This window comes from Bizionia argentinensis JUB59 (genome assembly GCF_000224335.1).
Classification (GTDB): Bacteria; Bacteroidota; Bacteroidia; order Flavobacteriales; family Flavobacteriaceae; genus Algorimicrobium; species Algorimicrobium argentinense.
The window spans coordinates 1-57,671 of the sequence record NZ_AFXZ01000019.1 but is presented as its reverse complement, the minus strand read 5'-3'; the positions used below and the strand labels follow the sequence as shown (position 1 = coordinate 57,671).

Annotated in this window: 48 protein-coding genes and 2 tRNA genes (1 of these 50 running past the window's edge); 24 read left to right on the top strand and 26 right to left on the bottom strand. The window is 34.2% G+C overall.

The features are described from left to right. On the top strand, positions 1-52 hold the final stretch of the coding sequence (locus BZARG_RS06615) for a DMT family transporter (RefSeq protein ID WP_008636591.1). Its footprint begins 854 nt before the window's first position; the window shows 52 of its 906 coding nt (coding positions 855-906); the start codon falls outside the window, past its left edge; the stop codon is at positions 50-52. Positions 53-231: 179 nt separating this feature from the next. Next, entirely contained in the window at positions 232-1,197 is a 966-nt protein-coding gene (locus BZARG_RS06610; protein WP_008636745.1) for a hypothetical protein, read from the top strand. A gap of 226 nt (positions 1,198-1,423) precedes the next feature. On the opposite strand, the gene BZARG_RS06605 is transcribed toward BZARG_RS06610, so the two are convergent. Then, entirely contained in the window at positions 1,424-1,966 is a 543-nt protein-coding gene (locus tag BZARG_RS06605) for a hypothetical protein (RefSeq protein WP_008636649.1), read from the bottom strand. Between the two features lie 113 nt (positions 1,967-2,079). Between BZARG_RS06605 and BZARG_RS06600 the strand changes: the two genes are divergently transcribed. The 3 genes from BZARG_RS06600 (at position 2,080) to BZARG_RS06590 (ending at position 6,895) form a co-directional block, all read left to right on the top strand. After that, complete coding sequence (locus tag BZARG_RS06600; protein ID WP_008636754.1) at positions 2,080-4,842, top strand: 2-oxoglutarate dehydrogenase E1 component; 2,763 nt, start codon at positions 2,080-2,082, stop codon at positions 4,840-4,842. A 30-nt stretch (positions 4,843-4,872) separates the two neighbouring features. Beyond that, positions 4,873-6,102: a 2-oxoglutarate dehydrogenase complex dihydrolipoyllysine-residue succinyltransferase gene (odhB, locus tag BZARG_RS06595; protein WP_008636664.1), complete on the top strand. Its 1,230-nt coding sequence runs from the start codon at positions 4,873-4,875 to the stop codon at positions 6,100-6,102. 427 nt (positions 6,103-6,529) lie between these two features. After that, a complete protein-coding gene (locus tag BZARG_RS06590) occupies positions 6,530-6,895 on the top strand; it encodes a hypothetical protein (protein ID WP_123766883.1) in 366 nt (121 codons plus the stop codon). Positions 6,896-6,998: 103 nt separating this feature from the next. Here the strand turns inward: BZARG_RS06590 and BZARG_RS06585 are convergent, their stop codons facing one another. The 10 genes from BZARG_RS06585 to BZARG_RS06540 all read right to left on the bottom strand — a co-directional run bounded on the left by BZARG_RS06585 (position 6,999) and on the right by BZARG_RS06540 (position 18,073). Continuing rightward, positions 6,999-7,319, bottom strand: a complete 321-nt coding sequence (locus BZARG_RS06585; RefSeq protein ID WP_008636623.1) for a WG repeat-containing protein — start codon at positions 7,317-7,319, stop codon at positions 6,999-7,001. A gap of 282 nt (positions 7,320-7,601) precedes the next feature. Beyond that, the gene (locus BZARG_RS06580; protein ID WP_040288090.1) at positions 7,602-8,006 is read right to left on the bottom strand and encodes a hypothetical protein; all 405 of its coding nucleotides are present in this window, start codon (positions 8,004-8,006) and stop codon (positions 7,602-7,604) included. A 77-nt stretch (positions 8,007-8,083) separates the two neighbouring features. Further along, a complete protein-coding gene (locus BZARG_RS06575) occupies positions 8,084-8,371 on the bottom strand; it encodes a hypothetical protein (RefSeq protein ID WP_008636638.1) in 288 nt (95 codons plus the stop codon). 523 nt (positions 8,372-8,894) lie between these two features. Then, positions 8,895-9,530: a DNA-binding response regulator gene (locus tag BZARG_RS06570; RefSeq protein WP_008636586.1), complete on the bottom strand. Its 636-nt coding sequence runs from the start codon at positions 9,528-9,530 to the stop codon at positions 8,895-8,897. 60 nt (positions 9,531-9,590) lie between these two features. Beyond that, complete coding sequence (locus BZARG_RS06565) at positions 9,591-10,046, bottom strand: retropepsin-like aspartic protease (protein WP_008636737.1); 456 nt, start codon at positions 10,044-10,046, stop codon at positions 9,591-9,593. After that, entirely contained in the window at positions 10,024-12,627 is a 2,604-nt protein-coding gene (locus BZARG_RS06560) for a CHAT domain-containing protein (RefSeq protein WP_008636647.1), read from the bottom strand. The genes BZARG_RS06565 and BZARG_RS06560 overlap by 23 nt, the downstream gene beginning before the upstream one ends. Before the next feature lie 47 nt (positions 12,628-12,674). Next, complete coding sequence (locus tag BZARG_RS06555; protein WP_008636711.1) at positions 12,675-14,633, bottom strand: PKD domain-containing protein; 1,959 nt, start codon at positions 14,631-14,633, stop codon at positions 12,675-12,677. A gap of 339 nt (positions 14,634-14,972) precedes the next feature. Further along, positions 14,973-15,986 (bottom strand): hypothetical protein, encoded by a 1,014-nt coding sequence (locus tag BZARG_RS06550; protein ID WP_008636640.1) that lies wholly within the window; start codon positions 15,984-15,986, stop codon positions 14,973-14,975. A gap of 193 nt (positions 15,987-16,179) precedes the next feature. Further along, entirely contained in the window at positions 16,180-17,211 is a 1,032-nt protein-coding gene (locus BZARG_RS06545) for a hypothetical protein (RefSeq protein WP_008636708.1), read from the bottom strand. A 274-nt stretch (positions 17,212-17,485) separates the two neighbouring features. Next, the gene (locus BZARG_RS06540; RefSeq protein WP_123766882.1) at positions 17,486-18,073 is read right to left on the bottom strand and encodes a hypothetical protein; all 588 of its coding nucleotides are present in this window, start codon (positions 18,071-18,073) and stop codon (positions 17,486-17,488) included. Positions 18,074-18,253: 180 nt separating this feature from the next. On the opposite strand from BZARG_RS06540, the gene BZARG_RS06535 reads away from it, so the two are divergent. From BZARG_RS06535 to BZARG_RS06480, 11 genes are all read left to right on the top strand, one after another. Beyond that, positions 18,254-18,835, top strand: coding sequence for an RNA polymerase sigma factor (locus tag BZARG_RS06535; RefSeq protein ID WP_008636611.1), 582 nt, complete (start codon positions 18,254-18,256; stop codon positions 18,833-18,835). A gap of 2 nt (positions 18,836-18,837) precedes the next feature. After that, positions 18,838-19,575 carry a tetratricopeptide repeat protein gene (locus BZARG_RS06530; protein ID WP_008636667.1) on the top strand — a complete coding sequence of 246 codons (738 nt, stop codon included), beginning with the start codon at positions 18,838-18,840 and terminating at the stop codon, positions 19,573-19,575. Positions 19,576-19,675: 100 nt separating this feature from the next. Further along, positions 19,676-20,443: a TatD family hydrolase gene (locus tag BZARG_RS06525; protein ID WP_040288088.1), complete on the top strand. Its 768-nt coding sequence runs from the start codon at positions 19,676-19,678 to the stop codon at positions 20,441-20,443. A gap of 1 nt (position 20,444) precedes the next feature. Next, positions 20,445-21,476: an asparaginase gene (locus BZARG_RS06520; RefSeq protein ID WP_008636671.1), complete on the top strand. Its 1,032-nt coding sequence runs from the start codon at positions 20,445-20,447 to the stop codon at positions 21,474-21,476. 71 nt (positions 21,477-21,547) lie between these two features. After that, a tRNA-Ser gene (locus BZARG_RS06515) sits at positions 21,548-21,635 on the top strand. A gap of 226 nt (positions 21,636-21,861) precedes the next feature. Beyond that, positions 21,862-22,638: a MotA/TolQ/ExbB proton channel family protein gene (locus BZARG_RS06510; protein ID WP_040288087.1), complete on the top strand. Its 777-nt coding sequence runs from the start codon at positions 21,862-21,864 to the stop codon at positions 22,636-22,638. Between the two features lie 27 nt (positions 22,639-22,665). Further along, on the top strand, positions 22,666-23,118 hold the full coding sequence (locus tag BZARG_RS06505) for a hypothetical protein (protein WP_008636672.1): 453 nt from the start codon (positions 22,666-22,668) through the stop codon (positions 23,116-23,118). Between the two features lie 2 nt (positions 23,119-23,120). Then, the gene (locus BZARG_RS06500; protein ID WP_008636572.1) at positions 23,121-23,756 is read left to right on the top strand and encodes an ExbD/TolR family protein; all 636 of its coding nucleotides are present in this window, start codon (positions 23,121-23,123) and stop codon (positions 23,754-23,756) included. An 18-nt stretch (positions 23,757-23,774) separates the two neighbouring features. Beyond that, positions 23,775-24,254 (top strand): ExbD/TolR family protein, encoded by a 480-nt coding sequence (locus BZARG_RS06495; protein ID WP_008636734.1) that lies wholly within the window; start codon positions 23,775-23,777, stop codon positions 24,252-24,254. Between the two features lie 92 nt (positions 24,255-24,346). After that, positions 24,347-25,054, top strand: coding sequence for a porin family protein (locus BZARG_RS06490; protein ID WP_040288086.1), 708 nt, complete (start codon positions 24,347-24,349; stop codon positions 25,052-25,054). A 449-nt stretch (positions 25,055-25,503) separates the two neighbouring features. Continuing rightward, positions 25,504-25,788 (top strand): DUF4952 domain-containing protein, encoded by a 285-nt coding sequence (locus BZARG_RS06480; protein ID WP_008636773.1) that lies wholly within the window; start codon positions 25,504-25,506, stop codon positions 25,786-25,788. An 83-nt stretch (positions 25,789-25,871) separates the two neighbouring features. Here the strand turns inward: BZARG_RS06480 and BZARG_RS06475 are convergent, their stop codons facing one another. The 12 genes from BZARG_RS06475 to polA all read right to left on the bottom strand — a co-directional run bounded on the left by BZARG_RS06475 (position 25,872) and on the right by polA (position 40,996). Beyond that, positions 25,872-26,477, bottom strand: a complete 606-nt coding sequence (locus BZARG_RS06475; protein WP_008636730.1) for a hypothetical protein — start codon at positions 26,475-26,477, stop codon at positions 25,872-25,874. Further along, positions 26,477-27,937 carry an RNA polymerase factor sigma-54 gene (gene rpoN / locus BZARG_RS06470; protein ID WP_008636732.1) on the bottom strand — a complete coding sequence of 487 codons (1,461 nt, stop codon included), beginning with the start codon at positions 27,935-27,937 and terminating at the stop codon, positions 26,477-26,479. Before rpoN ends, BZARG_RS06475 begins: the two co-directional genes overlap by 1 nt. 163 nt (positions 27,938-28,100) lie before the next feature. After that, positions 28,101-29,534 carry an asparagine--tRNA ligase gene (gene asnS / locus BZARG_RS06465; protein WP_040288084.1) on the bottom strand — a complete coding sequence of 478 codons (1,434 nt, stop codon included), beginning with the start codon at positions 29,532-29,534 and terminating at the stop codon, positions 28,101-28,103. A gap of 82 nt (positions 29,535-29,616) precedes the next feature. Further along, positions 29,617-32,043, bottom strand: coding sequence for an efflux RND transporter permease subunit (locus BZARG_RS06460; RefSeq protein ID WP_008636761.1), 2,427 nt, complete (start codon positions 32,041-32,043; stop codon positions 29,617-29,619). Positions 32,044-32,102: 59 nt separating this feature from the next. Beyond that, complete coding sequence (locus tag BZARG_RS06455; protein WP_008636744.1) at positions 32,103-33,380, bottom strand: hypothetical protein; 1,278 nt, start codon at positions 33,378-33,380, stop codon at positions 32,103-32,105. A 58-nt stretch (positions 33,381-33,438) separates the two neighbouring features. Further along, a complete protein-coding gene (frr, locus tag BZARG_RS06450; RefSeq protein ID WP_008636592.1) occupies positions 33,439-33,996 on the bottom strand; it encodes a ribosome recycling factor in 558 nt (185 codons plus the stop codon). Positions 33,997-34,056: 60 nt separating this feature from the next. Further along, positions 34,057-34,764, bottom strand: coding sequence for a UMP kinase (gene pyrH / locus BZARG_RS06445; RefSeq protein WP_008636718.1), 708 nt, complete (start codon positions 34,762-34,764; stop codon positions 34,057-34,059). 204 nt (positions 34,765-34,968) lie between these two features. After that, positions 34,969-35,934 (bottom strand): translation elongation factor Ts, encoded by a 966-nt coding sequence (gene tsf, locus BZARG_RS06440; protein WP_008636651.1) that lies wholly within the window; start codon positions 35,932-35,934, stop codon positions 34,969-34,971. 101 nt (positions 35,935-36,035) lie between these two features. Next, on the bottom strand, positions 36,036-36,809 hold the full coding sequence (rpsB, locus tag BZARG_RS06435) for a 30S ribosomal protein S2 (protein WP_008636666.1): 774 nt from the start codon (positions 36,807-36,809) through the stop codon (positions 36,036-36,038). Positions 36,810-37,005: 196 nt separating this feature from the next. Beyond that, the gene (gene rpsI / locus BZARG_RS06430; RefSeq protein ID WP_008636760.1) at positions 37,006-37,392 is read right to left on the bottom strand and encodes a 30S ribosomal protein S9; all 387 of its coding nucleotides are present in this window, start codon (positions 37,390-37,392) and stop codon (positions 37,006-37,008) included. Next, the gene (gene rplM / locus BZARG_RS06425) at positions 37,392-37,847 is read right to left on the bottom strand and encodes a 50S ribosomal protein L13 (protein WP_008636707.1); all 456 of its coding nucleotides are present in this window, start codon (positions 37,845-37,847) and stop codon (positions 37,392-37,394) included. The genes rpsI and rplM overlap by 1 nt, the downstream gene beginning before the upstream one ends. A gap of 308 nt (positions 37,848-38,155) precedes the next feature. Next, a complete protein-coding gene (gene polA / locus BZARG_RS06420; protein WP_008636746.1) occupies positions 38,156-40,996 on the bottom strand; it encodes a DNA polymerase I in 2,841 nt (946 codons plus the stop codon). A gap of 214 nt (positions 40,997-41,210) precedes the next feature. Between polA and BZARG_RS06415 the strand changes: the two genes are divergently transcribed. After that, the gene (locus BZARG_RS06415) at positions 41,211-42,155 is read left to right on the top strand and encodes an isoaspartyl peptidase/L-asparaginase family protein (RefSeq protein WP_008636778.1); all 945 of its coding nucleotides are present in this window, start codon (positions 41,211-41,213) and stop codon (positions 42,153-42,155) included. A gap of 104 nt (positions 42,156-42,259) precedes the next feature. Here BZARG_RS06415 and BZARG_RS06410 read toward each other — a convergent pair whose 3' ends face one another. Beyond that, positions 42,260-43,129 (bottom strand): cyanophycinase, encoded by an 870-nt coding sequence (locus BZARG_RS06410; RefSeq protein WP_008636590.1) that lies wholly within the window; start codon positions 43,127-43,129, stop codon positions 42,260-42,262. Positions 43,130-43,238: 109 nt separating this feature from the next. Between BZARG_RS06410 and cphA the strand changes: the two genes are divergently transcribed. The 6 genes from cphA (at position 43,239) to BZARG_RS06380 (ending at position 53,318) form a co-directional block, all read left to right on the top strand. After that, entirely contained in the window at positions 43,239-45,875 is a 2,637-nt protein-coding gene (gene cphA / locus BZARG_RS06405) for a cyanophycin synthetase (protein WP_040288083.1), read from the top strand. A gap of 8 nt (positions 45,876-45,883) precedes the next feature. Then, positions 45,884-47,290 (top strand): aldehyde dehydrogenase family protein, encoded by a 1,407-nt coding sequence (locus BZARG_RS06400; RefSeq protein WP_008636724.1) that lies wholly within the window; start codon positions 45,884-45,886, stop codon positions 47,288-47,290. A gap of 369 nt (positions 47,291-47,659) precedes the next feature. Beyond that, entirely contained in the window at positions 47,660-49,861 is a 2,202-nt protein-coding gene (locus tag BZARG_RS06395; protein ID WP_237702579.1) for a beta-N-acetylhexosaminidase, read from the top strand. A 165-nt stretch (positions 49,862-50,026) separates the two neighbouring features. Next, a complete protein-coding gene (locus tag BZARG_RS06390; protein WP_040288097.1) occupies positions 50,027-51,223 on the top strand; it encodes a PNGase F N-terminal domain-containing protein in 1,197 nt (398 codons plus the stop codon). A gap of 465 nt (positions 51,224-51,688) precedes the next feature. After that, positions 51,689-52,924 (top strand): metallophosphoesterase, encoded by a 1,236-nt coding sequence (locus tag BZARG_RS06385; protein ID WP_008636607.1) that lies wholly within the window; start codon positions 51,689-51,691, stop codon positions 52,922-52,924. Positions 52,925-53,021: 97 nt separating this feature from the next. After that, positions 53,022-53,318 (top strand): thioredoxin family protein, encoded by a 297-nt coding sequence (locus tag BZARG_RS06380; RefSeq protein ID WP_008636674.1) that lies wholly within the window; start codon positions 53,022-53,024, stop codon positions 53,316-53,318. Here BZARG_RS06380 and BZARG_RS06375 read toward each other — a convergent pair. Both BZARG_RS06375 and BZARG_RS06370 read right to left on the bottom strand, forming a co-directional pair. Then, complete coding sequence (locus tag BZARG_RS06375; protein ID WP_008636589.1) at positions 53,315-53,983, bottom strand: polysaccharide deacetylase family protein; 669 nt, start codon at positions 53,981-53,983, stop codon at positions 53,315-53,317. The two genes, BZARG_RS06380 and BZARG_RS06375, sit on opposite strands and share 4 nt — an antisense overlap. A gap of 5 nt (positions 53,984-53,988) precedes the next feature. Continuing rightward, positions 53,989-57,360 (bottom strand): glycosyltransferase family 117 protein, encoded by a 3,372-nt coding sequence (locus BZARG_RS06370; RefSeq protein ID WP_008636709.1) that lies wholly within the window; start codon positions 57,358-57,360, stop codon positions 53,989-53,991. 151 nt (positions 57,361-57,511) lie between these two features. Here BZARG_RS06370 and BZARG_RS06365 point away from each other — a divergent pair. Next, positions 57,512-57,587, top strand: a tRNA-Gln gene (locus BZARG_RS06365). Positions 57,588-57,671: the final 84 nt, after the last annotated feature.

The following is a 57,671-nucleotide window of genomic DNA, read 5'->3' as shown; positions in this document are numbered from 1 at the left end:
TTATTTTATTAAAGAAAACAAGAAAGAGAAACTATTAAAAGAATTTAAATAACATAGCAACACAGAAGCGCAATTAAAAATTTCTTGAAAAGATGGCCGCTAACAAATTTCGAAGTATAGAAATTTACTTCCGATAGCTGTCAGAGTTCAGTCTGTGTTTTTTTTTGCTAAATTGCATGCTTAATCATGATTGAATTAACATAAATACTTTACGCACAACAAAATTACATTATGAATAAACTGATAGTATTAGCCATTTTTTTTAGTGTAAACTTATTTAGTCAGGAAATTACAGAGGAACAAAGAGATTTCATTACCAGGGCATTACATGGTCAAGGCTCTGAAAGATTCAATAAGACGACTCATAATGCTTTTAAGTTCGAAGAATATAAAGAAGGCGATTTTTTTAATGAAATAGTGACGCAAGAACAAATATCTGCTTGTTCAGAACTAGTTAAGGAAACTGCTCAATTAAGTGTAAACGAAAAGAATCAATTGGTTTTTACAGGAAAACTTACCGAACGATTTAATATGCAAACAACAGGCGTTTTTTCGGTAGATTTAATAGAAAGTAATCTGCTGAAAGAAAATGGAGAGCCATTCGAATTAAATACATTCTATAATTCAAATAGCGGATATGGGAAAATTAATTTTAAAACTGATGTAAAAAGTGAATATGCCGAAAATGAAAAGATAAGTGGTTTTGTGGAGTTTGAGTTAAGTTATTTAATAGGTTACGATAAAATTGAATTAACCCTAAATGATATTGGAAAAACATTTACTTTAAATGATTGTCAATATGCAATTATCAATATTAAAGGGAACGAAATTATTTTAGATAAATTTTGTGAGCAAGAAAACGAAATTAACGTTATTAACTTTAATCAAAAGGGGCAAGTTGCTAAGCCATTTGCTTATATGGAGTTAATGAGAATGATTGAAAAAGACACAACAATTTCTAAAGAAAATTTCACAAGAAATAATAGACAGACGTATAAAATGGTTCGTGATCTATTTGAGAAAAACCCAAAAATAACGCTTAACGAATTTAAAGAGCTATTTACTTTAAACAAGTTAATAGAAATGAAGGAAGATGGGAAATACTATATTGTTGAAAATATTGCACCATTTGAAGATAGATTTATTCTGTACACTCCTAAATTCCAATCCGAAAAAATAAAAGTTAACATAAAATAACTCAAGAGTAATTTATTGTACCAAACAAAAACAACTGAAAGCTATTATGTTTAAGGTTTTATTTTATCCTTTTGCCATCTTAATAGAGAATAATGTTCTCATGGGAATTGAAAAAAGCAGTTTTTGAGGAGAATTACCGGAACAAAAACACTTCAGAATTGCAATAGTAATTAGAATGCTAAGCGTTGTTATGTATATAGTGAGTCCATCAAAATCACATCATTTTTTAGAAATAAACGCGAATAAACGGCATCCACGAACTTCCATAAATACTTTTTTGTCTATCATATAATACATCATACCGTATACCTATAGCTGTGGAAACCCTGCCAGTGCTGATTCTGTAACCTGCGCCTAGAAATAAAGCAGGATACCAATAATTATCATCTTTAATAGCTAATCGGTTGTCATATTTTCTACTAACATTTAGTTCTTCAAACTCGGCAGAAAGCTGTAGCTCTGGGATTGGATTAAAAAACCCAAGAACACTTCCTCCTAAAATAGTAGATTTATAATAATCTTTCCGAGTGGAATATGTGCCGTTTAAAGAGACTCCAAGTGCAAATTGAGGATTAAATTGATAAATAGCACTCGGTGCTATAGTTCCGCTAAAGTAATCGCCAGAAAAACTTAATCCTACAGCGCCACCAAAACGCACTTGCTTCCAAAAACTGTCTGAATTATTTTGAGCAAACGTAGATGTTGCAATCAGGCAAACAAAACCAATTAAGATACTATTTATTTTCGGGAATAACGAATACGGTTTCATTTTGTAAATTTTAGTTAATTAGATGTTATAAATATAAGAAAACCATACCTAATTTTAGTAAATGTTGTACTTTTGTATAAATTAAGTCAGAACGATTCAGTTTTAATTTATTTATGGATAAATATTCTTTTTTAAACGCAGCACATTCAGCATTCTTTGCTGATTTATACGACCAATACTTAAAAAATCCAGATTCTGTCGAGCCTAGTTGGAGAGCTTTCTTTCAAGGTTACGATTTTGGTAGCGAAAGCTATGGTATAGCGGAACAAACCGCTGAAACTTTTGATTCATGTGAGCATGTGTCTTTAAGTGTAACCAAAGAATTTCAGGTATTACAATTAATTGAAGGCTACCGAACGCGCGGTCATTTGTTTACAAAAACGAATCCTGTTCGCGATAGGAGAACTTATGAGCCAACATTAGCAGTCGAAAACTTCGGTTTATCTCAATCCGATTTGGATACTACTTTTAGCGCTGGAGGTACTTTAGGTATAGGTCCTCAAACATTACGATCAATTATTAAGCACCTGGAAAACGTTTACTGTCATTCCATAGGTGTGGAATATATGTATATTAGAAAGCCTGAAGAAATTAAATGGTTTCAGGACAAATTAAGCGTCAACGATAACCTACCAGACTTTAACGCAGACGAAAAGAAACATATTCTTAAAAAACTTAACGAAGCCGTTTCTTTTGAAACATTCTTACATACTAAATATGTAGGTCAAAAACGTTTCTCTTTGGAAGGTGGTGAATCTTTAATTCCTGCTTTAGATGCTTTAATTGAAAAAGCTTCAGATTATGACGTTAAAGAGTTTGTTTTAGGAATGGCTCACCGTGGCCGATTAAGTACCTTAACAAATATATTTGGCAAGTCTGCTAAAGCTATTTTTAGTGAATTTGATGGAAAAGATTACCAACAAGAGGTTTTTGATGGTGACGTAAAATATCATTTAGGGTGGACGAGTGATCGTGTAACTGAAAATGGTAAAAAAATAAATCTAAATATTGCACCAAACCCATCGCATTTAGAAACTGTTGGAGCGGTAGTTGAAGGTATTACGAGAGCTAAACAAGACGATAAATATACGGACAATCCATCGCAAGTATTGCCAATAGTTGTTCATGGTGATGCCGCTATAGCTGCACAAGGCTTGGTGTACGAAATAGTACAAATGTCGCAACTAGATGGTTATAAAACGAACGGTACTATTCATATTGTAGTAAATAATCAAATTGGTTTTACCACTAATTATTTGGACGCTCGTTCAAGTACCTATTGTACGGATATTGCCAAAGTAACATTGTCGCCGGTTTTACACGTAAATGCCGATGATGCTGAAGCTGTAGTTCATGCTATGTTATTTGCATTACATTTTAGAATGAAGTTTAAGCGCGATGTCTTTATCGATTTATTAGGCTATAGAAAATATGGACATAATGAAGGTGATGAGCCACGTTTTACACAGCCAAAATTATATAAAGCGATTTCTAAACATCAAAACCCAAGAGATATTTATGCCGAGAAGTTAATATCTGAAGGTGTAATTGATGATCAGTATGTACAAAAACTCGAAAAAGAGTATAAAAAGAAACTCGAAGAAAATTTAGAGGATTCAAGAAAAGAAGATAAAACAGAAATTACGCCATTCATGCAAAATGAATGGGAGGATTTTATTTCTGTTGAAGAAGATAAGATGATGAAACCGGTTGATACAACTTGTAGCAAATCGGATTTAGAGAAAGTAACCAAGGTTATTTCAAATCTTCCAAAAGATAAAAAGTTCATTCGTAAAATTGAGCGCTTAATAGAGTCTAGACAAACCATGTTTGATGAAAACAGATTGGATTGGTCTATGGCTGAACATTTAGCATACGGAACGTTATTATTAGATGGTAATGATGTTAGAATTTCAGGTCAGGACGTAGAGCGTGGTACGTTTTCGCATAGACATGCTGTTATTAAAGTAGAAGATAGTGAAGAGGAAATTATTCTTCATAACGAATTAAGCGATACCCAAGGGAAATTCCATATTTACAACTCTTTATTATCAGAATACGGTGTGGTAGGATTTGATTATGGTTACGCTATGGCAAGTCCGAAGACATTAACCATTTGGGAAGCACAGTTTGGAGATTTCGGAAATGGAGCGCAAATTATGGTGGATCAATATATTTCCGCAGCTGAAGATAAATGGAAATTACAAAATGGATTGGTCATGCTATTACCGCATGGCTATGAAGGTCAAGGTGCGGAGCATTCATCTGGACGTATGGAGCGTTTTTTACAGTTGTGTGCAAAAGATAATATGTTTGTGGCAGATTGTACAACACCAGCGAATATGTTCCATATATTACGTCGTCAGGTAAAAGCGAAATACCGTAAACCTTTAATTATATTTACGCCAAAGAGTTTATTGCGTCACCCTAAAGTGGTTTCAACCATTGAGGAATTTACAGACGGTGGTTTCCAAGAATTAATAGACGATTCGCACATTAAAACTGCTGATGTCAAATCATTAGTTTTTGTAACTGGAAAATTCTATTATGATTTGTTGGAAGAACGTGAAAATTTAGAGCGTAATGACGTAGCACTAGTCAGAATAGAGCAATTATTCCCATTACCAATAGATGCTATAAAAGCAGTTATTGAGAAATATAAACATGCCGAAGAAATTGTTTGGGCTCAAGAAGAACCAAGAAACATGGGTGCATATAGCCACATGCTAATGCATTTAGACGAGGCCAAAACATTCAGATCGGCATCACGTAGACCTTATGGTGCGCCAGCTGCTGGTAGTGCGGTACGATCTAAAAAAAGACATAAAGAGGTTATTGACTTTGTGTTTGACAAAACAAAAAATAACCAACATTAACAACATATTAAAAACTAAAACAGTATCACGATGATTTTAGAAATGAAAGTTCCTTCGCCAGGAGAATCTATTACAGAAGTAGAAATAGCAACATGGTTAGTTGCAGATGGTGATTACGTAGAAAAAGACCAAGCCATAGCAGAAGTAGATAGTGATAAGGCCACTTTAGAACTTCCTGCTGAAGCTAGTGGAATTATAACGCTTAAAGCGGAAGAAGGTGACGCTGTAGAAGTTGGAGCTGTTGTTTGCTTAATAGACACGTCTGCTGAAAAACCAGCAAGTGGATCAACAGATTCGGAAGCTAAAAAAGAAACAAAAGAAGCGCCGGCAGAAGCTAAAAAAGAAGCACCAAAAACAGAGGTTAAAGCTGAAACAAAAACATACGCAACAGGTACAGCAAGTCCTGCTGCTAAAAAGATTTTAGCGGAAAAGAATATGGATGCCTCTCAAATTTCCGGTAGCGGAAAAGATGGTCGTATTACTAAAGATGATGCTGTAAATGCAGTACCATCTATGGGAACGCCAACAGGAGGAAACCGTTCATCATCTCACAGTAAAATGTCTATGTTAAGACGTAAGGTTGCAGAGCGTTTAGTGGAAGCTAAAAATACAACCGCCATGCTTACTACGTTTAACGAAGTAGATATGTCGCCTATTTTTGCATTGAGAAATGAATATAAAGAAACATTTAAAAGCAAACATGGCGTTGGTTTAGGATTTATGTCCTTCTTTACACTAGCTGTTGTGCGTGCTTTAAAAATGTATCCAGCAGTTAACTCCATGATTGATGGTAAAGAAATGTTAACCTACGATTTCGTTGATATATCTATTGCCGTTTCAGGTCCTAAAGGATTAATGGTTCCAGTAATTAGAAATGCTGAAAACTTAAGTTTTAGAGGTGTTGAAAATGAAGTGAAGCGATTAGCACTTCGCGCGCGTGATGGAAAAATCACGGTTGATGAAATGACAGGTGGAACATTCACTATTTCTAATGGTGGTGTTTTTGGAAGTATGCTTTCTACACCAATTATAAATCCACCTCAAAGTGGTATATTAGGTATGCATAATATCGTTGAACGCCCAGTAGCTATAGACGGCCATGTGGAAATTCGTCCAATTATGTATGTTGCCTTATCATATGATCATAGAATTATTGATGGTAAAGAATCAGTAGGATTTTTAGTAGCTATAAAAGAAGCTTTAGAAAACCCAACGGAACTATTAATGGATAACGATATTAAGAGATCATTAGAGCTTTAATTAGCCTAATTCCTTATAAAATTAAAAGCGCTACTTCTAAAAGGAGTAGCGCTTTTTTGTTTAATAATAATTTCCTTATTAGAAAAAGCAGACAACTACATTTAATGCAATTACAATGATAACAAGTAGCATAACGGCAAAAACGAAAAATTTGTTAATATTTGAGTCCTGCATGACTTCTAAATTCTTTGAGAGATTAGAATGTTCCGACATTTTATTTGAATTTAAAGCGGGTATAATCTTAAAAAGAATATCCCCAATCTTATGATTAATAGCAAAGTAAAGGTAGGGCGAAACTTTTTATGGTGAAATACGTAGAGATACGTATTTTTCGAAGTGGTTTTTTTATATACATTTATATGATTAATCCACGCGATAGGTGAAAAGCGAACAGAGTAGCCAAACATTAACCAAATTATCTTTAATTATGAAAAAATTCACACTTGCATTTTTCTTTTTTTCTATGTTTTTTGCAACGCCAATAGTAGCACAAGACTACGAGTTAAGGTTCGATATTGTTAACAAAACTGAAATTAACCTTTATGGTATTTATGTTACCGATGTTAACACAGGCGGCTGGGGCAATGACATAATCCCTAATGATATGTTTGAACATGATACAGTTGTAACGGTTAGTATCGATGTTGACAATAATACGCTTTGCGAATATGACATCCGAATTACGGATGATTCTGAAGATTCTGTAGAGTTTTCGGATGTAGATTTCTGCGAATTAGAAACGTTAACCCTTTTAATGGACAATAATGGCGATTTATATTACACGGTTGAATAAAAACTAAATAGTAGATATTAAAGCGCTGGAATATATATTCCAGCGTTTTCGTTTTAAGTAGGTAGTAATAATTTGCTCGTGTTATTATCTTGCTAGGAATTGTTTAATTTTCTACGCGTTTGCCGGTGGTAGAAACATAATACCAACTTTCACTTTCCCAAGACGTGAGCCCGTCTTCTTCCAAAGATTCACAGGTGTCGGCTACTTTAGCCTTACCCGCGCTAAAAGGATATGCGCATTGAAAAGTTGGTTCAATTATAATTTTGCCTTCAGCATTGGCGTATCCAATTCTCCCATTTTTAAGAATACGAAAAGGTCCGTTTTCTATATAATCAGGACCATTGTCATATTTAAATACTTCGAATAGTTCTTTAGCATGTTCATCTATTCCGATTATTTTTCCCGTTTCTTTTTCTAATACCATTCCAAAATTATTAATAGTATCAGTATAGCAATATTCATATTTACCATAGGGCACAATAGTATCACCTTTTGAGTTTACTTAACCAGAAGGTGAGCCAATTTCGTCAAATTCTCCGTTGTAAAACTTAACTAAATAGGCTTCGTTTTGCGAGTTGCAAGCAGAAATTAAACCAATAATTGCAATAGCTAAAATACTTTTTTCATAATGTTTAATTTTTAAGATGATATTGAGTTATTTATACAGTCAGCTTTAACTAAAATACCGTATGTAGTATTAAGGCGTTCATTTTGTTTTTACCTCATCATAATTTAAGATGTCCTTAAAATAAACTTTGGTAAAATCGTCGTGTATAGCGTTGTAAAATTCAATAATTAACCGATTCTTATTAGCTAAAGCACTGTATTCTTCTATTAATTTATCAAATCTCGGTTTTGGTGTGAATATGTTTTTTGCAAAAGAATTAAAATCATTTTCTAATGAAGAGGTAGCATATTCATTTAAAAAACCTTGATTGTTCCATTTGTGAAAAAAATGTTGAGAAGCCTTTTGTTCTTTAATGGTAGAAGCGCCATCGTTACCATATTTAAATTTGTAGGAGTTACTATTTATCCAAGCTAACTCGTTAAATTGATCCTTATAATTGCGGAGTAGGATGCTAGAAAATTCGGCGTGGAAAAGTTGTTCCAAATACAAATCTGAATATCCCTTTTTAGAACCATCGTTTGATAAGTAAACAACCGTATTGGAGTTTGTTCCTCCGTAATTTAATTCATAAAATACAGGCTTTTAAGTATGTAAACCTTTTTTAAATTTGCTTTAATTATAGGTACTGGGTATTTCTGTAACGCTGAGAGTAGTATTCTCTCGCTTTTGGCATATTCGCTTTTATTAAATGAAATTCCTTGAGCGTTTATTTTATCTAAATTCCAACTTGTTGTAAAAATGCTTCCTTCTGCAGAGAAACTAATTTCGACACCACTCCTTTGGTCTATTTTTGTTTTTTGAGCGAATGACGACAGCGTAAATGTTATGGCCAAAATTAGAGAGGTCATTTTCATATTTATAAGATATGTGTTTGAAATTCATAAAATACGGAGTAAATCAGAACTTCTAATAATATGTTACAGCCGTATCAAATTGTTTATAATAAAGAAAGCTTTTTATCCTTTCGGATAAAAAGCCTCTATTAAGTTTTCACCTTGATTAATTAATTAATAGCTCTACAAAGATATATGTAAACCCTTAATTATGAAATACGTACCTATACGTAATTTTAAAGATAAGTGTGATTTTTATAAAAAAAAAGAGCTTTAAATCTCGAAAGATAAAAGCTCCTTTTGTAATTGCCTCAAATAACTAACTAATAGCATGGTAAAGGTATATTAGATTATTCATATAAAGAATACGTATTTCTACGTATCTTTTATTGGATACTTACAAACTAAAAAAGGCTTTAAAAGTTTAACTCTCAAAGCCTTTTAGTTTTGCCTTATAAAATAAGGCTATCAATTAATAGCATTGTAAATATACAGACTATTTAATTACTCTACATACGCATAACTACGTATTTGTCTGTTAATCAAGAAATTGTTCGTTTTCTTTAGCGAATAACGACAAGCTATTATGTTTCGATTCTAAATTTAATTTCTTTATAATATTGCTTTTGTGCTTTTCTACCGTTCTACTGGAAACAGATAATTCATCGCCAATTTCAATAGCTGTTCTGTTTTTAGCAATTAATGATAAAACTCGCACTTCCGCCTTAGTTAAATTATTTAAAGACTGTGGCTTTTGAATATTAGAATTAGAATTTAAGTATAAAGCTATTTCCTCACTAAAATAAGGCTTATTTTTAATAACGCTGGTAATACAATTTTCAATTTCTTCAATAGCAAACTCTTTAAGAATATATCCGAAAATGTTTAAGTCTTGGGCTTTGTCATAAAGTTCTTCGCCTTTATCAAAAGTGATTAAGATTATTTTTGTTTCAATTTCATTTTTTAAACATTCTTCCGCAACTTCAAGTCCTGTTAAATATGGCATCCGAATATCCAAAATTGCTATTTCAGGCTGGTGTTTAACAATTAAATTGTACGCTTCTTTGCCATCTTTAGCACTAGCTAAAATATTGTAACCTTTAGATTTAAGAAAATCATTCAGGCCACGAAGCATTAAGGGATGGTCATCCGCTATAATTATTGAAGATTTCATGCTAGAATTAGTTAATTTTCCTTGTAAAGATAAGTGATTTTAACATATATGCGCTTTCTCTTACAATTTTAGGTACAGATATTTCTTTTCATAATCAATGATGCCTTTGGCTTTCTTTAAAATATCAGCACCAATGATACCGTCAACGGGTTGGGCATTATGACTTGTTAAAGCTGTATTGACATGGGTTAAATTAAATAATATTAAAGGCACTTTCTCTTTTTGCCATTTGCCAATTTTAATATGATTCTTTTTAGATATTTGGGTCAACATATCAATGGCACCCGCACCAGCTGCTTTTATCTCTGAATCTTTAACTTTTAATTTAAAGGTTTCAATAGCTTCAAAACCCACGCAAGAACTAGATGCGCCTGTGTCTAGAATAAAAAGACCTTTAACGCCATTAATAGTCGTTTTTATTTCAAAATGATTAGTCTTGGTTAGTTTTAATTTTACTTTCGTGTAGCCTTTATTTAATAGGAAGTCTTTAAGGCTAAAGGTTTTTTCGTCGCTCATTAGTTTTGCGTTTTCTTATAATCAAAAATACAATAATTAAAAGGGCTAAAATACCTAGCGCGTAATAAACAATTGGAGATGTTTCTTTTGGAGGCACTACATTTCCGTAATAAACAAAAGCGCTCCAATAGTAAGGCGATTTTTTAATATTACTAATCTCATCATTATGTAAATAGTGGAGCTTTGACTCTCTATTGGCTGTAAAAGCGGATTCTGATTTTTGATAGGATTCATAAAATAATGCCATCAGTTGAGCTGTCGATGCATCATTTATTTGCCATAAGGAATACAGCACGTTCTTAGCTCCTGCATATTGAAACCCTCGCGCAATGCTCATGGCGCCTTCACCTTGATGAAGTTTACCAATGCCCGTTTCGCAAGCACTTAATACAACTAAATCTGGATTAATATCTAAACTATATAATTCATTAAGCAACATGGGTTGATCTGAAAAAGCCAAACTTGCAGGATTCGTAAAATCGCCACCTGTTGCATGTGTTGATAAATGTAGAATATTATAATTTGGAACCGCAGCAATAAAATTTTGCTTGGTAGCATCACCATGCATTAATAGAGTGCCTTTTGTTTGTTTCTTTATTGATTCTGCTTCGTCAAGGGAGAAAATTAAGGACTGACTTGTGTTTTCAAAAACGGGGAAAACACCTAAAAGTCGCTTGTTTTTCGAAAGTTCTTGAGGTTCTATATAAAAAGTAATACTAGAGTTATAGATTATATTCTGTTGAGTTACTACAAAGGGCATTGCCGAAAAATTAATGGTTTCGGCCTGCTCTGACAGTAAAGCTTCAAAAGGTATGAAGTTTAGCAAACCATCAGGAATTAAAATAGCATTTTTTGAAGCAGCAGCTTGGTCTAAATGTAACTGTTTGTATAAGCTAAATGCTTGTTGGGTAAACGCCGTAATGTTATTGTTAATGGCAGATGGATTATCAAATAAATGTATAAAATTAGTTATGTTAGTTTTAAAATGATCTGTTAATGGTATTTTAAGAAATTCAGTATTTTTTTCTGAAATGATAAATTGATATAAATTACGCTGACCATAGAAATAGACGATTAGATTAGCTTGGTCTTTCTGTAGTTGTTGCTTAATTGCTGAAAGAGTAAGTTGGTTTTCAATCTGTGGATATTTACTAACAATCGTTTTTTGAAGTGTTTTTAGTTTTACACTAATATCTAAAAGCGTTTTATTTAAACTGTCACTTTGTATGGATTGATATCCTAACTGCGTTTTTATAAGTACATCTGTTAGCCGTTCTTGCTGCTGTAATAATTCTTTCTCTTCAATTAATAAACTATCATTTGGATGCTGCTCTAACAATGATTTTTTATTAAAAACACCCTTTAATACCGATACTTTATGTGTTTCGGAATACTGCAAGGCACGCGTAAAAGTCACAAAATCATCGGTGTTTTGATAGATTTTAAAAAGTAACTCGATACAATTTTCGCTGCGCTTTCTGTTAGCAGCCTGATTAGCGATTTTAGATTCTTGCGAAGTAAGATGAATCGTTAGTAAGTTGGAAACATAAAAACTTAAATCGTAGTACTGTAGCGCCTTTTCGGAATTGGTTTGTAAGCGGGCTAATAAATCGAAAATGTCTATAAAAGTGTTTTCAGCATATAAGGATGTTTTATCGGGAATAACTTTTCGTTCTAGAGTTGGGATCAGGATGTGGAGTGCCGATTGTAATTCTTCGTTGGCTTTTTCAATGTTAATTAGCAAAAAGTGTAATTGTGCTTTTTCAAGATGTATTTTAGCGATTTCTCTAATTGTGAGCGAATCTTGTTCTTTGTATAATGAAGATAAATTAAAGTGTTTTAAAGCTAATTCATGCTCGCCTTTTTTTAAAGCGAGCTCGTACGCTAATTGGTGTTTAATTAAATCATCTTCATTGTCTAAATTATCATTAGTTGTTTTATCTAAAGCAATAGAGCTAGATACTTTAAGTGAATGGAGTTTTTCTCTTTGCTTCTTATTAATATTAGAAATACCGGTGGTTTGTTTAATTAAATCTAAAACCGATTGATGCATACCTCTGGTTTGATATAACACAGAAAGATTAATAATACCGGAAATATAATGCGTAGAATTATTGCTTTTTTTAGCTAAAGTTAAGTATTGTTTTATAGTGTTTTCGGCGTTCGTATAGTTATTTGTTTTGGTGTATAAATTGCCAAGTGGCTTTAAACAATACTCTGTAATATCATAATCGGAAATAGCCGAAAGTTGATTGGTATAATAAAGCGTTCTAGCCGTTTCATAATTGGAAATAGCTAATTGAAGTTTGTTGTTTTCTTGTAAATAATATGCCTTATTACAAATTAGAAACACATAAGCTAATTGCTCCTCTTTGGATGAAATCTTAATTTTAAAATTATTTTCCTGGGTGTTTAAATTTTGAAACGATTGTGCGTTTTTGTTAGCAATAAAAGATTCCGTTGCCTTATAAATCGATTCCTCTAAATTCTGCGCATGGATATTCATTTGAAAAACGAAAAATGCAGCAAGAAGTAAAAATTCCTTATATAAAACCTGATTATCGTTTTTAAAAATATACAATTGTTTTTAGAGTTTTTATTAATTCATAGCGTTATTATACGTGCAAATTAAAACTTCCAAATAGCATATAGTTGCCAGTAGTTAAAATCGTCCTGAAAGTTTAATACATATCTTGCGCCAACACTAGGTCCAATTCGTACGAAACCAGCAGTGATGTCAAGTAACAATCCAGCTCTAAAATTGGTGAATGTATTTGAGTTTTCAATAGAAGAAGAAGAGCTATCTAATAATACATTTGCCCCAATTACCTCAAAGCGTTCTATTAATTTATCTTTGGTTTCTCTTTCGCTTATGGATAACATACCTTGTAAACCAGCACCAATGCCTATGTAGTTATTAATATTATATCGCAATAGAACGGGAATTTCCCAATCTACATTTTGGAAGTTAGATTTAGTTGTGGTGCGTTGTAAGTACTCCGTGCCTTGTGTGTCGTCACGCAATTGCTCGGTAGTATTGGCAGCAGACGAAAACTTATGAAAGCTGTTTAATAACTCCACTTGCCAGTACCAGCGGTATGACTTATACGGAGAAATCGTGGCTCCTACAAAATAGCTTTCTGAGTTTTTTAAATCAGAAAATGCGTTATAACCTGCTTTCGCACCAATGGAGATACCTGGCGTAAATCGGGTGGTTGAATAATTGGTGATAATAGGATCGTTTTTATCGAAAATAATAGCCGTTTGACTTTTAGTTTTTTGTTTATGAAAATCTTTACCAAACTTAATATTGTATTTTACAAAGCCTTTTGTAGAATCGTATTCTTTAACATTTTTCTGCTCACTTCCTGGTAAATAAATATTCTTAAACGTAAAGATGGCTTGTGTATCAGTAAAAGTGGTGTCCAAACAACTGTAACGAACTTCGCGGTCTTTAGGGCAAATTTTGCATTTAGGATACATGTCTGTAACTTCAATCGTCGATTTGTCTAACATTTCGGGAATATCCGTTTCTAGCCGAATTGTGTTGGCAGGACCTTCACCATTATTCTGAAATTTAATTTTATACTTTAAGGTTTTAAAACGCACTAAACGATAGTTCATAACAGTTCCATTACTTGCCATATTATTTGGATCGTGAGATGTTACAATTTCCATCTCCATATCTTTTACCTTATGATTGTCATAATTCGCATCTGGCACATAAACACCACGAATGGCAATAATGGCACTAGTATCTTTCAGCATTTCAGGAGGCGTTTTTAACGTAAAAAACATATTACGCTCTTCATTAGGCGCCATATTATTAAAATCAAACTGCTCGTAGTTTTTATAATAGGCTTTAGATTCTTCCAGTGTTAATGGTAAATTCACTTTAATGGTAGAATCTTGAGGTTTTGCTTTTAAAGACATGAGTCCGTTTTCTGCGTAAGCTAAAAAAGTACGATCGGAATCATCAATTATATTGGTAGCGGCAAAATCTGGAGTCGACAAATGTTGTTCGTTGTGATAGGTTCTGGTGTCTTCAATTGTAAAATTATCAGCTTTATATTTTCTTTCATTATAAAATAGATATAGTTTGCCATTTGTGGTATGATTCAAGTAGTTTTTATAGCGCAAAATTACTACCATGTTTTCTTCAGGCATAGGTTCTCTGTTGCGTTCTAGTAAGAAATCTTCAGTCATAGAAGCTTGCTCCTGATCGGAATTATCAGTTTTAGAAACTGTTATTTTTTTAGGCCGTGTACTAGGTGGTTTTCCAGTATCGTAATGATTGGTTGCCCAAAGCTTTACTTCGTAATCGCCTGGTTTTTTATAAATATGTTTTGGGTTTTCGTCTTTGCTATATGTGCCATCATCAAATTCCCAATAGTAAGAGTAGAATGCTTTAGGTGCTCCAGCAATTTGCTCTAAAATGGGAGTTTCTGGTGTTAATTGAATAGCGTTACCGCTAATATGGTGTTTAATTGTTGCAATGCGTGGAATACTATCTTGAGAGGGTGTTTCTTGTGCAGAAAGCCATTGAAAACAACAGCTGAAAATTAAAAATGTAAAACAATTTCTCATATACTTACTGTTTAGATACATGCTAAAATACAAAAAGCGATGATTATTACAACCATCGCCTATCATTAGGTTAAATTAAGGCAAACTATTTATTGTTGATAACGATTTCGCCTCGATATTTATCACCATTATGGAGCATAAAATGGCTTTCTAATCTTATATAAAGAGTAGGTGTGCTTTGTTACCCAGTTTTTTGAAGTGCTTTCTATTTTTATATTATATTAAAATTGAAAAAGCCTTTCAAGTAAATGAAAGGCTTAATCTTCACCGAGTTGAGAGCTCGGTTCTTCAAAATAGCATTTTTAATGTGTTTAGCAAATTGCTTTATATATATATATATTATGGTAAGGCGTTAACTATAGATACAAGTTCATCGGTTGTAGTAATAGTTGTATCTTCTATTGAAAAAGTTATAATTTGGTCTTCGGCTAAAGTGGCCGATTTCACGGCATATCTCCATTCTCCGTCAACTTCTGTGGTGAAAATTAAGTGGTAATCCAATCCAATAGGAAGTTCACCGTAATACTCTGAAAATACACCATTTTCAAATTCGCTAAGTATGGCTAATCCAAAATCTTCGTTGGCATAGGCTAAATAAATAGCGCTATTATTATAATTATATCCTGCAGGAGCTTGCGCATGGATGGTTGTTTTAGGTCGTGGATCCAAATAAAATTTATCAATATTTGTCCAACCAAAGTTTTGTAAGAAAGCAGAATAATTGCTACCACTTACAAAAACACCATGTCCATTAATGTCTTGAGGATCCCATGTTAAATCGCCATTACTGTCAATATTACCCGTCCATAAAATCATATCTGGATCTGGACCTCCGGTTAATGCGGTAGGTACTTCTAATTGCATGGCGCAACCAGTATCTAAAACGTCTCCGTTTTGGGTGGCTTCCAGGAAAAATTCACCCCCTGTAATAATTAGAGCCTTATTTCCATTGGGTTTTATACCCATAGTGGTTTTATTTGTGGTAAGCATATTTCCTTTTTCAAAAACTTCCACATATTCTAAATCTACCATTCCAGAAACGGGATCGCCATTTTTAGTTAAGCAGTTAGCATCAATAGAAATAGCGACACCTTTAGTAGAGGTTAAAAAAATCATCCCATCGTCTGCATTAAATTGAAAGTTTTGGGTAATATCGCTTAAAGCTTGACTTCTAATATTGGCAAAATCTTGAGCCGAAGGCACATCCAGGCTTTGAGGATCAGGAATGGCATTATTCTCATTTGAGCTGCAACTAGTAAATGACACGGCAGCTATTGTTAAGATGCCAAAAAGTATTTTTATATTGTTGCTTATAGTATTTGAGTAATTAAGGTTGTTTACTGCTGTTTTCATATTACATTCATTATTGTTATTCATCTTTATATACACAGTCAGGTTATTTTGTTACCCTATATTTTTTATTTATGTGAAGAATTGTGGGAATTTTCAAAAAAAAGTCCTTTCAAATTAATGAAAGGACTTTCTCCACTGAATTGCACATTTTTTTCCCTCAAAATAGCAACTTTTATATTTTTACAGAATATTGTTACGGCAAATTGTCAATCATATCTATTAAGTCGGCCTCACTTGCAGCAGCTGTATCGCTCATAGAAAATGTTATAACTTGATTAGGAGCAATGGTGTATGGTTTGATAGCATACCTCCAAACACCTTCCACTTCCGAAGTGAAAATAACGTGACATTCCAAACCTATAGGAATTTCGCCATAATGCTCACTGAATAAACCATTTTCATAAGTATCTAAAATAGCTAGTCCAGAGTTTTCTCCGTCATAGGATAAGTAAATGGCACTATTGGAATAGTTAAAACCCGTTGGTGCTTGCACGTAAATAGTTGTTTTTGGTCTTGTATCGTTAAAAAAACGATCAATGTTTGTCCAACCAAAATTTTGAATTAAAGCATAGTATGAATTATTAGCATTATACAATCCAGGAACACCATTAGGTGTAGGGTCTTGAGGATCCCAAGTTAAATCGCCGTTTGCATCAATAATACCTGTCCATAATACCATATCTGGATCTATACCGCCCGTTAAAGCTGCAGGAACGATTATGTGTATGTTGCATGTGCTTTCTAAAACAATATCGTTTTGACTAGCTTCAAAATAAAATTCACCACCAGTAATAATTAATGCCTTACTTCCATTTGGTCTTAAACCCATAGTCGGTTTATTAGTAGTTAACATGTTTCCTTTTTCAAAAATTTCTACATATTCTAAATCTACCATTCCAGAAACAGCATTTCCGTTTTTAGTTAAGCAACTAGCATCTAAAGTAATTTCTACTCCGTTATCTGATGTTAATGTTATGATACCATCATCTGCATTAAACTGGAAGTTTTGGGTGATATTATTTAAAGCTTCACTTCTAATGTTTTTAAACTCTTGAGCTGATGGAATGTTAAATCCTGGATCATTTATAGAAGTAGCATCATCGTTAGAGCTACAACTATATAAAGTGATACATCCTATAGTAAGGATTCCAAGAAAAGTTTTTACATTTTTATTTATGTTAAATACGTTCTGTGAATACTTTCGAAATTTATTTATTGTTTTCATAATATATTAGGTTTTTAAAATCTTGTTCGTCCTTATATAAAGGAGTGATCACTTTTGTTACCTTGTTTTTGTGAAATTTTAATTTTTTGTGATCAATTTGTAATATTTATAATATAAAAAGGACTTTCAAATTTATGAAAGGCGCTTTCTTAACTGCAATTAAATCCCAGTGCCCTTAAATTAATAGCTTAAAAAGGTTTTAATAATCATTTTTAAGCTACTTTTTGTCTTTGAAATATCTATATGAGCATATCGACTGCACTTATTTACGTTCTTAATTTACTTTGAAACCTAAAGGGATATAAGGTTGACCGAAATTTGGCACCGGACCACCAGCGCCATAAAAATCAGAACTTAAAAACTCAACATTTCCTTCTGTTATAGGATAGGGTACAGCTGTATAGTCAGATTTCCTTAATATTCTACCTATTGTTTCAGATAGCAATGTATTACCAAATATGGTTCGTTGTACTTTAATAATGTCTCCTGAATTTACTGCAAGAGGGGAAATGCTTTTATATTCCAATTGCGCTTGCGAGAAAGAAAGCGTGGCAGAGGTTTGCTGATTTGTAGTTTCATTATTTATTACAATTAAATAACTTCCGGTCCAAGTACTTGGGTTTTGATAGCCAACACTGCATATTTCGCCATTTGCATTTATTTTCATGCGATATTCATGCGTTTCTAAATCCATCATTTCAGGTAAATCATCATATCCATTTGCTGTGGTAAACAAATTTGTTATGGGTGTGCTGATATAGCTGTCATTGCAGACGTTATTTAAAGGGTCGTTGTCATCATCACAGGATGAAAATGTGAAAAAACTGATTGACAATAGAATTGCAAATATTTTAGTTTTCATAATAGGCGTTTTATAATTAATCATAATGTGTAATTTCAATTAATAAATTGTTCATTTAATGCGATTGCTTTTACTTGGATTGCATTTTACTTTGTGTTAACACCTTTACATCAAAAGCATTTGAAAATTGTTACCCGTATTAAGTGAAGTTTTTTTAAATTCGTTAAAAATTAACGGTTTATGAGCCAGAAGATAATTCATGAAGATCAGAAGTATATTGAAGGGTTGGTTCAAAACAACGCTTTCGTTATACAATCTATATATGATAAGTTTGCGCCAAAAGTTATTAATTATATCAAACAAAATAGTGGCAATGAAACCCAAGCTAAAGATGTGATTCAAGAAACAATAATCACCATATATAATCAAGCTACAGAAAAGGATTTAAAACTAACGTGTCCCTTTGATGCCTATTTCTTCTTACTCTGCAAGCGTAAATGGCTCAATCAATTAAAAAAAACTGGTAATAAAGAGGTAACAATTAACGAAGAGGTGTTATCTAAAGACGACGACGTACAAGAATTCGCTTTTGAAACCACTCTATTTGAACAACAACATGATTTGTTTACAGAAATGTTTCAAAAACTAGGTCAAGCTTGTAAAGATTTATTAAAAGCTACTTTTAAAATTAAATCGATGCAGGAGGTCGCCGAAAGTCTAGGGATTACTTATGCTTATGCTAGAAAAAAGAAATCTTTATGTATCGGCCAGCTTACTAAAATGGTTCAGGAGTCGCCACGTTATAATAACCTAAAACCGTAACCATGCAAAACCAAGATTACATTCTATTTGAAGATTACCTGTCCGGAAACCTGGATCCGGAAAGTGTTCAAGCTTTTCAAAACCGATTGGAAACAGATCTAGTTTTTAAAGAAGCGTTTCAAATATATAAGGATGCTTCGCAGTTTTTAGAGAATCATCTTAAAAATGCTGAACAAACTGAAGCTTTTAAAAGTCAGTTGGAAAAAGTGTCTTCTAATTACTTTAAAGATTCTGTTCAAGCAACATCCATAAAAAAACGCATCAATCCATGGTTTTATTCTATTGCTGCGGCAGCCGTATTGGTTATCGGTTTCTTTATTGGTCAGCAATTTTCGAATCCGGTATATAAGGATTATGCTAATTACGGAACCATTAGTTTAACGGTAAGAGGGAATCAAGATGCCATATTGCATAAAGCAGAAACGGCGTTTAATAATCACAATTATAAGGATGCGGAAACGTATTTTTCAGAATTATTAGAGTCCGATTCAACTAATATCGAATTTCAATTGTATAAAGCCGTGTCTTTAGTAGAGCTGAATCATTTTAATAAAGCAGAAACACTTTTTAATGAAATAATGGAAACGCCGTCCGTTTATAAAAACAAAGCGATGTGGTATTTAGCTTTAAGCAAACTGAAACAGAAAAATGAAGCGGCTTGCATTAGTATTTTGAAAAGGATTCCCGAAGATGCGGAAGATTATCAGCAAGCGCAAAAACTGTTGAATAAAATAGATTAAATACAGCTAAAGTGTTGAGGTTTTAAATGCTTTTCAGCTGAGTTTAAAATTATAAAGTAGAAAGTAATCACATTGGTGGTTACTTTTTTACTTTTGTAAAATGATAGTTACTGACACACATACCCATTTATATAGTGACGCGTTTGAGGAAGATAGAAAAGAGATGATGCAACGTGCTCTAAATGCCGGCGTATCGCGATTTTTTATTCCCGCAATCGATTCGTCCTATACCAAAGCCATGTTGCAATTGGAAACTGATTTTCCAGAACAAGTGTTTTTAATGACGGGATTACATCCTACCTCGGTAAAGGACAACTATAAAGAGGAGTTAGCGCATGTGGAAGATTTGCTTTCTAAACGAAGTTTTTATGCTATTGGCGAAATTGGAATCGATTTATATTGGGACACGTCTACGTTAGGGATTCAGAAAAATGCTTTTAGATATCAAATTCAATTAGCTAAAAAATACAAATTGCCTATCGTTATTCATTGTCGTGATGCTTTTAATGAGATATTTGAAGTTTTAGAAGAAGAGAAGTCAGACGATTTATTTGGAATATTCCATTGTTTCACAGGAACATTAGAGCAGGCCAAACAAGCTGTTTCTTATAATATGAAATTAGGTATTGGTGGTGTGGTGACTTTCAAAAACGGAAAAATAGATCAATTCCTTAATCAAATGGACTTAAAGCACATTGTTTTGGAGACCGATTCGCCTTATCTTGCCCCAAAACCTTTCCGTGGAAAACGTAATGAAAGTTCATACATTATAAAGGTGTTGGAAAAACTCTCTGAACTCTACGAGTTGCCAAAGGAAGATATTGCGAAAATAACGACTGAAAATTCAAAAGCCATTTTTAAAATTTAATATGGAAAACACGACTCCAAAAATCCTTTTACTATATACAGGTGGAACTATTGGTATGATAAAGAATGCTAATACGGGTGCTTTAAAGGCATTTGACTTTAGTAATTTATTAAAAAGTATTCCCGAATTAAAGCTTTTAGCCTGCCAGATTGAAACCATATCATTCGAAGAGCCTATAGATTCTTCCAATATGAGCCCAGAATATTGGGGGCAAATGGCCGAAATAATAGAGGCTAATTATGATAATTTTGATGGTTTTGTATTATTACATGGTAGTGATACTATGAGTTACACGGCTTCAGCTTTAAGTTTTATGCTGGAGAATTTAGCGAAACCGGTAATTTTAACGGGATCGCAGTTGCCAATTGGTGATTTGCGTACCGATGCCAAAGAAAATTTAATTACATCTATACAAATGGCGTCTTTGCAGGTGCGCAACCGTCCAGTAATTAGAGAAGTCGGTTTATATTTTGAATACAAATTATATAGAGGCAATAGAACTACGAAAATTAATGCCGAGCATTTTGAAGCCTTCGAAAGTTTAAATTATCCAAATTTAGCAGAGTCAGGTGTACATCTTATAGTTAATAAAGAAGCTTTGTTTGTGCCTAATGTTAGGAAGAAATTATTAGTTCATAAGGTTTTCGACACTAATATTGCTCTTATTAAGTTGTTTCCGGGTATTTCAAAAACTGTATTGGAAAGTATTTTACAAAACCCGCAAGTAAAAGGAGTCGTTTTAGAAACCTATGGTGCTGGGAATGCATCCACCGAAGATTGGTTTGTACAATTAATAGAAAACAGCATTAAAAAAGGTATTCAAATTATAAATGTTACGCAATGTTCGGGAGGAAGTGTCAATATGGGTCAATATGAAACCAGTTCGGAATTAAAATCGATTGGTGTTATTTCTGGAAAAGACATTACAACAGAAGCGGCTATAACGAAACTTATGTACCTTTTAGGAGAGAATATTTCCAAAAAAACCTTCAAAACAGTATTTGAAACTGCTTTAAGAGGAGAAATGGCATAAAATTAACTCACAAAGCTTTCACCTTTTAAAGATTTTTCGTTATTTGGCTGCTTGTAAGGAAAACTTAATACAGAGAGGTGGCCGAGTGGTCGAAGGCGCACGCCTGGAAAGTGTGTATACCTCAAAAGGGTATCGAGGGTTCGAATCCCTTTCTCTCTGCAATAGTCCTTTATTTATATTGGGTTGTAATTCATGAAGTTGGCGCGTTTAAAAGATGCTAATTTTATAAGCCATCTAAATATTTTTAAATTCTATTGTTATTGTAAAATGTTTTAAATGAAGTACATGTAAAAAACTCATTTAACTCTACAGTAATTTTAATTTTTTAATTACATTTTTTTTATATCTTTAACACTTTAACTAATAAAATTAAGAACAAGAACAAATGAAAAGATTATTTTCTATCCTAGCCATCATGTGTTTTGTGGCATTCGGAACAGCTAACGCAACTACAAGTGCAATTACAAGTGCAAACGCAGTTGTTACTTCAATTCAAGACGATGTCGCAGATGAAACTGCAGCAGAAGAGTCATTAGGATTTCACCAGGAATTAAAAAAACGATTCATAGAAGGTGGTCCAGGTTTTATGGGAATTGTATTATTATGTTTAATTCTAGGTTTAGCAATTGCTATTGAAAGAATTATTTATTTAAACCTTTCTTCAACCAACACTAAAAAATTAACTCAAGACGTAGAAGACGCATTACAATCAGGTGGTGTTGAAGCTGCAAAGGAAGTTTGTAGAAATACAAAAGGACCTGTTGCCTCCATATTCTATCAAGGATTAGATAGAACGGATGAAGGTATTGAAGCTGCTGAAAAAGCTGTTATTGCTTATGGTGGTGTTCAAATGGGACAATTAGAAAAAAATGTATCTTGGATTTCATTATTTATCGCATTGGCTCCTATGTTAGGATTCATGGGTACAGTAATTGGTATGATTCAAGCATTTGATAAAATTCAAGCTGCTGGTGATATGCAACCGTCTTTAGTTGCGGGTGGTATTAAAGTAGCCCTTTTAACAACCGTATTTGGTTTAATTGTTGCTATTATACTTCAAGTTTTTTACAATTACATCATCGCTAAAATTGACAGTATTGTTAATGATATGGAAGATGCATCCATTACACTGATGGATTTATTGATTAGACACAAGAAGTAATAATTAACAGCAATAATTTTTTAAATTATGAAATTACACAAAATATTAAAAATATTGGCGGGAATTCTGGGACTTATTGGTGTCGTATTCTTGGCAATGATAATATCTGAAGGTGATGAGGCGATAAAGTCTGCAGCAATGGATGGTGATACTTCTATTGTAGATCCTTTAGCATATGTAGCATACGCTATTATGTTAATAGCGGTTGTTTCTGTAGTTATTTTCGTACTGATTAACTTATTTACGAACACATCAACGCTTAAAAACACCTTGATTAGTGTAGGTGTATTTGCAGCCGTTTTAGTAGTTGCTTATTTACTAACAGGTGGTGATGGAAACAGTTATTTCTATAACGGCGTTCCTTCAACTCCAGGTGAGTCGCATTTAGTAGGAGCGGGCTTAATGGCTTTTTATCTGCTTATAGGCGCAGCTGCGATAATTATGTTGTTATCGGGCGTTAAAAAACTAACGAATAAATAATTATGGCAAAAAGAGCAGCACCGGAAGTTAATGCAGGCTCCATGGCCGACATTGCTTTCTTACTATTGATTTTCTTCTTGGTAACAACTACCATCGAAATAGACTCTGGTCTAAACCGAAAGTTGCCGCCAATTGAAGAAACGGAACCACCGATTATTAAGGAAAGAAATATTTTTCAACTAACTGTTAACGGAAATAACGAGTTGCTTTTAAAAGCAGCCGGAAGTGATGGTGATTTGATAAAGCTTAAAGATTTGCGTAAAGCTGCTGTTACCTTTTTGGATAATGGTGGTGGAAAGGGAGAAGATGCGTGTGCTTCTTGTAAAGGAGCCCGTAATCCAAAATCTTCTGACAATTTCCAGAAAGCTATTATTTCTTTACAGAATGATAGAGGTACAAGTTATGAAACCTATATAGCCGTTCAGAACGAGATTATTGCAGCCTATAACGTGTTGCGTAATCGTGAGTTTGAGCAAAGATATGGTAGTCTAGGTGTTAACTATGTTGAAGCAGATATAGAGTATAATGATGCGAGAACATCTCCTGCTAGAAAAGCACAATTAAAAGACAAAATTGAAGAAATTAAACTTTTAATTCCGCAGAAGTTTTCGGAAGCAGAACCAAAAAAGTCTAACTAGATAAACCGTAACATATTTATGTCTAAATTTAAAAAGAAAAAAGGAGGCGAAATGCCAGCAGTAAATACAGCATCATTACCTGATATTGTATTCATGTTGTTATTCTTCTTTATGGTTGCTACGGTTATGCGTAAGGATACATTAAAAATTCAAAATAGCTTACCAGCCGCGGATCAAGTTGAAAAGTTGGCTAAACGTAACTTATTAATGTATATTTATGCAGGTAAGCCTAGTAGCGCTTATAAACAATTTGGATCTGAAGCACGTATTCAGTTAAACGATAAGTTTGCCGATGTTTCAGAAATACCAGCTTTTATAGCAGCAGAGCGTGCTGATAAACGTGAAGAGGAAATTCCTTTTTTAACCACTGTTTTAAGCGTTGATAAAGAAACTAACATGGGTCTTGTATCTGATGTTAAACAGAAATTGCGTGAAGTAAACGCTCTTAAAATAAACTACAAGACACGTAAAGGGGATGCCCTAGATGGTCTTAAGTAAGAATTAATTCTTAATTTTATAATTAAAGGCGTTTTGAGAAATCTAAACGCCTTTTTTTTGTACTTTAAACCTAATATTATTTTAATTAATTCATGAGAAATTACCTGATACTTATAGTGTTCTTCGCCTCACTGCAAATAGCGTCTGCTCAAGTAGAAGAAGCCAAAGACTCTATCGTTAAAGAGTTGGATAATAAATATAGAGAGGATCAGTTCTATGTATCAATTACCTATAATTTATTGGGAGATAAGCCTGAAGGTGTTTCTCAAAGTGGTTTTTCAAGTGGATTTCATTTGGGGTTTATTCGCGATTTCCCTATAAATAAGCGCCGTAATATTGCCTTTGGTGTTGGATTAGGCCTTTCTTCTAACTCCTTTAATCATAACTTCTTAATTTCTAAAGATTCTGATGGAGAATTTAATTATTCGGTTTTAGATAAAAGTGAAGTCAATTATAGTAAAAACAAGTTTGCAACCTATATGGTGGAAGTGCCATTGCAACTTCGTTGGCGGACATCGACAGCCGAGGAGGGTAAGTTCTGGCGTATTTATGCGGGTGTAAATGTTGGATATGTACTTTTTAACTCATCCAAATTTAGAGGTGATTTAGGGACCATCAAACACAGTAAAATAGACTCTTTTAATGATTTGCAATATGGACTAACCATGAGTGCTGGTTTTAATACTTGGAATGTTTATGTTTATTATGGCTTGAATTCTATCATGAGTAATGCACGTATAGATTCTGAATCTGTAGATATGAATGCGCTTAAAGTTGGTTTGATTTTTTATATATTATAATGCTGGTTTGGAATTTAAAAAATTCAAACTACCAGGAAAGAAAGTCAAATTAAAGTTTTTATGGATTAGAATGTTATTAGTGGTTCTCTTAATATCATGCACGACACCTTTATTCGCTAATTTTACAGGAATGCTGGATAGCGAGGTCTGCTCTTTTTCCAAGGAAAGTAGCTCTGTTTCTTTGAATGCTCTTAATCTAGTATATAATACTGCTAACAATAAGACTCTCCTAAATCCCAAATTAAACACATCGAAAGCGATCAAATTAGAAAGATTTCTAATTTAGAAGTTTATGAAATGGACTTTGTGCAAAAAACTATATTATAAACTTGTAGTAGTGATTTTCTATTTGGTGATTTATGGAATGAAATCGGATGGGATGGAGTTTCTTAATTGTAAAGTCATAGAAAACAGTCAAATTAAAGTAATAGCATTGTATAGAGTACCTGTTGTATAGAGTACCTGCCCATAGATCTATAGAAATTGAAGCGTTTTTAATTGAAACTTATGGAATGGGGTCTTTAAAATGGGCTTGCTGCGGATGGGATTCTGCTGGGGTCTATGGCGATTTTGGTTTTCCTGCCTTGACTGAAATTGATCGCGATTTAAGCGGTTTTATAACCATGTTTGCTTCTGGTGAAATTATCGATCCTATTACAAATGATGTAAGGCTGGAATTGGATAGAAGTAAAATCGATTATTTTTATATTAGAATAGACTTGATGATTATTTAATAACGTAATTATAGCTTTCAAGTTCTAATTTATTGTTGGCACTGGTCTAATACTAATGTTAGGATATTCAATTTTATTGAATTCTACAACCAATAATTTACTAAAATTAACTGCGGCATTAAGCCTATAAAAAAACCAATAATTAATTCTGGATAGGTGTGAGCTTTTAAGTGCAATCTAGATGTAGCAATAGCGCCCATTAGCACGGCCATTATTGCTAAACTACCATTAATATTTATGCTAAAATGAATACTTAAAGCTAAGAAGAACATAAAAACGCCTGATACCGCCATCATGTGAATACTGACTTTAAACTTTAATACAGCTAACAAAAAACAGCTTAAAGTGGATATTAATATGCCTAAGAAAAAGAAGTACAACTCGATGATTTCATTAATCGGTAATACCCGAATAATAATTAGTAGTACGATAATAGCATTTAAAATGAGCGGAAAAATACGCTCTTTGGTCGATTTTAAATATATGGAAGATGTTGATCCTATAGATTTTAGTAAAAAGTAGAGTAGAATAGGTAGGAGGATAGTTAGGATAAACAAGGAAACCAATTTCGCTTGAATAATATCCATCGGTAAGAACCTTGGCGATTTTGAAAAATAGAAAATCACGCCAATTAAAGGCATCATAATTGGATGAAAAATAAACGAAATACTTTTTAATATAAAATTCATTAGATCTTCTTTCGTAATCTAGCCACAGAAATATCTAATTGCTCGCGGTATTTAGCAACCGTACGTCTGGCAATTGGGTACCCTTTTTCCTTTAAAATTTTTGCTAAAGCATCATCGGTTAATGGCTTACGCTTGTTTTCTTCTTCAATAACCGTTTCTAATATTTTTTTAATTTCACGGGTAGATACTTCTTCACCTTGATCGTTAGTCATGGATTCGGAAAAGAATTCTTTGATTAATTTCGTCCCATAAGGCGTATCAACATATTTACTATTGGCAACGCGCGATACTGTAGAAACATCCATATCAATTTCGTCTGCGATATCTTTTAAAATCATCGGTCGTAATTTGCGCTCATCACCCGTTAAGAAGTATTCTTTCTGGTAATGCATAATCGCACTCATGGTGACAAATAAAGTCTGCTGGCGCTGTCTAATAGCTTCTATAAACCATTTGGCAGCATCTAATTTCTGTTTTATAAACTGAACCGCATCTTTTTGTGCTTTCGATTTTTCTTTGCTTTCTTTATAACCTTTCATCATATTGCTGTATTCTCGGGATACATGCAATTCTGGCGCATTACGCCCATTAAGCGTAAGTTCCAATTCGCTATCAACAATATGAATAGCAAAATCGGGAACCACGTGCTCTACAATACGATTACTCCCAGCATAAGATCCACCAGGTTTCGGGTTTAAATGTTCGATAACATGAATTGCGTCTTTTAATTGCATTTCCGTTATATCGAATTTTTGAATGAGCTTTTTGTAGTGCTTTTTAGTAAATTGTTCAAAAGCATTGTCAATAATGTCGATAGCCAATTCCACATCTGGGTTTTTAGCTTTTCTATGGAGCTGAATACTCAGGCATTCTTGCAAGTTACGAGCGCCAACACCAGCAGGGTCTAATTGATGTACGATTTGTAAAACACCCTCAATTTTATCTACAGTTGTATATACGTTTTGTGTGAAAGCTAAATCGTCCGTAATATCAATCAATTCCCGACGTATATAACCACTTTCATCTACGCTTCCAACCAGAAATTCTGCTATTTCACGTTGTTCTTCATTTAAAGTAAAGGTATTTAATTGACTTTTTAAATACTGTGTAAACGACGTCCCAGCCGCATAAGGCATTGTTTTTTCTTCATCATCTGCGCTATAGTTATTAGCTTGGGTCCGATAGTCTGGAATTTCATCATCACTTAAATACTCATCAACATTAATATCTTCGGTGTCGATGGTATCGTTATCTTCATATTCATCCTGACTATTATCAAAATCGTCTTCATATTCATCCTCTAAAGATTCTTTACCGCTTTCAAGTGCTGGATTTTCTTCCAATTCTTGTTTTAAACGTTGTTCAAAAGCTTGCGTAGGCAATTGTATCAATTTCATTAATTGAATTTGCTGCGGTGATAGCTTTTGTGAGAGCTTAAATTGTAAAAACTGCTTGAGCATGATTATAGTTTCGGTTTTTATAAAAATAAAAAAAACAATCTACATTTAATAATTAACGCAGATTGTTTTATGAAATTTTTGAGTTTTGCGACTCCTTTTCAAACTAAAACGAAAGTTTCAATGAAATAAAGGCTGCGCTTTATTTTGAATGCTGTTTTAATTATTAAAAGTCAGCATTTTGAGGTGTTCTTGGAAATGGAATGACATCGCGAATATTACCCATTCCTGTAGCAAACATAACTAAACGTTCAAAACCTAATCCAAAACCAGAATGTACAGCGGTTCCGTATTTACGTAAATCTAAATACCACCATAATTCTTCCTCATCAATATTTAAAGCCTTCATTTTTGCTTTTAAAACGTCTAAACGTTCCTCACGTTGTGACCCGCCAACCATTTCACCAATTCCTGGGAATAAGATATCCATGGCGCGAACGGTTTTACCATCTTCATTTAAACGCATATAGAATGCTTTAATGTCTGCTGGGTAATCAAATAAAATCACAGGACATTTAAAATGTTTTTCAACTAGAAAGCGTTCGTGCTCACTTTGTAAATCAGCACCCCATTCTTCAATTATATAGTTGAATTTCTTTTTCTTGTTTGGCTTAGAATTCTTTAAAATATCAATAGCTTCGGTATAGCTTACACGTTTAAAATTATTATCGACAACAAATTTAATTTTCTCAATAAGCGACATGTCTGATCGCTCGGCCTGTGGTTTGGTTTTCTCTTCATCTAAAAGACGCTTTTCTAAAAACTCTAAATCCTCTTGGTTGTGTTCTAAAATATAACTTAATACAGATTTCATAAAAGCTTCGGCTAAATCCATATTACCGGCTAAATCCATGAAGGCTACTTCTGGCTCAATCATCCAAAACTCGGCTAAATGTCGTGAAGTATTCGAGTTTTCAGCTCTAAAAGTCGGTCCGAAGGTGTAAACTTTACCTAAAGACATGGCATAAGCTTCCGCTTCCAATTGTCCAGAAACGGTTAAATTGGTTTCTTTTCCGAAGAAATCTTTAGAGTAATCAACATTACCATCTTCTTTTAATGGTGGGTTTTTTGGATCTAATCCGGTTACGCGAAACATTTCGCCAGCACCTTCCGCATCACTACCAGTAATTATTGGCGTGTGCATATAATAGAAACCATTTTCATTAAAATACTTATGAATAGCGAACGATAAAGAGGAACGCAAACGCATTACAGCACTAAACGTGTTAGTTCTGGTACGTAAATGTGCGTTTTCTCTTAAAAATTCGAATGAATGTTTTTTAGGTTGAATTGGGTAGTTTTCCGGATCGGAATCTCCTAAAATTTCAATCTTGCTAACTTGAATTTCAAAATTCTGACCTTGACCTTGACTTTCGGTTAATTCGCCAGTAATAGAAACAGCAGCACCAGTTGTAATACGTTTTAAGGTAGCATCATCGGTTTCTTCAAAATTAACTACACATTGTATATTATTTAAAGTTGAACCATCATTTAAGGCTATAAAACGTTTAGAACGAAAACTTCTCACCCATCCTTTTATAGTTACTTCTTGAAGGGCGTTTTCTTTTTTTAATAATTCAGCGACAGTATGCATTTTCATTGTTATAAAAAATTAGAGTGTACAAAGATAATGGTTTCACAAATCAAAAATCAAATAGAATATTTGAAAATGATTATGCTATTTATTTCGATTCAACAATGTCTATTTCATCATCATCATCATCATCATCATCATCATCATTTGGTATAATATTAATACTGGGTTCTTTTAAATCTTCTTTATTGGCAATACTGCGTTCCAATGATAATAATAAGGAAGGCAATAATAGTAAATTTGATAACATGGCAAATAATAAGGTTGCCGATACTAATGCACCCAAAGCTACTGTACCGCCAAAGCTTGAAATGGTAAATACAGAAAACCCGAAAAATAACACAATGGATGTGTAAAACATACTCACGCCGGCCTCGCGTAAAGCCGCATAAACAGATTTTTTAATTTTCCAATTATTAGCCTGTAGTTCCTGCCTGTATTTTGCCAAAAAGTGAATGGTATCATCTACTGAAATACCAAAAGCAATACTAAACACTAAAATGGTAGAGGGTTTTATAGGAACACCTAAATAACCCATTAATCCAGCAGTAATAACTAGTGGCAATAGGTTTGGGATTAATGAAACAATAATCATTTTAAAGGATCGAAACATATAGGCCATTAATAATGAAATAAGTAAAATGGCTAATGATAAGGAAATGGCTAAATTTTTAACCAAATACTTGGTTCCTTTAAGAAAAACCAGTGCTTTTCCTGTAACAGTTACCTCATATTGTTCTTTAGGAAAGGTTTTATTTATTTCATTTTCAAGATTTTCCTCAATACGCTCCATTTTATCGGTACCAATATCCTTCATAAATGTCGTGATACGGGCGTATTGTCCAGTACTATCCACAAAACTCTTTAATAAATCGACATTAGATGATGAGTTTTTAATGTAAGAAGAAATAAATAGGTTTTCCTGACTTGTGGGTAATTGATAATATTCAGGAATACCATTTGTATAGGCTTGTTTGGCATATTTTGCCAAGCCAACTATAGAAACAGGTTTGGATAATTCGGGAGTTTCAATGATAAGCTGCTCTAACTTATCCATACGTTTCAAAGTTGTTAATTTGGTAGCGCCTTTTTTACGTTTCGTATCTACTAGAATTTCTAATGGCATAATACCATTAAACTCTTCTTCGAAAAAACGGATATCATCGAAGAATCCAGCTTCTTTAGACATATCTTCAATTAGACTCCCAGAAATTTTAATCTGGTAAATTCCAATAATACTCGTAATCAATACAATAATTGCTGTAATATAGATGGTAATGCGTCTTTCTTTTACCATGCGCTCCATCCAATCGACAAAACCACCAATCCAACGTTTGTTTAAATGTTCTAGGTGTCGATCCTTTGGATGTGGCAGAAACGTGTAAATAATAGGGATAATAAGTACGCATAGAATAAAAATTGCTAGAATACTTAAGGAGGCCACAATACCAAACTCTACTAGTAATGTACTTTGAGTTAAGATGAATGTTCCGAATCCGGCAGCGGTAGTTAAATTAGTTAATAATGTAGCATTTCCAACTTTGGTAATAACACGTTGTAACGATCGTACTTTATTGCCATGAAGCTTAACTTCCAGCTGATATTTATTAATTAAGAAGATGCAATTCGGAATTCCGATAACAATTATAAGAGGCGGAATTAACGCGGTTAATACCGTGATTTCGTAGTTGAGTAGACCAATAATACCAAAAGTCCACATAACGCCTAAACACACAACTAGCATGGATATGAGCGTGGCTCTAATGGATCTAAAAAACAGAAAGAATATAAATGAAGTAACTAAAAGAGCGCCGGCAATAAAAACACCAATTTCATCAACGATATTTTGAGCATTTAAAGTACGTACATACGGCATACCAGAAACACGAACGTCCATTTCGGTAGCTTTTTCAAACTCTTCAATTTTAGGAATTAAAACATCGAAAACGAAGTCCTTTCTAGCGGCTGTGTTTACAATAGATTTTTTCATGTAAATAGCCGAACGAATAGTCTTACTTTCTTTATTAAACAAAACATTGTCATAAAACGGATATTGATTAAATAACTCGTCTTGTAATTTGTCCAATTGCGCCATGGAAGCTATAGAATCTTTAATAAAAGGTTCTAAAACGAAGCGCTCATTTTCGGTGTCTTTAACTAGTTTTTGTAAGTCTTTTATGGAAATAACGCCATCAACGGCTTCATAACCTTTAAAGCTATCTGCCAGGTTATTCCAGGCATTCATTTTTTCTACAGTAAATAATGTAGAATCCTTAATACCCATGACAATGAGGTTGCCTTCTTCACCGAAAATATCTAGGAAATTTTGATAGGTTACATTTACTTCATGATCGTCGGGAAGTAAATTGGCTTCGGTATAGGTAAAGCGCATATTTTTCCACTGTAAACTAAAAAAGATGGTTACAGCTAAAACACCTAGAAGAATGACTATTTTGTTTCGCAAAATAATTCGCGCTACAACATCCCAAAAACTTTTTGTAAATAATTTAGACATAGGCTATTTAAAACAGGCGCAAAGGTAGGAAAAAGCAATCTATTACGGCTGCTATTGACTTATAATGTAAGGTTAAATGTGAATTTCAGTGCAATATTGTCCTCAAAATTAGGTAAATGATATCCACCATATCGATAAGTGCCACTAAAGCCAAAACCAAAAATAAGTTTGTTAATTTCAAAACCAGACTCCGTATAACCTTTGTTTAAAGTCCCGAAAGTAATACCTTGGTGCTTATCTATATTGCTCATATTGCCAATAGCGAAACGAGAAATTAAAACAAGTTGGGGTTTAAAACGGTTGGTAAAATTGAAAGGTTTAAAATAATGACGGAATTGAACAGTTGTAAGTCTATCAGAAAAGAATTCGTTAAAATACATAGTTTCAAAACTTTCAATACCAGCCACAGAAAAACGACTTCTAATAGTAATTTTATTGATGTTGTTAGGATATGCGTGATACAAATGCGATAAGGGAGTATTACCATCTGCAAATCCAGAAGTTAACACAAATCGCGTAAAAGATTCGGGTTGATAACGTATTTCGTAAATGGTACGAAAATCTAATTTTGTAAAATTAAATTCACTCTTAAAAATACCGCTTGCAGCTTGTGTTAATTGTACCGAGAATTTCGGGAAACCTATGGAGGTTTCCTTCAGTCGGTTTTTTATGAGCTTATACTCACTAAATGGATTAAACTGTAATGATAAGATGGCTGTGCTTAAATTGAATTCGGAGTAAGATTTGCCATTATTGATATATTGATAATTATAGGTTGGATTAATATTACTCGTTGCTAATTGGAGTTCCGATAGAATTTTTGGCGCAATAACATGCTCAATAGCTATAGATTGTTTTATGTATTTATAGAATAAATCAATATTTAATAAACGGGGCTCAAAAAAACTAAAAAAGCGTTTATCGGTTAAGAAATTTGAACTTCCAGCTTCTTGCAAATCATCTGTATAGGCAAGATGCAACCAAGTTTTCCCACTTTCTACAAGTCGCGCGCTTCCGCTAACTCCAAATTTGAACTTGTCATCTCGAAAGCCATAAGCTACATAGCTGCGTACACGATATTTTTCGGAAAATCCATCATTAGTTACACCGCCAAAACCGGTTCGGAAACCTTCATATTGGTTGTATTTTATAAAATATCGTAAGTCAATATCAAAATACTTGGTAGGGAAATAACCATTACCAAGATTTTTTAATAAATCTTTTTTTATTAGCGTGTCTTGTTGAACTTCAACGGAATCTTTTGACGCAATATGTGTTTGGGACTGCATACGCAAAACAAAGAGAATACATAAAGCAGTTACAAAATATTTCCCCATTAATTATTAGTATGTGAGTACCATTTTAAAAGCGATGATTAGATGTCGCTTCTTAAATTTACACAGTCATTATTTCTTTATCTTTAGTTTCGTAAATAGCATCAATTTTGGTAACGTAAATATCGGTCATTTTCTGAATGTCAACTTCTGCACCTTTTTGAAGATCTTCGGAGGCGTCATCAAGTTTTTTAATATCGTTGTTAGCATCTTTTCTAGCGCTTCTGATACTTACTTTGGCATCTTCGATTTCTGATTTTGCTTGCTTCGATAAATTAATCCGGCGTTCCTCTGTTAAAGGGGGTACATTTATAATAATGAGATCACCATTATTCATAGGATTGAAACCAAGATTCGCGTGCATGATACCACGCTCAATTTCTTGAAGCATATTTTTTTCCCAAGGCTGAACGGTTATCGTTCTACCATCTGGTGTGTTTACATTAGCTACTTGACTTAACGGCGTTTGTGATCCGTAATAATCTACCATTACGCTACCAAGCATGGCAGGACTAGCCTTTCCAGCTCTAATGTTAGCTAATTGTTTTTCTAGATGCCTAATTCCGGCTTCCATAGATTCCTTCGCCGAGTCTAATATAAATTGTATGTCCTCATTCATTTTTAAAGAATTTTATATGTTTTAAGCTCGTTGTAAATCAAGCCAAAAGTAAAAGTAATGTTATAAATTAACTTTTGTTCCAATATTTTCGCCTGAAACGACTTTCAAAAGATTTCCTCTTTTATTCATATCAAAAACAATAATCGGTAATTCGTTTTCTTGACTCAAGGTGAAAGCGGTGGTATCCATCACTTTTAAACCTTTACGTAATACATCATCAAAAGAAATATGATCAAACTTTATAGCGCTCGAATCTTTCTCAGGATCGGCCGTATAAATACCATCAACACGTGTTCCTTTTAAAATAACATCCGCTTCAATTTCAATTGCTCTTAAAACGGCTGCCGAATCTGTAGTAAAATACGGATTTCCAGTTCCCCCTCCAAAAATTACAACACGTCCTTTTTCTAAATGGCGCATGGCTTTTCTGCGAATAAACGGTTCTGCAACTTCTTCAATATGAATAGCCGTTTGCAAACGGGTTTGTACGTCAGCATTTTCCAAAGCGCTCTGTAGTGCTAAACCGTTAATAACCGTTGCTAACATGCCCATATGGTCGCCTTGAACACGATCCATACCGTTGCTTGCACCGGCTACACCTCTAAAAATATTACCACCGCCAATAACTATGGCAACTTGAATACCTAAATCTGCAATTTCCTTTATGTCATTGGCGTATTCTGCAAGACGAACAGGGTCAATCCCATATTGTCTGGTACCCATTAATGCTTCGCCTGATAATTTTAAAAGAATTCTTTTGTATTTCATGTGTTGTTTTAATGAAAGTCATTTCGGCATATGCTGAAATGAAGGGTTGTGCAAAGCTACATAATTTTTTTATTTTTTGAATTTTTATAAAATGACATTTTATAAATAAAAAAACCACGATATGGTTAAGAATATCGTGGTTTTGATTTATAAATTTTTGCTACTAAATTCGCAAAAAAAACTGGTGAGTTTTAGAGGTTTTAATTAACCTACAGAAACACGTTTAAAGTTTGTAATAGTAACATCACCATATGTTTCAACATATTTTGCTACTGTTTTCTTTTCATCTTTAATAAAATTCTGATCTAACAAACATTTCTCTTGATCTAAAGATGTGTTATCAGAAATAAAACGCTCCATTTTACCTGGAAGGATTTTATCCCAAATTTTTTCTGGTTTACCTTCAGCAGTTAATTCAGCTTTTGCGTCTTCTTCAGCTTTGGCTAAAACTTCTGGAGATAGTTGTGCCATTGAGATGAATTCCGGTACGTTTTTAGGTGTTTTACCCATACGCTCACGCTCAATATTTTCTTTTTCAATAACAGCAATACGCGCTTCGGTTTCAGCAGCAATAAAAGCTGAATCGAAATCTTTGTAAGATAATGATGTTGCTCCCATAGAAGCTACTTGCATTGAAACATCTTTTACTAAAGTTTCTGCATTGTCTACTTTTTGAGAAAGACCAACTAAAGCAGCAATTTTATTGATGTGAACATACTGTCCAACAAATGGTGCTTCTAATCTTTCAAAACCAGTAATATCTAGTTTTTCACCTATAACACCTGTTTGCTCAATTAGTTTATCAGCAACGCTCATTCCTTTAAAATCGGCAGCTAAAAATTCTTCTTTTGTAGTGTAGTTTATGGCTACGTTAGCTAACGCATTAGCAAGCGCTAAAAAGTCATCGTTTTTTCCTACGAAATCAGTTTCACAACCTAAAACGATAGCAACACCTACAGTGTTGTCGTCGTTAATTTTAGCAACTGCAGCACCTTCAGAAGAATCTCTGTCGGCTCTTTTTTCTGCTACTTTCTGACCTTTTTTACGTAAAACGTCAATTGCGTTATCAAAATTGCCTTCAGCTTCTACTAAAGCTTTTTTGCAGTCCATCATACCTGCACCTGTGGCTTGTCTTAATTTATTTACTTCTGCGGCTGTTATTTTTACCATAGCTTGAAAATGTATTTTTTAAATTTAAAAAAGTCGTTTAACGTGTTTTCAAAGAGGAAACGGTATCAAACGACTTTTCTAGTATTGTGTTACTTAACTATTTATTCTTCTTCGTCCTTTACAACTTCTTTTTTAGCTGCCTTTTTCTCTTTTGGAGCATCTTTTTCAGCTTTTGGAGCATCTTTTTCAGTTTGACGTTCAGCTAAACCACCAGAAATAGCGTTAGTTACGTGAGTTAACACTTTGTCAATTGATTTAGAAGCATCATCATTTGAAGGGATGACATAATCAACCTGACGTGGGTCAGAGTTGGTATCAACCATAGCAAAAATAGGAATGTTTAATTTTTGAGCTTCTGCAATTGCAATGTGTTCACGCTTAATATCCACTATAAATAGTGCAGCTGGCAAACGTGTCATGTCTGTAATAGAACCTAAGTTCTTTTCTAATTTAGCACGTTGACGATCTACTTGTAAACGTTCTTTTTTAGATAAAGAATTAAAAGTACCATCCTTCTTCATTCTATCAATAGTAGCCATTTTCTTAACAGCTTTTCTAATCGTAATAAAGTTGGTTAACATTCCACCTGGCCATCTTTCTGTGATGAAAGGCATGTTGATAGATGCTGCTTTTTCAGCAACAATATCTTTAGCTTGCTTTTTAGTAGCTACAAATAAAATCTTACGACCTGAAGCTGCAATTTTGCTTAATGCTTCGCCCGCTTCTTCTATTTTAGCTGCTGTTTTGTAAAGGTTAATAATATGGATACCATTACGCTCCATATATACATAAGGGGCCATGTTTGGATCCCACTTACGTGTTAGGTGACCAAAGTGTACACCTGCTTCAAGTAATTCTTTTACTTCTACTGCCATTTTGTAATAGTTTACGTTCTGTTGAATTAGCAATGATTTAGTGGTCTTTTTATTGAAAAAATCGCCTAAACCATTTAGATGCTAAACTAAATCCTGCTTTTACACTAGGACAACAATAACTGAGTTATTTTTTGATTTGAAAAACATTTCGACTGCGCTTAATGTGACACAGATAATGTAATTCGATACTATAATATTAACGTTTAGAGAATTGGAATTTCTTACGCGCTTTCTTCTGACCGAATTTCTTACGCTCCACCATTCTTGGATCTCTAGTTAATAAGCCTTCTGGCTTTAATGTTAATCTGTTTTCAGGATCTATTTCGCACATAATACGAGAAATTCCTAAACGGATTGCTTCAGCTTGACCTGTTATGCCACCTCCATATACATTTACTGTAATATCAAAGTTGCCGTCATTGTTAGTCATAACTAAAGGTTGGTTTACTTTGTACTGCAAAGTTGCAGACGGAAAATAAACAGCCATGTCTTTTTTATTAATTGTAATCTTACCAGTTCCCTGCGCAAGATAAACACGAGCAACAGCCGTCTTTCTACGGCCAATTTTGTGAATTACTTCCATTACTTGAATTCGTTTAAGTTAATTGTTTTTGGCTTTTGAGCAGCATATTTGTGCTCAGAACCTACAACAACGTTAAGGTTACGGAATAGTTCGGCACCTAATTTGTTTTTAGGTAACATTCCTTTTACTGATTTTTCTACTATTCTTGCTGGATCTTTTCCAAACAATTCACTAGCAGTTAAACTTCTTTGTCCACCTGGATACCCTGTGTGACGGATGTATGTTTTTTCCGTCCACTTGTTACCTGACAAGTTGATTTTTTCCGAATTGATAACAATAACGTTATCACCGCAATCAACATGTGGTGTGAAGTTAGGCTTATGTTTTCCTCTTAAAAGTTTTGCAACTTTAGAGCATAAACGGCCCAATGTTTGACCTTCAGCGTCAACTAAAACCCACTCTTTATTAACAGTAGCTTTGTTGGCTGAAATCGTTTTGTAGCTTAATGTGTCCACACTTATTAATTTTTTCTAATTAAACATTCCTCTCTTTAAAAGAGTTTGCAAATTTACGATTATATATTTGATAACCAAACACTGTCCTGAGTTATTTTGATAACTTTGTTTATATCTTTTTAGAAATTTATAGAATCGTAATACCCTTGATTTATTTTTTTACATATAATATATGGTTTTCTAAGATTATATTTGAAGGACTGAAGTTTATTATCACTCCTACATTATTAGATAGTAGTCAATAAGTTGATGCCTTTGCGTAAGTATGTTTATTCCTTAAAACTCGGACCTCAAACTTCAGATCTATATTAATGCGCCTCCAACCAATTATCACCAATATCCATATCTACATCCAAAGGAACAGTCAACGTAAAAGCACTTTCCATTTCTGTTTTTACCATTTTTTTGATTTCTTCTAATTCGGGTTTGTAAACATCAAAAACCAATTCATCATGCACTTGTAAAAGCATTTTAGTTTTATAATTGCCTTCATTTAATTTATTAAAAATACTAATCATAGCAATCTTAATAATATCGGCTGCACTTCCTTGAATTGGAGCGTTTACTGCATTTCGTTCTGCGCCACCACGAACTATAGCATTTCTGGAATTAATATCTTTTAAATAACGACGACGCCCTAAAACAGTTTGTACGTAACCATTATCTCGTGCAAAATCGACCTGCTTTCCAATATAGCTTTTCAGTTTTGGGTAGGTTTCATAATAGGTTTCTATAAGCTCTTTAGACTCGCTTCGACTTAAATCCGTTTGATTGCTTAAGCCAAAAGCTGAAACACCATATATAATTCCAAAATTCACCGTTTTGGCGTTGCTTCTTTGTTCGCGAGTAACTTCATCCAACGGCACATTAAAAACTTTAGAAGCTGTAGACGCGTGAATATCTTCGCCGTTTTTAAAGGCTTCAATCATTGTTTCTTCTTCACTTAAAGCAGCAATAATACGTAGTTCTATCTGACTGTAATCCGCAGCCAATAAAGTGTAGTCGGAATTGCGTGGTATAAAAGCTTTTCGTACTTGACGGCCGCGCTCTGTGCGAATAGGTATGTTTTGTAAATTAGGATTATTACTACTTAAACGACCTGTTGCCGCAACGGTTTGCATATAGTCAGTATGGACGCGGTCTGTAGCTGGTTCCACTTGTAATGGTAAAGCGTCCACATATGTGCTTTTCAATTTTGCCAAACCACGATATTCTAAAATGTTCTGAATAATCTCATGGTCTTTAGCTAAGTAACTTAAAATATCTTCACCTGTCGCATATTGACCAGTCTTTGTTTTTTTAGGTTTATCAACTAACTTTAATTTTTCGAAAAGTATAATCCCTAATTGTTTTGGCGAAGCAATATTGAATTCTTCATCCGCTTCGGCGTATATTTTTTTCTCTAAATCGGCAATATCTTTGTTGAGTTGATCCGCTAGTGAATTTAAAAAGTCCGTATCTAAATTAATACCTTCCAATTCCATAGCTGCCAAAACGCGTAGTAATGGAATTTCTATTTCATCAAATAGTTTTTGTGTGTTGGCTGCACCAAGCTCATTTTGAAAATGCTCTTTCAGTTGCCATGTAATATCAGCATCTTCAACGGCGTATTCCGTTTGGATTTCTAATGAAACATCACGCATGTTTTTCTGATTTTTGCCTTTTTTGCCAATCAGTGCTTCTATCGAAGTAGGTGTATAGTTCAAATACGTTTCAGCTAAAATATCCATATTATGACGCATATCTGGATTAATTAGATAATGAGCTAACATGGTATCAAATAATTTACCTTTTACGGTAATGTTATATTTGGCAAGTACTTTTATGTCATATTTTAAATTCTGTCCGACTTTCTCAATGGTTTCACTTTCAAAAAACGGACGTAAAATTTCAATTAATTCTTGAGCGTCTTCCTTTTTTTCTGGAAATGGCAGATAAAATCCTTTACCAACCTCCCATGAAAAAGCAATACCAACTAATTCTGCTGTTAAGGAATTTAATCCAGTAGTTTCCGTATCAAAACAAACTGATTTTTGATTCATCAAGTTTGTAATGAATAGTTTGGTAGCCATTCCTGGAGCGATACTTTGATAAAAATGTGATGTTGTTTCTGCTGTTTGCCTAGAGAATTCCGTTGGACTTGGTGATTCAGTAGTATCGTCTCCCGAAGCACCAAATAATGAAAATTGGCCTGCGCCGGCTGAATCTGTTGCCTTTGGTTTGTCGTTTGTTTTGGACGTTTCAATTGCTGCCGTTTCTGCTTCGGTTGCAAAAGTTTTTACAAAATTATCAATTAAGCGTCGGAATTCTAACTCTTGGAAAATCTCGGTGACTTTTGGAATATCAGGTTGTTCCATTTCAAAATCCTTCGCATTAAATTCCACAGGAACATCTAGCATAATGGTCGCTAGCTTTTTTGAAAGAATTCCTAACTCTTTGGAAGCTTCTATTTTCTCTTTCATCTTGCCTTTCAGCTCATGAGTGTTTTCTAATAAACCCTCCATACTACCATAGGCTTTAATGAACTTTTTAGCAGTTTTTTCACCTACTCCTGGTAAACCTGGAATGTTGTCGGACGCATCGCCCATCATTCCTAAAAAGTCAATTACTTGCTCTGGTCGTTCTACTTCGAATTTTTTCTGAACTTCAGGAATACCCCAAACTTCATAACCGCCACCAAAAGATTTTGGGCGGTACATAAATATGTTTTCAGAAACTAATTGGGCAAAATCCTTATCTGGAGTCACCATAAAGGTTTGATAACCTTCTTTTTCAGCTTGTTTTGCAAGCGTTCCAATAACATCATCGGCCTCAAAACCTTCTTTAACCATAATTGGAATATGCATGGCTTTAAGGATTTCAAGTATATATGGAACAGCGACTTTAATACCTTCAGGCGTTTCATCACGATTGGCTTTGTATTCTTCAAACATTTCTACGCGATCCGCACTACCGCCTTTATCAAAACAAACGGCTAAATGATCCGGTCTTTCGCGCTTAATAACATCTAAAAGCGAATTCATAAAACCCATGATGGCAGAAGTATCGGTGCCTTTTGAATTAATTCGTGGGTTTTTTATAAAAGCATAATAACCACGGAAAATAAGTGCGTAAGCATCAACTAAAAAAAGACGTTTTTTATCAGACATGTTTAAGTTTTAAAATGAAAAAAGAGTGTCGCTTTGAGCGCATTTCAAAGGTTTTCTATAGGGTAAAAATATATACAGAAGCTCCCGTTGTTGCGCTAAAATAGAGACGCATCAAATCTACAAAAACTTATGCTTTTTTGTATGACATTTGATTTTCTATTTGTAATTTCCCAATCTATAATGCCGAATTAAGATAACTATTAAAATTAGACAGATGAATAGATTTTCAATAGCCATACACGGTGGCGCCGGAACCTTGGTAAAAGGTATGATGACGCCCGAATTAGAATTGCAATACAAGCAAGCTTTAAAAACGGCGTTACATTCAGGGTATTCCATATTGGAATCCGGTGGAACAGCCGTAGACGCAGTTCAGGAAGCAGTTATGCTTTTGGAAAACTCACATTTGTTTAACGCTGGAAAAGGGAGTGTTTTTACTGCCGAAGAAACCCATGAAATGGATGCATGCATTATGGATGGTAAAACTCTAAATGCTGGAGCGGTAAGTTTAATTTCAGGAATTAAAAACCCCATTAGTCTGGCAAAAGATGTCATGGAAAAAAGCGATCATGTGTTTTTGGCTGGCGAAGGCGCTATGCGTTTTGCCAAAGAATTAAATTATAAATTTGAAGATGCGATCTATTTTTATGATGAATTTCGACATAAACAATGGTTAGAAATTAAAGATACCGACAGTTTTCAATTAGATCATGCTAAAAAGAAGGATTCAAAATTTGGAACCGTTGGTGCCGTGGCTTGCGATAAAAACGGAAATATTGCTGCAGCAACATCTACAGGTGGAATGACTAATAAAAAGTGGGGTCGTGTGGGTGATAGCCCGATGGTTGGCGCAGGAAATTATGCAAACAATAAAACATGTGCGATTTCATGCACCGGAAGTGGTGAGTTTTTTATTCGAGGCGTTGTGGCTTATGATGTGGCTTGTTTAATGGAGCATAAAAACATGAGTTTGCAAGACGCTTCAAGCGAAGTTATAAACAAACGCATTCTTGAGCTTGGCGGCGATGGCGGTTTAGTAGCGGTAGATGCCAAAGGTAATATTGCAATGCCTTTTAATACGGAAGGGATGTATCGCGCTTATAAATCATCTGTCGCGACTGACGAATACGGGCTTGAAGAGATTTCTATTTATAAATAAAAATCCCTTTGAAGAAAGGGATCTTTTTATATTCTGTCAGCAGGCGTCTGTCGCGTGCAGAAAATAAGAATGAGATTAGTCGTAACTGATTATTATACGAAGATTTATATAAAAGGTGCCTCAATAGGTAAAACAGTTACCTGATGCGATTCAATATTGTACTGATCGCCGTTGGCTAAAATATGAAGGGTTAAATTCGCCATAGTCATTGGTGTGCCTTCATCCAGTATTTTTTGGTTGTTATGTGTTAGTTTCTGTCCATCAAAAACAATTACCATTCCTGAACCAATAACAGTACAGTTTTTGCCGTTTTTGATGATCATACCAGTGTCTTCAGCAAATCCGAAGCCTGTGCATTTAGAAAATTTGGCTATAGCTTCTGTTATTCGTCCAAAACGTCCACGCTGAATAAAATGCGTGTCAATTACCAATTCAGGAATTAAACCTAAACCTTGTCGCATTTTTACAGCACCTTTCACAAAAGATTTTGCGGCACTACCGCCGGCAATCATTTCTTGAGACATAGCCATAGCACCTGCACTCGTTCCTGCTATAACGAAGCCGGAATCGTTTTTATATCGCTCCAATAATATGTTATGAATGGTGGAGTTTCCAATGTGTTTGGCTATTTTAGATTGATCGCCTCCAGAAAACATTACGCAATCTGCAGATTTTATCTGGTTGATGAAATCTTCGCTTTCAGAATCTTCTTGCGATCGGATATCTAAAACTGTAACATCTGTACAGCCTAAAGTTGCAAAAGCTGTCAAATAATTCTCGCCGACTTCTATAGGGATACTTGATGCCGTTGGAATTATTACTATTGTAGCTTGTTTGCCGCCAGCTTCATCAACAACATGTGCTAATATACCTTCTTCAACGTAATCCAAACGATGAATTTCATTCTCTTCAAAACCTTTGTCTTCGTTTCCGCCAATAGGAATTAAAGTGCCTTTTATGTGTATTGTGCTCATTGTCTGTTGTTAAATATGATTGTAAAAAATCAAATTGCAAAAATAAACTTATTAAGTTTAAAAATTCTATATTTATAACTATTCATTTCCAATCTAATAATTACCATAAATGATAATAAGAGAAATAAACGCCATGAGAGGGCCAAATTACTGGTCAATACGTAGACATAGATTAATAGTTATGGTCTTAGACCTTGGAGAAATGGAAGAAAGACCATCCAATAAAATTGATGGCTTTTATGAACGATTAACAACTATGTTTCCTACTATGCACTCGCATCGCTGTTCGGTTGGTGAAGCTGGTGGCTTTTTTCAGCGTGTTAAAGATGGTACTTGGATGGGGCATATTATCGAGCATATCGCGCTTGAAGTTCAAACTCTTGCTGGTATGGATGTGGGTTTTGGTAGAACTCGTGGCTATGGTGAGGTGGGTGTTTACAGCGTAGTATTTGCTTATATGGAAGAATCGGTTGGACGCTACGCTGCAAAAATTTCGGTTGATATTTGTAAAGCTTTAATTGCTGGCGAAGACTATGATATGACAGAGGATATTCAGCACATGCGTGAATTGCGTGAAGTTGAACGTCTAGGGCCAAGTACTGGTTCTATTGTAGAGGAAGCGGAAGCACGCGGAATTCCATGGATACGCTTAAATAAATACTCTTTATGTCAGTTGGGTTACGGCGCCAATCAAAAACGTATTCAGGCAACGGTAACATCAGAAACCAGTAGTATTGGTGTGGAATTAGCTTGCGATAAAGAAGATACCAAATTTTTACTAGAACAAGCTCAAATAGAAGTGCCTCGTGGCGATATTATTCGACGTGAAAGTAGTTTGGAAGAGGCGTGTAATTATGTTGGTTATCCTTTAGTAATTAAACCTGTCGATGGTAATCACGGTCGTGGTATTTCTGTAGATATTAAAAATTATGACGATGCCCTAGTCGCTTTTCATGCAGCTAAAGAAATTTCAACAGGGGTTATTGTTGAAAAACTTATAATTGGTGAAGATTACCGTTTGTTAGTTATTAATAATAAATTGGTTGCTGCCGCAAAACGTACGCCTGCTCATGTTATTGGTGATGGAAAATCTACCGTTCAAGAATTAGTTGATATCGTAAATAGCGATCCAAGACGTGGTTACGGGCATGAAAATGTTTTGACGCAAATTACGATAAACGATTTATCTAAAACTATAATTAAAAATGCGGGTTACACCTTAGATTCTGTAATTCCAGATGGGGAAATGCTTATTTTAAAGGATACTGCCAATTTAAGTACGGGCGGAACTGCCGAAGATATTACTGATATCGTGCATCCCGCAAACGTAAGTATGGCAGAACGTATTTCAAAAATAATTGACTTGGATATTTGCGGAATTGACGTTATGACCACCGATATTACTCAACCTCTTTCAGATACAGGAGGTGCTGTATTAGAAGTAAATGCTGGGCCAGGGTTTAGAATGCATTTGGCACCAACTAAAGGTTTACCACGAAATGTTGCTGGTCATGTTATTGATAAATTATTTCCAAATCAAGGTGATACAGGACGTATTCCAATTATAGCCATTACAGGAACAAATGGAAAAACAACCACAACGCGTTTAATGGCACATATTGCCAAAATGAAAGGCTATCGCGTAGGATATACCACAAGTGATGGTGTTTATATTCAGAATAGATTACTAATGACCGGAGATTGCACCGGTCCTGCCAGTGCCGAATTTGTACTAAAAGATCCAACCGTAAATTTTGCCGTTTTAGAATGTGCGCGCGGTGGATTATTACGTGCTGGACTCGGTTTTAAAAAATGTAATGTGGGTATTGTTACCAATGTAGCATCCGATCATTTAGGCTTAAAAGGTATTCATACTATCGAACAATTAGCCAAAGCTAAAGGTGTTATTCCAGAAACGGTTTTACCGGATGGCTATGCAATTCTAAACGCGGATGATGATTTGGTTTATGACATGCGCCGTTCTGTTAATTGCAATGTTGCACTCTTTTCAATGGATGAAAATAATCCGCGTATAAAAGCTATGCAGCGACTTAATGGTGTAACTGCCGTATATGAAGATGGCTACGTTACTATTTGCCGGGGCGAATGGAAAATGCGAATAATGAAAGCTGAAAATATTCCATTAACCTATGGCGGCAAAGCGCTATTTATGATTCAAAATGTGCTCGCAGCCGTTTTAGGTGCGCACGTACAAGGTATTAGTATTGAAGATATGAAAGCAGGACTGGAAACGTTTATTCCTTCGGCAACTCAAACACCAGGTCGTTTAAATTTATTCAAATTTAAAAACTTCACCATTCTATTAGATTATGCTCATAATCCAGCAGGCATGTTGGCTTTAAAGGAGTTTACAGATACGATTGAATGTTCAGTAAAAGTCGGAATAATTGCAGGAGTAGGAGACAGGCGTGATGAAGATACTAATGAAATAGGTAGCATCGCCGCGGATATGTTTGACGAAATAATTATCCGCCAAGACAAACGTTTACGCGGAAGAACGGAAGAAGAGCTCATTAATTTATTAAACGACGGTATTAAGGCTAAAGATCCAAATAAGAAAATAACCATTATTCCTTCAGAAAAAGAGGCGATTACCTTTGCTGTTAATAATGCGGTAAAAGATTCACTCATTATTTTATGTAGCGATGTTATTCCAGATGCTTTGGAACTCGTTCAGAAGTTTAAAGAACAAGATTCTAGAGGAGAACCATTTAATGCTGAATAAGAACTAGTATGAATACAGAAAACCCGTTTTCCGAATTATTTCAAAAGCAAAAAGCAAATCAATTTAAAATTGGCAATACGACCTATAAGGAACGTATTGCCAAATTAAAACGCTTGCAAGATGCTTTAGAAAACACCTATAAACAAGACATTCGAGAAGCGCTTTTTCAAGATTTTAAAAAGCCATTTTTAGAAACCGATTTAACAGAGATCTATCCGGTTATTGATGAAATTAAATTCGCTATTTCTAATTTAAAATCGTGGTTGAAACCTGAAAAAGTAGCGACGCCCGTTTCTTTGCTTGGGAGTAGTTCGTTTATAGTAAATGAACCCAAAGGTGTTTGTTTAATTATTTCGCCATGGAATTATCCTATAAACCTCACATTTGCACCATTAGTTTCGGCTATAGTTGGTGGAAATACAGCTATTTTAAAACCTTCGGAAATGACGCCCAATACATCCAAGTTAATGGCGAAAATAGTGTCAGAATTATTTGATGAAAACGAAATAGCTTTGGTTGAAGGTGAAGTCGAAACTTCTGAAGCGTTATTGGAATTACCTTTTAATCATATATTCTTTACCGGTTCGCCAGCCGTTGGAAAGATTGTAATGAAAGCCGCATCCAAGAATTTAACATCCGTGACGTTGGAGTTAGGAGGAAAATCGCCAACTATTATTGATGATTCTTCGAATTTAGAAAAAACTGTAAAAAAAATTGTTTATGGCAAGTTTACCAATGCAGGACAAACCTGTATTGCGCCAGATTATGTGCTGCTTCAGGAGTCTTTAAAACCTGAATTTGTAGCGTTATTTAAACAAGAGGTGAATACCTTCTATTCTGAAAACCCTGAAAGTTCGGACTCTTATAGTCGTATTGTAAATAGTAAGCATTTTGAACGGTTAACAAAAGCGTTGGAAGATGCTAAAATCAAAGGAAGTATAGTCGAGTCTGGTGGGGATTTCAACGTATCTGATTGTTATATAGAACCGACCTTGGTGAGTAATCTTCCAGAAGATACAACCTTGATGCAGGAAGAAATTTTCGGGCCTATTTTACCGCTAAAAACGTATAAAACCATTGAGGAAGCTGTGGCTTATGTGAATGCTAATAAAAAACCGTTAGCACTTTATATTTTTAGTAAAAACAAAAAAACAATCGATTATATTATTGAAAATACGCGTGCTGGAAGTACTTGTGTTAACCATATTTTATTGCAGTTTTTAAATCATAATCTGCCGTTTGGAGGTTCTAATAATAGTGGAATTGGAAAATCTCATGGTGTTTTCGGATTTCGAGAATTCACCAATCAGCGTTCGGTTTTAAAACAACATACTATTAGTGCTGTCGATTTATTAATACCGCCTTATACCAATTGGAAGAAGAAGCTTGTAAACTTAACGATTAAGTGGTTTTAGCAAATCAAATTTAAAAGCTACTTTGCGCTAAAGTCAAGGTCTTTTACTGCCTGTAGTCAGACATGATGGCGCTCATACTGACAATGTTTGCTTGATTAAGGTTCTTCTTTTAAATCCTGTTTGTTGCATGCGAAAGCAGAGAATCAATGATATTTTGGTGAATTCTGAAGCGTTTTATTATGCTTTAAGCTGAAATGTAAACATGTAATAGTAAGTTCTTTATAATATTATTGTCAAAATGTGGAATATCCTTAAATAGATTGTTAGATTAGTGTATTTAACGCTTATAACATACTAAAAATGCAAATTAAGACATCCCTCCTATGTTTAGTTTTTGTGACTATTATTTTCAGTTGTTCCAAAAAACCGGTGCAAACTTTTTCACCACAAATAATACCCAAGCCTTTAAAGCAATCTATTGAGCAAGGTTATTTTTTAATTTCAGATGAAACAAGCCTGAATTTTGATAAAGAATTTTCAGTTGCTGGAAATTTTTTAAAGAATTATATAGAGTCTGGAACTTCTTTTCAACTTAAATCCGGTAATGATATTGTTTTTAAGAAAGATGAAAGCATTAAAAATGATGAAGGTTATAAATTAGAAGTTACAGATAAAGGAATTATAATTCGAGCAAAAACGGATCATGGTGCATTCTATGCTGTGCAGAGTTTAAGGCAATTATTACCTGTAGAACTTGAAAGTAAGTCGTTTTCAGAAGATGAAATAGCTGTTCAGAATATTACCATTCAGGATGAACCGCAATTTGCTTATCGCGGTATGCATTTAGATGTCGTTCGCCATATGTTTTCTGTGGATTTTATTAAAAAATATATCGATGCTTTAGGCATGTTAAAAATGAACACCTTTCATTGGCATTTAACGGATGATCAAGGCTGGCGAATTGAAATAAAAAAATATCCAAAATTACAAGAAATTGCAGCTTATCGAAAGGAAACCTTAATTGGTCATTATAATACCCAACCGCAAAAGTTTGATGGTAAACGTTACGGTGGATACTATACACAAGAAGAAATTAAGGAGGTTGTAACCTATGCCCAAGCACGATTTGTAACCGTGATCCCTGAAATTCATATACCAGGACATTCGCAAGCAGCCATCGCCGCATATCCTGAATTGGGTTGTACGGGAAAACAGGTTGAAGTTGCTACAAAAGGTGGTGTTTTTGAGGCTGTTTATTGTCCGAAAGAAGAAACGTTTGCGTTTTTAGAAGCTGTTTTTGATGAGGTTTTAGAATTGTTTCCAAGTGAATATATCCACATTGGAGGGGCGAAAGCGACAAAAACGAGATGGAAAAACTGCGATCATTGTCAAGCCTTAATTCAAAAGGAAGGCTTAAAAGACGAAAACGGCCTGCAAAATTATTTTATTTCTAGAATGGAAAACTATTTGAATAGTAAAGGCCGACAAATTATGGGGTGGGATGAAATCTTGGAAGGTAATTTAGCACCAAAAGCTACTATTATGTCCTGGCGAAGTTATGGTGGTGCTGTTGCGGCTGCTAGAAAAGATCATAATGTGGTGTTAACGCCTAGATCTCATGTTTATTTCGATTATTATCAATCAGAAAATAAACATGAACCTCTCGCTACTGGTGGCTTTTTAAATCTAGAAAAAGTGTATGTTTTTAATCCTATTTCAGAGAAATTAACTAATAAAGAGGCTAAATATGTTTTGGGTGCGCAAGGCAATGTGTTAACGGAGTATATGCCAAGTTCAGAACAAGTAGAGTATATGGTTTTTCCGAGAATATTAGCTCTAAGTGAAGTTGTTTGGTCAAGTTCGGAACGCAAGAATTACAAAGACTTTATTTCTCGAGTTGAAAATTTTCATAAAAGAATGGATGCTTTAGATATTAATTTTGCCAATCATTTATATGAACTTGAAGGTGAAATGGTCTCTAAAGGGAATGAAACAGAGTATATTTTGAAAACGTCTACACCTGGAAAAGTTATTCATTATACTTTGGATGGTTCTGACCCCACTATTGATTCTGAAATTTATAAATCTGGTATTCCGATTAGTCAAAGCGCGATTTTAAAGGCCAAAATTTTTTCTGAGAATAAGGCCTTAGGTACAACTTTTAATCAAACAATTAACTGGCATAAGGCGGTAGGCAAAAAAATTACATTAGATGTGCAACCGCATCATGCATATCCTGGAAGCGGTTCCAATGGTTTAATTAATGGTATTTCTGGAAGTAATGAGCGCTATGGCGATAAAGAATGGTTAGGGTTTTGGGGTGAAAATGTCGAAATAACCATCGATTTTGGCATAGAAACAGAAATAAACTCTATTTCTACAAGGTTTCATAATGGACATGGACAGTGGATTTATGCGCCCGAAAAAATTGAAGTAGAATTTGATGATAAAGAGGTTTTTGAAGTTGCAGTACCCATTTCCAAAACTTTATTGGCGCCTGTTACTTTCAAACAAAAAGTAACAACACGATTTATAAAATTGCGAGTCTTTAATGCTGGTCTTATTCCAGAAGGCAAACGGGGCTCTGAAAATCCTTCTTGGACTTTTATTGATGAAATTGTGGTTGAATAAGATTTGGATGTAATTAATCCCTTACTGAATTAAGTAATTCGATTAATTTTATTTATGAAATTCATAAATATTATTTCATCAGAAAATAATCATACGTATTTTGGAAATAAACCTCAAGTTGTTACTTGTAGAAATTATTCAGCAGATAATAAAACAAATTCAATCATGAAATTACACTATATTTTTTTAGTATTTCTATTTGTTTTGGCTTGCAAAGAGCCTTTAAATCCAATTGGCGATGAACAAATAACCATTTTTGAAGACGCCAATATCTATTTCGATATGGGCTTTAAAAACGATAGTATTCAACTAACCGATTCTATTTTTAGGTTGGATGCAGGTCGGGTTTTACTTAAAAAAGTAACGTTGCCCAATTATACAAAACAGCCGAAAGTGTCCGTAAAAATGACGCTCACTTCTAATGGTGATCCTTGGGATAAATCAGGTTCATTGTTTGTTGTTCCTGCATCTTCTGATTTGAATTTGCTAGATTTTGAAAGTGATAATTTAAAGAAAGAACAATTTGCAACAGGTTTTCCAGGAATAATTTCTGAAGTAATTGACAACAAATCCTATCAACCGAATATTGAATTATTGCGTTTTATGACGCCGTTTGGAGTCGGTTTTTTTAATGATAATGAACGTGTTGCCACTTTAAAACCAGTTTATATCCCTAAATGGGAAGAAAATGTAAAGTGGGAACAAGATATTACACAACTTTTACCTGTTTTGGAAAACGAGGTTTATATCGGTGTTTTTATTGATACTTGGACCAAGGAAGGTTATAATGTATCGGTTAGTTTAGATTTTGAAGAGAGTGATGTCCCAAATCATTTGAAGAATGAACAAGGTGTAATACCTGTTTTAAATACCAGTAAATATTCAGGCGCTCAGCGGTTTTATGATGGGTTTCATAAAGGTGATTTGCAAGTAAACCTTCCTGTTAATCGAACTTTAAAGAATGCCAAATTATATTATATCACTACTGGTCACGGTGGACATGCCGAAGGTGATGAGTTTACAGAAAAAGAAAATATTATAAAGTTCAATAATAATATCGTGAAGCAATTTGTGCCATGGCGTGATGACTGTGCCAGTTTCAGGCGCTTTAATCCATCATCCGGTGTTTGGACTGAAAAGGTAACTTGGAAAGGAAAAGAAATTGAAGAGCGCATTGCCTCATCAGATTATTCACGATCTAATTGGTGTCCTGGAAGTGATGTGACACCGGAAATTATTGAGCTTGGAAATATTGCTACTGGTGATCATGTTTTTACATTTTCTATTCCTGAAGCACAAGCCATAGAAATGGATAAAATCAATTATTGGACGGTTTCGGCTTATATTGTATACGATAAATAACGAAACAATAAATAATGGCTGTGCCGTGCGCTTTAAACCAGATTAGAAACAGTTGACTTTATTTTATATGTTAGTACCTGTAATGCTAATTTTGGCTCTAGAAAAACGCGTTTATTCCTCTTGAAAATAATGGAAAATATTAATAAGAAGCTGAAAAGTTTGGTTTTTAGGTAAATAAAAATATTTGGAGTTATCTTAAGTAGCTATTAAATAGGAGATAATTAAAACTGGTGATGGTTATATGATTACGTCTTCTTCAAAATTAATTTAAAAAGATGTAATCTTATTTTGTAATGAAAGTGACTTCTTTTCCGACAATTAACTTGATTTGTTATGAAATGAACCCAAATAAATTTTTTTAAACAGACACTAAAAGTTTAAGTGAATTTTAAACTTTAACATCACCTTAAAAATTGCTTGGTATTTTTAGCAGTAACTTTACAGTCGCTTGAAAAAACAACTATTATGTCGCGTTGGATTATTGTAATTATTATATTTTCGGTCATCATTTTCGCTGTGGAATTTTATGCCTTTCAGGCCATAAAAGCTATTACAAAAAATAAAATAATTCGAGGGATTTGGATTCTTTCCGCTATAGTTATTTATGGTTATTTTATTTATGTATTGTATGTAACGCCTAGCGGTGCGGGACAAACCAATGCTTTTCAATTGGTATCAGGCTTTATGCTTACTATTTTAATTCCGAAATTGTTAATAGTCGCTTTTATGTTTGGCGAAGATATATTTCGTGTATTTAAAAAAGGCCTCTCTTGGATTTCGCCTGGCGCAACAGCCGATTTTGAAGGTCGCAGAATATTTTTATCAAAAATCGCGTTAGGCTTGGCGGCCATTCCATTTGCTTCTTTCATTTACGGCATTGTTCAAGGGCGTTATAATTTTAAAGTTTTAAAATATCAACTCACTTTTGAAGACTTACCAGATGCTTTTAATGGTTTTAAAATCACACAAATTTCCGATATCCATTCCGGTAGTTTTACTAATAAAGAAAAGATTCAATATGGTGTAGATTTAATTAACGAGCAGGAAACAGATTTAATGCTTTTTACTGGTGATTTGGTTAATAATAAGGCCGATGAAATGGATGATTGGATTGATATGTTTAAAACCCTGCATGCGCCGTACGGTAAGTTTTCTGTTTTGGGAAATCATGATTATGGCGATTATGTGGAGTGGGACACGCCTGCCGACAAATTAAAAAACTTCCAAGCAGTTAAAGATGTCCATCCAAAAATTGGTTTTGAATTATTATTAGATGAACATCGCTACATTGAAAAAGACGGTCAGAAACTAGCATTAATCGGTGTAGAAAACTGGGGAAAAGGTTTTAATCAAGCTGGAGATTTACAAAAAGCTTCAGAAAACGTTTCAAAGGAAGATTTTAAAATATTAATGACGCATGATCCATCACATTGGGAATTTCAGGTGAAGGAGGATGATTTTAATTATCAATTAACCTTAAGTGGGCATACACATGGTTTACAAATGGGAATTGAAATTCCTGGGTTTTTCCGCTGGAGTCCTTCACAGTATATCTATAAACAATGGGCTGGATTATATCAAGAATTTGGACGTTTTATTAATGTTAACCGTGGATTTGGCTATCATGCCTTTCCTGGCCGAGTGGGTATTTGGCCTGAAGTAACTGTGATTGAGCTTAAAAAAGGTGTTAAAAAGGCTTAAATTGATGTTTTGCTCCATCTGACTTGATTGTTTGTTAGTCAGAATAATTTTTTTTGCGTAGGTTTGTTAGAGCACATTTGACTTAAACTTATAATGTATGTCAAAATTCGGGGAACTTATTGATGTTAACATTCCTGTATTATTAGATTTTTTTACGGAAAGTAACGAGCAATCAACTATCATGCATGCCGTTTTACGAGATGTAGCAGCTGCACTTGGCGATAAAGCTAAAGTTATTAAAATTAATGTAGATAAAAATAAGGAATTAGCCGAAGCGCTTCGCGTTAAAGGTTCACCAACGCTAATTATCTATAAAAATGGCGAAATGAAATGGCGGCATAGTGGTGAGCAAGATGCTAATACACTTATAGGCATTATTCAAGAATACGTTTAAATAGGTAAAGTCTTAAACTGATAGCCTTTATCGGAAAAATAAGCAAGTACTTTAGGAAGTGCATATTGTAGGTTTCTGGATGCTTTAACGCTGTCATGAAACACAATAATACTACCAGGTTCAGCTTTATTAATCACATTGAAATAGGAATCTTCTGGATCTGTTTCCTTTTCCCAATCAAACGATAAAATACTCCAAGTAATAATTTTATAATCTAATGCTCTTAGGGCTTTCCCTTGCCTCGGTTTAATTTGACCGTAGGGTGGGCGAAATAGAAGCGAAGCATTTAGGTTTATATTCTCAACTTCACATTTTTTTAATTCTGAATCTATAATAATTTGTGCCTTACTGACATCTGAAACGTAATTTTTAATAGATGTGCGCCAACCTTTTATATGTGTGTGAGAATGGTTTCCTATGCGATGTCCTGACTTGAGAATAGCCTGAAAAATATCTGGATATTTTTGAATGTTATTACCAATACAGAAAAACGTTGCTTTTGCTTGAAATTGTTTTAAAATATCTAATGTCCACTGGGTGATTTCAGGAGTAGGGCCATCATCAAAAGTAAGATATAACACCTTTTTTGAAGTAGAAAACTCCCAAACATAGTCTGGGAGTAATTTTTTTATAATAGTCGGTGTTTTAACAGGAATAATTCCCATAAAAATTAATCTTCTGGCGTGATGCTCAATGTATCTGTTTGAAGCATATCCACATCAATTGGTTCTGGTGTTTGATCAATTTCTGATTGTTCCACTTCTGGAACATCTTCATTGCCGTAAAAATGACTAAATAAGTTTAAGAAATTAGAGAACGTTTTTGTCTCTGTTTTTGCAAATTCCTTATCGTAAGTAAGTACCATGTCTATAAGACCTTTATAACGTTCAATATCTGTATAGATTTTCTCAAATACTTGGCGCTGTTGTGCCTCATCCAGCTTACTGTAATACGTCAAGTTTTCTTGATATTTTTCAGCGACCTGCATAAAGAGTTTTTGTGCTTTTTCTTTAGCACCAACTTCATAGTAGGCACTAATGTACGGCTCTAAAAGCGTGTAGTAGCCAAAGTAATCTACAGGCATGTTGGTCATAGCGATGTCGGCTATTTCTTCTGCTTTTTCTTTTTCACCTTCATTAATTAACTGCTCAATTAAGCGAGCCAGGTTTCCACGGTATGTTATAGAGTTTTTACGTGTTTCTATATCGTGATAAATATCTGGACTACCACTATTACCCCAATCCCAGTTAACCACTTTGTTGTACATAAGCTCGCTGTCTACGCGTCCCATATCAAATGGATTTGCGCGGTTCACTGGTGTTTTTATTGGAACTAGCTTGTAAGTCATTCCATCTAGTTGCAGGTAATCTTTCATCCAAATATAATCGTCGCTGCCAAAAGCACCACCTGTAAAATGAATTGGGCGTTTCCAGTCGTTAGAATTAATGATATCCAACATTAATAGACGGTTCTTGTAAATAGCACTTTCGGTTATTTTAATATCCAAAAAGTCCTCCATTTTATCGGCATCCTTTTCTTTAACAATATTATATTTTAAAGCATTTTGCTTGTTTACAGGCACGCGAATATTTTCAACAGGGAAATAATTAGACTTCTGCAACTGTAAAGGGTAGTAACTAGGGTCTTCACCTTGCAGTTCTGCAATATATTTAAACTTAGTTTTAGGATTATCACTACTTACAAAGTCCATAAAATCTTTAAGAAGTAATGTGTCCTGTTTTAATAATTTTACAGGCCTTCCTTGGTCATCAGAATAATGCGTTTTTTTCAATACATAATCTCGGGTTCCCGAACGATATTGTTCATGAGTTAATGTGGAAGGGATAGGATCGCTGTCATAAGCTTTACGCTTCATTTGATCTATGTACCAATCTGTTTGAAATAAACTCGTATTAACCACGCGAACATCGGTTCTGTAACCTTCAATTTCCTGTGCATACCATAAAGCAAACGTATCATTATCGCCAATGGAGAATAAAATTCCGTTTTCTCCACAGGAATCCAGATACATTTTCGCCATTGCTCGTGCTGTATATTTATCTGAACGATCATGATCATCCCAGTTATTAGCAGCTAAAACGCCTGGTACTAATGCCAAGCATAGTACTGTAACGGCAGGTGCTAATAAAGTAGATGTTAGTTTTGTTCTAAACATGTCCACTAAAGCGTATACACCGAACCCAATCCATATAGCAAAGACATAAAATGAGCCTACTAAAGAATAATCACGCTCTCGTGGTTCAAATGGTCGGACATTAGTATAAATCTGAATTGCTAATCCGGTAAATAGGAAGAATACAAGTGTGACCCAAAATAGCTTTTTGTCTTTATTATAAAGGAAAAATAATCCAATTAAACCCAGAATGAGTGGTAGGAAATAATAGGTATTTCGTCCTTTGTTTTCTGCAACGTCACTTGGTAAATCTGTTTGTGGCAAGCCTAAATGCCATTCATCAATAAAATTAATACCACTTAACCAGTTGCCATTAAAATTATCTAGTTTTCCTTGAATATCATTTTGTTTTCCAACAAAATTCCACATAAAATAACGCCAGTACATATACCCTAACTGGTACTCTAACATGTATGCAACATTTCTTCCAAGTGATGGTTTTTCAACGTCAATAAGATGACTATTCTGTTTTAGGAATTTATGGTAATCCTCATAATCAACCATACCATTGGCAACATCATTTTTAAAACTGCCTATGGCTGCTCGCAGTTCGTTTTCCATTTGATATTGAGGCTTTAGTTTAAAATCTAAATAACCAGAAAAAATCATATAGTTTTCGGCATTATCACCGCTCCACATACGTGGGAGTAAAGAAGCATGCTCCGAGTTGTAATTCTGACGTGCTTTTTCCCAGTCGTTTATAATAATGTATTTTCCGGCTTCTTTATCTTTTTCATAGTTTGGCTTATCATCCACATATGGTTCATTTTCATCTAAACCAGAATATTGCTCGCTAAATTGAGGCCCGTATAATAAGTGTGTTTCTGGATACTGTTCTAAATTATAATAAGCTAAAAGTTCACGCGCATCACTGGGGTCGTTTTCATTAATAACCACGTTGGCGTTAGCACGAATAGGAAGCATTAACCAAGACGAAAAGCCAACAATAACAAATGTGATACATAGAATACCTGTGTTAAGGTGAATGTAGTTCTTGTCGCGCGTATATTTTAAACCGAAGTAAATTATGGCCACTAATACAATTCCAGCGAAAATAGTTCCGGAGTTAAAAGGGAGGCCAATAGAATTAACGAAGAAAATTTCTGTTGCACTAAAAATGCGTAGAATATTTGGCGCTAATAGTTTAAAGATAAAAAGTAAAACAGCCACGGACGCTACATTTGCAATAATGAAGTTCTTTACGGTAACTGTCTTATAATTTTTGAAATAGTATATTAATCCAATAGCTGGAATGGTTAGTAATCCCATGAAGTGAACACCAAACGACAATCCTATTATAAAAGATATTAAAATCAGCCAACGATTACCTCTAGGTTCATTCATTTCGCGTTCCCATCGTAATCCTAACCAAAATAAAACAGACATAATTAAGGTTGCCATGGCATAAACTTCCGTTTCAACGGCGTTAAACCAAAACGCATCAGTGAAAGTAAATGCTAAACTACCAACTAAACCACTTCCTAAAATGGCGAATTTTTGTGTAATATTAAGTGTTTCTGGTTCGCCAATCATCTTTCTTAACAAAAGTGTGATGGTAAAGAACATAAATAAAATAGTAAATGCACTTGCGGCGGCACTCATCATATTCATCATAAAACCAATCTGGGAAGGCTCAAAAGCAAACATAGAAAAGAAGGCTCCCAGCATTTGAAACAGTGGTGCTCCAGGAGGATGACCTACTTGTAGTTTTGCGGAAGTTAATATATATTCCCCTGCGTCCCAAAAGCTTACTGTTGGTTCAACTGTGAGTCCGAAGGTGATGAATGCGACTAAAAAAGCGAACCATCCTAAAATAGTATTCCACTTTTTGAAGCTAATATCTGTCATGTAATTGCAATTTTTAGATAAGGCGAATTTAACAATAAATATTACATTCATCATGCTTTTAAGGAAAGGTTAAGTTTTTAAATAATTTTTTCTTCACAAAATGTTTGCCCAAATGGAATATTGTTTTAAATTTGCATCCTCATTACGAGATTGGCCTATGGTGTAACTGGTAACACGTTGGTTTTTGGTACCAAAGAGTCTAGGTTCGAAACCTAGTGGGCCAACCAGAATAAAGAAATCCTGATCATTAATTTGATCGGGATTTTTTGTTTTTAAGTGGAAGTGGTTGCGTTGGGTAAGTAATCGAGATG

Excerpts from the sequence above, each read along its gene's own strand:
- BZARG_RS06610 (WP_008636745.1), top strand. The coding sequence starts at position 232 with ATGAATAAACTGATAGTATTAGCCATTTTTTTTAGTGTAAACTTATTT.
- BZARG_RS06605 (WP_008636649.1), bottom strand. The coding sequence starts at position 1,966 with ATGAAACCGTATTCGTTATTCCCGAAAATAAATAGTATCTTAATTGGT.
- BZARG_RS06600 (WP_008636754.1), top strand. The coding sequence starts at position 2,080 with ATGGATAAATATTCTTTTTTAAACGCAGCACATTCAGCATTCTTTGCT.
- odhB (WP_008636664.1), top strand. The coding sequence starts at position 4,873 with ATGATTTTAGAAATGAAAGTTCCTTCGCCAGGAGAATCTATTACAGAA.
- BZARG_RS06590 (WP_123766883.1), top strand. The coding sequence starts at position 6,530 with ATGAAAAAATTCACACTTGCATTTTTCTTTTTTTCTATGTTTTTTGCA.
- BZARG_RS06585 (WP_008636623.1), bottom strand. The coding sequence starts at position 7,319 with ATGGTATTAGAAAAAGAAACGGGAAAAATAATCGGAATAGATGAACAT.
- BZARG_RS06575 (WP_008636638.1), bottom strand. The coding sequence starts at position 8,371 with ATGACCTCTCTAATTTTGGCCATAACATTTACGCTGTCGTCATTCGCT.
- BZARG_RS06570 (WP_008636586.1), bottom strand. The coding sequence starts at position 9,530 with ATGAAATCTTCAATAATTATAGCGGATGACCATCCCTTAATGCTTCGT.
- BZARG_RS06565 (WP_008636737.1), bottom strand. The coding sequence starts at position 10,046 with ATGAGCGACGAAAAAACCTTTAGCCTTAAAGACTTCCTATTAAATAAA.
- BZARG_RS06555 (WP_008636711.1), bottom strand. The coding sequence starts at position 14,633 with ATGAGAAATTGTTTTACATTTTTAATTTTCAGCTGTTGTTTTCAATGG.
- BZARG_RS06550 (WP_008636640.1), bottom strand. The coding sequence starts at position 15,986 with ATGAAAACAGCAGTAAACAACCTTAATTACTCAAATACTATAAGCAAC.
- BZARG_RS06545 (WP_008636708.1), bottom strand. The coding sequence starts at position 17,211 with ATGAAAACAATAAATAAATTTCGAAAGTATTCACAGAACGTATTTAAC.
- BZARG_RS06540 (WP_123766882.1), bottom strand. The coding sequence starts at position 18,073 with ATGAAAACTAAAATATTTGCAATTCTATTGTCAATCAGTTTTTTCACA.
- BZARG_RS06535 (WP_008636611.1), top strand. The coding sequence starts at position 18,254 with ATGAGCCAGAAGATAATTCATGAAGATCAGAAGTATATTGAAGGGTTG.
- BZARG_RS06530 (WP_008636667.1), top strand. The coding sequence starts at position 18,838 with ATGCAAAACCAAGATTACATTCTATTTGAAGATTACCTGTCCGGAAAC.
- BZARG_RS06525 (WP_040288088.1), top strand. The coding sequence starts at position 19,676 with ATGATAGTTACTGACACACATACCCATTTATATAGTGACGCGTTTGAG.
- BZARG_RS06520 (WP_008636671.1), top strand. The coding sequence starts at position 20,445 with ATGGAAAACACGACTCCAAAAATCCTTTTACTATATACAGGTGGAACT.
- BZARG_RS06510 (WP_040288087.1), top strand. The coding sequence starts at position 21,862 with ATGAAAAGATTATTTTCTATCCTAGCCATCATGTGTTTTGTGGCATTC.
- BZARG_RS06505 (WP_008636672.1), top strand. The coding sequence starts at position 22,666 with ATGAAATTACACAAAATATTAAAAATATTGGCGGGAATTCTGGGACTT.
- BZARG_RS06500 (WP_008636572.1), top strand. The coding sequence starts at position 23,121 with ATGGCAAAAAGAGCAGCACCGGAAGTTAATGCAGGCTCCATGGCCGAC.
- BZARG_RS06495 (WP_008636734.1), top strand. The coding sequence starts at position 23,775 with ATGTCTAAATTTAAAAAGAAAAAAGGAGGCGAAATGCCAGCAGTAAAT.
- BZARG_RS06490 (WP_040288086.1), top strand. The coding sequence starts at position 24,347 with ATGAGAAATTACCTGATACTTATAGTGTTCTTCGCCTCACTGCAAATA.
- BZARG_RS06475 (WP_008636730.1), bottom strand. The coding sequence starts at position 26,477 with ATGAATTTTATATTAAAAAGTATTTCGTTTATTTTTCATCCAATTATG.
- rpoN (WP_008636732.1), bottom strand. The coding sequence starts at position 27,937 with ATGCTCAAGCAGTTTTTACAATTTAAGCTCTCACAAAAGCTATCACCG.
- asnS (WP_040288084.1), bottom strand. The coding sequence starts at position 29,534 with ATGAAAATGCATACTGTCGCTGAATTATTAAAAAAAGAAAACGCCCTT.
- BZARG_RS06460 (WP_008636761.1), bottom strand. The coding sequence starts at position 32,043 with ATGTCTAAATTATTTACAAAAAGTTTTTGGGATGTTGTAGCGCGAATT.
- BZARG_RS06455 (WP_008636744.1), bottom strand. The coding sequence starts at position 33,380 with ATGGGGAAATATTTTGTAACTGCTTTATGTATTCTCTTTGTTTTGCGT.
- frr (WP_008636592.1), bottom strand. The coding sequence starts at position 33,996 with ATGAATGAGGACATACAATTTATATTAGACTCGGCGAAGGAATCTATG.
- pyrH (WP_008636718.1), bottom strand. The coding sequence starts at position 34,764 with ATGAAATACAAAAGAATTCTTTTAAAATTATCAGGCGAAGCATTAATG.
- tsf (WP_008636651.1), bottom strand. The coding sequence starts at position 35,934 with ATGGTAAAAATAACAGCCGCAGAAGTAAATAAATTAAGACAAGCCACA.
- rpsB (WP_008636666.1), bottom strand. The coding sequence starts at position 36,809 with ATGGCAGTAGAAGTAAAAGAATTACTTGAAGCAGGTGTACACTTTGGT.
- rpsI (WP_008636760.1), bottom strand. The coding sequence starts at position 37,392 with ATGGAAGTAATTCACAAAATTGGCCGTAGAAAGACGGCTGTTGCTCGT.
- polA (WP_008636746.1), bottom strand. The coding sequence starts at position 40,996 with ATGTCTGATAAAAAACGTCTTTTTTTAGTTGATGCTTACGCACTTATT.
- BZARG_RS06415 (WP_008636778.1), top strand. The coding sequence starts at position 41,211 with ATGAATAGATTTTCAATAGCCATACACGGTGGCGCCGGAACCTTGGTA.
- BZARG_RS06410 (WP_008636590.1), bottom strand. The coding sequence starts at position 43,129 with ATGAGCACAATACACATAAAAGGCACTTTAATTCCTATTGGCGGAAAC.
- cphA (WP_040288083.1), top strand. The coding sequence starts at position 43,239 with ATGATAATAAGAGAAATAAACGCCATGAGAGGGCCAAATTACTGGTCA.
- BZARG_RS06400 (WP_008636724.1), top strand. The coding sequence starts at position 45,884 with ATGAATACAGAAAACCCGTTTTCCGAATTATTTCAAAAGCAAAAAGCA.
- BZARG_RS06390 (WP_040288097.1), top strand. The coding sequence starts at position 50,027 with ATGAAATTACACTATATTTTTTTAGTATTTCTATTTGTTTTGGCTTGC.
- BZARG_RS06385 (WP_008636607.1), top strand. The coding sequence starts at position 51,689 with ATGTCGCGTTGGATTATTGTAATTATTATATTTTCGGTCATCATTTTC.
- BZARG_RS06380 (WP_008636674.1), top strand. The coding sequence starts at position 53,022 with ATGTCAAAATTCGGGGAACTTATTGATGTTAACATTCCTGTATTATTA.
- BZARG_RS06375 (WP_008636589.1), bottom strand. The coding sequence starts at position 53,983 with ATGGGAATTATTCCTGTTAAAACACCGACTATTATAAAAAAATTACTC.
- BZARG_RS06370 (WP_008636709.1), bottom strand. The coding sequence starts at position 57,360 with ATGACAGATATTAGCTTCAAAAAGTGGAATACTATTTTAGGATGGTTC.